63 protein-coding genes and 2 pseudogenes (1 of these 65 only partly in view) are annotated in these 55855 nt (G+C 42.2%); 27 read left to right on the top strand and 38 right to left on the bottom strand.

Annotation, left to right across the window (positions count from 1 at the left end):
* Positions 1-63 precede the first annotated feature (63 nt).
* Positions 64-921 (top strand): manganese catalase family protein, encoded by an 858-nt coding sequence (locus tag AC1DIV_RS09760; RefSeq protein ID WP_477576242.1) that lies wholly within the window; start codon positions 64-66, stop codon positions 919-921.
* Positions 922-961: 40 nt separating this feature from the next.
* Here the strand turns inward: AC1DIV_RS09760 and AC1DIV_RS09755 are convergent, their stop codons facing one another.
* From AC1DIV_RS09755 to AC1DIV_RS09740, 4 genes are all read right to left on the bottom strand, one after another.
* Complete coding sequence (locus AC1DIV_RS09755; protein ID WP_323596131.1) at positions 962-1576, bottom strand: PH domain-containing protein; 615 nt, start codon at positions 1574-1576, stop codon at positions 962-964.
* 40 nt (positions 1577-1616) lie between these two features.
* Entirely contained in the window at positions 1617-2093 is a 477-nt protein-coding gene (locus AC1DIV_RS09750) for a GNAT family N-acetyltransferase (RefSeq protein WP_477576240.1), read from the bottom strand.
* Positions 2094-2260: 167 nt separating this feature from the next.
* Entirely contained in the window at positions 2261-2485 is a 225-nt protein-coding gene (locus AC1DIV_RS09745; protein WP_340877976.1) for a hypothetical protein, read from the bottom strand.
* Between the two features lie 132 nt (positions 2486-2617).
* The gene (locus AC1DIV_RS09740; protein WP_034310270.1) at positions 2618-3208 is read right to left on the bottom strand and encodes a peptidylprolyl isomerase; all 591 of its coding nucleotides are present in this window, start codon (positions 3206-3208) and stop codon (positions 2618-2620) included.
* A gap of 178 nt (positions 3209-3386) precedes the next feature.
* Here AC1DIV_RS09740 and kapB point away from each other — a divergent pair, with 178 nt between their 5' ends.
* Positions 3387-3773, top strand: coding sequence for a kinase-associated lipoprotein KapB (gene kapB, locus AC1DIV_RS09735; RefSeq protein WP_034310268.1), 387 nt, complete (start codon positions 3387-3389; stop codon positions 3771-3773).
* A 37-nt stretch (positions 3774-3810) separates the two neighbouring features.
* Here the strand turns inward: kapB and kapD are convergent, their stop codons facing one another.
* Positions 3811-4434, bottom strand: a complete 624-nt coding sequence (gene kapD / locus AC1DIV_RS09730) for a 3'-5' exonuclease KapD (protein ID WP_477576238.1) — start codon at positions 4432-4434, stop codon at positions 3811-3813.
* Between the two features lie 258 nt (positions 4435-4692).
* On the opposite strand from kapD, the gene AC1DIV_RS09725 reads away from it, so the two are divergent.
* Complete coding sequence (locus AC1DIV_RS09725) at positions 4693-6552, top strand: transglycosylase domain-containing protein (RefSeq protein WP_477576236.1); 1860 nt, start codon at positions 4693-4695, stop codon at positions 6550-6552.
* A gap of 522 nt (positions 6553-7074) precedes the next feature.
* On the opposite strand, the pseudogene AC1DIV_RS09720 reads toward AC1DIV_RS09725, so the two are convergent.
* Positions 7075-7505, bottom strand: a pseudogene (locus AC1DIV_RS09720) (DUF5366 family protein).
* A 460-nt stretch (positions 7506-7965) separates the two neighbouring features.
* Here AC1DIV_RS09720 and AC1DIV_RS09715 point away from each other — a divergent pair.
* From AC1DIV_RS09715 to mnhG, 7 genes are read left to right on the top strand one after another with little or no spacing between them, the layout of a single operon-like run.
* Entirely contained in the window at positions 7966-10371 is a 2406-nt protein-coding gene (locus AC1DIV_RS09715; protein WP_477576235.1) for a Na+/H+ antiporter subunit A, read from the top strand.
* Positions 10368-10790 (top strand): Na(+)/H(+) antiporter subunit B, encoded by a 423-nt coding sequence (locus AC1DIV_RS09710; protein WP_034310256.1) that lies wholly within the window; start codon positions 10368-10370, stop codon positions 10788-10790. Before AC1DIV_RS09715 ends, AC1DIV_RS09710 begins: the two co-directional genes overlap by 4 nt.
* Positions 10790-11131: a Na(+)/H(+) antiporter subunit C gene (locus AC1DIV_RS09705; RefSeq protein ID WP_406593124.1), complete on the top strand. Its 342-nt coding sequence runs from the start codon at positions 10790-10792 to the stop codon at positions 11129-11131. Before AC1DIV_RS09710 ends, AC1DIV_RS09705 begins: the two co-directional genes overlap by 1 nt.
* The gene (locus AC1DIV_RS09700; protein ID WP_477576233.1) at positions 11124-12605 is read left to right on the top strand and encodes a Na+/H+ antiporter subunit D; all 1482 of its coding nucleotides are present in this window, start codon (positions 11124-11126) and stop codon (positions 12603-12605) included. The genes AC1DIV_RS09705 and AC1DIV_RS09700 overlap by 8 nt, the downstream gene beginning before the upstream one ends.
* Before the next feature lie 6 nt (positions 12606-12611).
* Positions 12612-13088 carry a Na+/H+ antiporter subunit E gene (locus AC1DIV_RS09695; RefSeq protein WP_063595851.1) on the top strand — a complete coding sequence of 159 codons (477 nt, stop codon included), beginning with the start codon at positions 12612-12614 and terminating at the stop codon, positions 13086-13088.
* Between the two features lie 11 nt (positions 13089-13099).
* Entirely contained in the window at positions 13100-13372 is a 273-nt protein-coding gene (locus AC1DIV_RS09690; RefSeq protein ID WP_477576272.1) for a Na(+)/H(+) antiporter subunit F1, read from the top strand.
* Positions 13356-13694 carry a monovalent cation/H(+) antiporter subunit G gene (gene mnhG / locus AC1DIV_RS09685; protein WP_048687653.1) on the top strand — a complete coding sequence of 113 codons (339 nt, stop codon included), beginning with the start codon at positions 13356-13358 and terminating at the stop codon, positions 13692-13694. Before AC1DIV_RS09690 ends, mnhG begins: the two co-directional genes overlap by 17 nt.
* A gap of 53 nt (positions 13695-13747) precedes the next feature.
* Here mnhG and AC1DIV_RS09680 read toward each other — a convergent pair whose 3' ends face one another.
* The 6 genes from AC1DIV_RS09680 to AC1DIV_RS09655 all read right to left on the bottom strand — a co-directional run bounded on the left by AC1DIV_RS09680 (position 13748) and on the right by AC1DIV_RS09655 (position 18635).
* Positions 13748-14467, bottom strand: coding sequence for an MOSC domain-containing protein (locus tag AC1DIV_RS09680; protein WP_477576231.1), 720 nt, complete (start codon positions 14465-14467; stop codon positions 13748-13750).
* Positions 14468-14563: 96 nt separating this feature from the next.
* Positions 14564-14962, bottom strand: a complete 399-nt coding sequence (locus AC1DIV_RS09675) for a hotdog fold thioesterase (protein WP_477576229.1) — start codon at positions 14960-14962, stop codon at positions 14564-14566.
* A 115-nt stretch (positions 14963-15077) separates the two neighbouring features.
* Positions 15078-15641 carry a 5' nucleotidase, NT5C type gene (locus tag AC1DIV_RS09670; RefSeq protein ID WP_034310235.1) on the bottom strand — a complete coding sequence of 188 codons (564 nt, stop codon included), beginning with the start codon at positions 15639-15641 and terminating at the stop codon, positions 15078-15080.
* 15 nt (positions 15642-15656) lie between these two features.
* The gene (locus tag AC1DIV_RS09665) at positions 15657-16754 is read right to left on the bottom strand and encodes an FAD-dependent monooxygenase (protein ID WP_340877993.1); all 1098 of its coding nucleotides are present in this window, start codon (positions 16752-16754) and stop codon (positions 15657-15659) included.
* Between the two features lie 23 nt (positions 16755-16777).
* A complete protein-coding gene (gene ribD / locus AC1DIV_RS09660; protein ID WP_063595848.1) occupies positions 16778-17872 on the bottom strand; it encodes a bifunctional diaminohydroxyphosphoribosylaminopyrimidine deaminase/5-amino-6-(5-phosphoribosylamino)uracil reductase RibD in 1095 nt (364 codons plus the stop codon).
* A 13-nt stretch (positions 17873-17885) separates the two neighbouring features.
* Positions 17886-18635, bottom strand: coding sequence for a GTP cyclohydrolase II (locus AC1DIV_RS09655; protein ID WP_340877994.1), 750 nt, complete (start codon positions 18633-18635; stop codon positions 17886-17888).
* Positions 18636-18889: 254 nt separating this feature from the next.
* Here AC1DIV_RS09655 and AC1DIV_RS09650 point away from each other — a divergent pair, with 254 nt between their 5' ends.
* Positions 18890-19261: a YuzC family spore coat inner layer protein gene (locus tag AC1DIV_RS09650; protein WP_048687647.1), complete on the top strand. Its 372-nt coding sequence runs from the start codon at positions 18890-18892 to the stop codon at positions 19259-19261.
* 63 nt (positions 19262-19324) lie between these two features.
* Here AC1DIV_RS09650 and AC1DIV_RS09645 read toward each other — a convergent pair whose 3' ends face one another.
* Positions 19325-20830: a leucyl aminopeptidase gene (locus tag AC1DIV_RS09645; protein WP_048687646.1), complete on the bottom strand. Its 1506-nt coding sequence runs from the start codon at positions 20828-20830 to the stop codon at positions 19325-19327.
* A 271-nt stretch (positions 20831-21101) separates the two neighbouring features.
* On the opposite strand from AC1DIV_RS09645, the gene AC1DIV_RS09640 reads away from it, so the two are divergent.
* Together AC1DIV_RS09640 and AC1DIV_RS09635 are read left to right on the top strand one after the other, a co-directional pair.
* Positions 21102-21584 carry a divergent PAP2 family protein gene (locus AC1DIV_RS09640; protein WP_034310222.1) on the top strand — a complete coding sequence of 161 codons (483 nt, stop codon included), beginning with the start codon at positions 21102-21104 and terminating at the stop codon, positions 21582-21584.
* Complete coding sequence (locus tag AC1DIV_RS09635; protein ID WP_477576228.1) at positions 21585-22382, top strand: cobalamin-binding protein; 798 nt, start codon at positions 21585-21587, stop codon at positions 22380-22382.
* A 60-nt stretch (positions 22383-22442) separates the two neighbouring features.
* Here the strand turns inward: AC1DIV_RS09635 and AC1DIV_RS09630 are convergent, their stop codons facing one another.
* From AC1DIV_RS09630 to AC1DIV_RS09615, 4 genes are all read right to left on the bottom strand, one after another.
* Positions 22443-23135: a 3D domain-containing protein gene (locus tag AC1DIV_RS09630; protein WP_052137353.1), complete on the bottom strand. Its 693-nt coding sequence runs from the start codon at positions 23133-23135 to the stop codon at positions 22443-22445.
* A gap of 272 nt (positions 23136-23407) precedes the next feature.
* The gene (locus AC1DIV_RS09625) at positions 23408-23725 is read right to left on the bottom strand and encodes a YuiB family protein (protein ID WP_034310217.1); all 318 of its coding nucleotides are present in this window, start codon (positions 23723-23725) and stop codon (positions 23408-23410) included.
* 107 nt (positions 23726-23832) lie between these two features.
* Positions 23833-24312 carry an NUDIX domain-containing protein gene (locus AC1DIV_RS09620; protein ID WP_340877998.1) on the bottom strand — a complete coding sequence of 160 codons (480 nt, stop codon included), beginning with the start codon at positions 24310-24312 and terminating at the stop codon, positions 23833-23835.
* A 202-nt stretch (positions 24313-24514) separates the two neighbouring features.
* Positions 24515-25729, bottom strand: a complete 1215-nt coding sequence (locus AC1DIV_RS09615; protein WP_340877999.1) for an NAD(P)/FAD-dependent oxidoreductase — start codon at positions 25727-25729, stop codon at positions 24515-24517.
* A gap of 474 nt (positions 25730-26203) precedes the next feature.
* On the opposite strand from AC1DIV_RS09615, the gene AC1DIV_RS09610 reads away from it, so the two are divergent.
* On the top strand, positions 26204-27196 hold the full coding sequence (locus AC1DIV_RS09610; protein WP_034310210.1) for an NAD(P)/FAD-dependent oxidoreductase: 993 nt from the start codon (positions 26204-26206) through the stop codon (positions 27194-27196).
* 151 nt (positions 27197-27347) lie between these two features.
* The gene (locus AC1DIV_RS09605) at positions 27348-27989 is read left to right on the top strand and encodes an SDR family oxidoreductase (RefSeq protein ID WP_477576226.1); all 642 of its coding nucleotides are present in this window, start codon (positions 27348-27350) and stop codon (positions 27987-27989) included.
* A gap of 259 nt (positions 27990-28248) precedes the next feature.
* On the opposite strand, the pseudogene AC1DIV_RS09600 reads toward AC1DIV_RS09605, so the two are convergent.
* A pseudogene (locus AC1DIV_RS09600) lies at positions 28249-28347 on the bottom strand (iron-sulfur cluster assembly accessory protein); the annotation flags it as partial.
* Between the two features lie 152 nt (positions 28348-28499).
* A complete protein-coding gene (locus tag AC1DIV_RS09595; protein WP_477576224.1) occupies positions 28500-28838 on the bottom strand; it encodes a YolD-like family protein in 339 nt (112 codons plus the stop codon).
* A gap of 335 nt (positions 28839-29173) precedes the next feature.
* On the opposite strand from AC1DIV_RS09595, the gene AC1DIV_RS09590 reads away from it, so the two are divergent.
* The 3 genes from AC1DIV_RS09590 to AC1DIV_RS09580 are packed head-to-tail and all read left to right on the top strand — an operon-like array spanning position 29174 to position 32816.
* A complete protein-coding gene (locus tag AC1DIV_RS09590) occupies positions 29174-30613 on the top strand; it encodes a spore germination protein (protein ID WP_477576222.1) in 1440 nt (479 codons plus the stop codon).
* On the top strand, positions 30610-31707 hold the full coding sequence (locus tag AC1DIV_RS09585) for a GerAB/ArcD/ProY family transporter (RefSeq protein WP_340878008.1): 1098 nt from the start codon (positions 30610-30612) through the stop codon (positions 31705-31707). The genes AC1DIV_RS09590 and AC1DIV_RS09585 overlap by 4 nt, the downstream gene beginning before the upstream one ends.
* Complete coding sequence (locus AC1DIV_RS09580) at positions 31704-32816, top strand: Ger(x)C family spore germination protein (protein ID WP_477576220.1); 1113 nt, start codon at positions 31704-31706, stop codon at positions 32814-32816. Before AC1DIV_RS09585 ends, AC1DIV_RS09580 begins: the two co-directional genes overlap by 4 nt.
* 350 nt (positions 32817-33166) lie before the next feature.
* Here AC1DIV_RS09580 and AC1DIV_RS09575 read toward each other — a convergent pair whose 3' ends face one another.
* The 6 genes from AC1DIV_RS09575 to AC1DIV_RS09550 form a co-directional block, all read right to left on the bottom strand.
* On the bottom strand, positions 33167-34030 hold the full coding sequence (locus AC1DIV_RS09575; RefSeq protein WP_477576218.1) for a hypothetical protein: 864 nt from the start codon (positions 34028-34030) through the stop codon (positions 33167-33169).
* 20 nt (positions 34031-34050) lie between these two features.
* Entirely contained in the window at positions 34051-34290 is a 240-nt protein-coding gene (locus tag AC1DIV_RS09570) for a helix-turn-helix domain-containing protein (protein ID WP_477576216.1), read from the bottom strand.
* A gap of 639 nt (positions 34291-34929) precedes the next feature.
* Positions 34930-35373, bottom strand: a complete 444-nt coding sequence (locus AC1DIV_RS09565; RefSeq protein WP_477576214.1) for a helix-turn-helix domain-containing protein — start codon at positions 35371-35373, stop codon at positions 34930-34932.
* 139 nt (positions 35374-35512) lie between these two features.
* Positions 35513-35749 carry a hypothetical protein gene (locus AC1DIV_RS09560; RefSeq protein WP_477576213.1) on the bottom strand — a complete coding sequence of 79 codons (237 nt, stop codon included), beginning with the start codon at positions 35747-35749 and terminating at the stop codon, positions 35513-35515.
* A gap of 221 nt (positions 35750-35970) precedes the next feature.
* Positions 35971-36423 (bottom strand): hypothetical protein, encoded by a 453-nt coding sequence (locus AC1DIV_RS09555; RefSeq protein WP_477576211.1) that lies wholly within the window; start codon positions 36421-36423, stop codon positions 35971-35973.
* Between the two features lie 812 nt (positions 36424-37235).
* Positions 37236-37844 carry a recombinase family protein gene (locus tag AC1DIV_RS09550; RefSeq protein WP_477576209.1) on the bottom strand — a complete coding sequence of 203 codons (609 nt, stop codon included), beginning with the start codon at positions 37842-37844 and terminating at the stop codon, positions 37236-37238.
* A 778-nt stretch (positions 37845-38622) separates the two neighbouring features.
* Between AC1DIV_RS09550 and AC1DIV_RS09545 the strand changes: the two genes are divergently transcribed.
* Together AC1DIV_RS09545 and AC1DIV_RS09540 are read left to right on the top strand one after the other, a co-directional pair.
* A complete protein-coding gene (locus AC1DIV_RS09545) occupies positions 38623-38853 on the top strand; it encodes a hypothetical protein (RefSeq protein ID WP_477576208.1) in 231 nt (76 codons plus the stop codon).
* A 217-nt stretch (positions 38854-39070) separates the two neighbouring features.
* Positions 39071-39991: a hypothetical protein gene (locus AC1DIV_RS09540; protein ID WP_477576206.1), complete on the top strand. Its 921-nt coding sequence runs from the start codon at positions 39071-39073 to the stop codon at positions 39989-39991.
* Positions 39992-40103: 112 nt separating this feature from the next.
* Here AC1DIV_RS09540 and AC1DIV_RS09535 read toward each other — a convergent pair whose 3' ends face one another.
* The 3 genes from AC1DIV_RS09535 to AC1DIV_RS09525 all read right to left on the bottom strand — a co-directional run bounded on the left by AC1DIV_RS09535 (position 40104) and on the right by AC1DIV_RS09525 (position 42961).
* A complete protein-coding gene (locus tag AC1DIV_RS09535) occupies positions 40104-41222 on the bottom strand; it encodes a hypothetical protein (protein WP_477576204.1) in 1119 nt (372 codons plus the stop codon).
* 169 nt (positions 41223-41391) lie between these two features.
* A complete protein-coding gene (locus AC1DIV_RS09530; protein ID WP_340878027.1) occupies positions 41392-42441 on the bottom strand; it encodes a tyrosine-type recombinase/integrase in 1050 nt (349 codons plus the stop codon).
* Positions 42442-42598: 157 nt separating this feature from the next.
* Positions 42599-42961: a HesB/IscA family protein gene (locus AC1DIV_RS09525; protein WP_063574759.1), complete on the bottom strand. Its 363-nt coding sequence runs from the start codon at positions 42959-42961 to the stop codon at positions 42599-42601.
* 173 nt (positions 42962-43134) lie between these two features.
* Between AC1DIV_RS09525 and AC1DIV_RS09520 the strand changes: the two genes are divergently transcribed.
* Positions 43135-43881, top strand: a complete 747-nt coding sequence (locus AC1DIV_RS09520; protein WP_340878030.1) for a DUF2225 domain-containing protein — start codon at positions 43135-43137, stop codon at positions 43879-43881.
* A gap of 49 nt (positions 43882-43930) precedes the next feature.
* Here the strand turns inward: AC1DIV_RS09520 and AC1DIV_RS09515 are convergent, their stop codons facing one another.
* Positions 43931-44167, bottom strand: a complete 237-nt coding sequence (locus AC1DIV_RS09515; RefSeq protein ID WP_034310204.1) for a YuzB family protein — start codon at positions 44165-44167, stop codon at positions 43931-43933.
* Positions 44168-44455: 288 nt separating this feature from the next.
* Here AC1DIV_RS09515 and AC1DIV_RS09510 point away from each other — a divergent pair, with 288 nt between their 5' ends.
* Positions 44456-45523: an NAD(P)/FAD-dependent oxidoreductase gene (locus tag AC1DIV_RS09510; RefSeq protein ID WP_048687320.1), complete on the top strand. Its 1068-nt coding sequence runs from the start codon at positions 44456-44458 to the stop codon at positions 45521-45523.
* A 72-nt stretch (positions 45524-45595) separates the two neighbouring features.
* On the opposite strand, the gene AC1DIV_RS09505 is transcribed toward AC1DIV_RS09510, so the two are convergent.
* Positions 45596-45925 carry a YuzD family protein gene (locus AC1DIV_RS09505; protein WP_034310202.1) on the bottom strand — a complete coding sequence of 110 codons (330 nt, stop codon included), beginning with the start codon at positions 45923-45925 and terminating at the stop codon, positions 45596-45598.
* 164 nt (positions 45926-46089) lie between these two features.
* On the opposite strand from AC1DIV_RS09505, the gene AC1DIV_RS09500 reads away from it, so the two are divergent.
* Positions 46090-46326: a NifU family protein gene (locus AC1DIV_RS09500; RefSeq protein ID WP_034310199.1), complete on the top strand. Its 237-nt coding sequence runs from the start codon at positions 46090-46092 to the stop codon at positions 46324-46326.
* Positions 46327-46521: 195 nt separating this feature from the next.
* On the opposite strand, the gene thrB is transcribed toward AC1DIV_RS09500, so the two are convergent.
* The 5 genes from thrB to yutH all read right to left on the bottom strand — a co-directional run bounded on the left by thrB (position 46522) and on the right by yutH (position 52030).
* On the bottom strand, positions 46522-47466 hold the full coding sequence (gene thrB / locus AC1DIV_RS09495; protein WP_323596180.1) for a homoserine kinase: 945 nt from the start codon (positions 47464-47466) through the stop codon (positions 46522-46524).
* On the bottom strand, positions 47463-48524 hold the full coding sequence (gene thrC, locus AC1DIV_RS09490) for a threonine synthase (RefSeq protein ID WP_323596182.1): 1062 nt from the start codon (positions 48522-48524) through the stop codon (positions 47463-47465). Before thrC ends, thrB begins: the two co-directional genes overlap by 4 nt.
* Complete coding sequence (locus AC1DIV_RS09485) at positions 48521-49819, bottom strand: homoserine dehydrogenase (protein WP_034310194.1); 1299 nt, start codon at positions 49817-49819, stop codon at positions 48521-48523. The genes thrC and AC1DIV_RS09485 overlap by 4 nt, the downstream gene beginning before the upstream one ends.
* Before the next feature lie 189 nt (positions 49820-50008).
* Complete coding sequence (locus AC1DIV_RS09480; RefSeq protein WP_340878032.1) at positions 50009-50923, bottom strand: L,D-transpeptidase family protein; 915 nt, start codon at positions 50921-50923, stop codon at positions 50009-50011.
* A 105-nt stretch (positions 50924-51028) separates the two neighbouring features.
* Entirely contained in the window at positions 51029-52030 is a 1002-nt protein-coding gene (gene yutH, locus AC1DIV_RS09475; protein ID WP_063595838.1) for a spore coat putative kinase YutH, read from the bottom strand.
* A 206-nt stretch (positions 52031-52236) separates the two neighbouring features.
* On the opposite strand from yutH, the gene AC1DIV_RS09470 reads away from it, so the two are divergent.
* Positions 52237-52734, top strand: coding sequence for a phosphatidylglycerophosphatase A family protein (locus AC1DIV_RS09470; protein ID WP_034311650.1), 498 nt, complete (start codon positions 52237-52239; stop codon positions 52732-52734).
* 61 nt (positions 52735-52795) lie between these two features.
* Here the strand turns inward: AC1DIV_RS09470 and AC1DIV_RS09465 are convergent, their stop codons facing one another.
* A complete protein-coding gene (locus AC1DIV_RS09465) occupies positions 52796-53563 on the bottom strand; it encodes a TIGR01457 family HAD-type hydrolase (protein WP_048688258.1) in 768 nt (255 codons plus the stop codon).
* A 24-nt stretch (positions 53564-53587) separates the two neighbouring features.
* Positions 53588-54025 (bottom strand): DUF86 domain-containing protein, encoded by a 438-nt coding sequence (locus AC1DIV_RS09460; protein WP_048688255.1) that lies wholly within the window; start codon positions 54023-54025, stop codon positions 53588-53590.
* A gap of 346 nt (positions 54026-54371) precedes the next feature.
* On the opposite strand from AC1DIV_RS09460, the gene AC1DIV_RS09455 reads away from it, so the two are divergent.
* Positions 54372-54638: a DUF3055 domain-containing protein gene (locus AC1DIV_RS09455; protein WP_340878034.1), complete on the top strand. Its 267-nt coding sequence runs from the start codon at positions 54372-54374 to the stop codon at positions 54636-54638.
* Between the two features lie 70 nt (positions 54639-54708).
* On the top strand, positions 54709-54996 hold the full coding sequence (locus tag AC1DIV_RS09450) for a cytosolic protein (RefSeq protein WP_134782572.1): 288 nt from the start codon (positions 54709-54711) through the stop codon (positions 54994-54996).
* Between the two features lie 30 nt (positions 54997-55026).
* Here AC1DIV_RS09450 and AC1DIV_RS09445 read toward each other — a convergent pair whose 3' ends face one another.
* Entirely contained in the window at positions 55027-55302 is a 276-nt protein-coding gene (locus tag AC1DIV_RS09445) for a YutD family protein (RefSeq protein ID WP_034310177.1), read from the bottom strand.
* A 113-nt stretch (positions 55303-55415) separates the two neighbouring features.
* Between AC1DIV_RS09445 and AC1DIV_RS09440 the strand changes: the two genes are divergently transcribed.
* On the top strand, positions 55416-55855 hold the 5' portion of the coding sequence (locus AC1DIV_RS09440; RefSeq protein ID WP_340878036.1) for a YhcN/YlaJ family sporulation lipoprotein. 223 nt of this gene lie beyond the right edge of the window; only the first 440 of its 663 coding nucleotides appear in the window; it begins with the start codon at positions 55416-55418; the stop codon falls past the right edge of the window.

Genomic DNA, 55855 nt, shown 5'->3' with positions numbered 1-55855 from the left:
GAATAAATTAATTCAGATAACAGAAGCTAACTTAGAAATATTAATTTTAAGGAGGGCTTCCATTTGTATTTCTATAAAGAAGACTTAATCAATATGATCGTTCCCGATAAGCCTGATCCAAATGCTGCAAAAGTGCTCCAGGAAACGCTTGGAGGGCAATTCGGTGAAATGCGGACGATGATGCAATATTCTTTCCAAAGCGCCAACTTTCGCGGCAAGGCTAAACAATATCGTGATTTAATTCGCGGAGTTTTCTTGGAGGAACTGAGCCATGTTGAACTTGTCCAATCTACCATCAATCAGCTGCTGAATGATGCTGGCGGGGATATGCCTGGAGATTCCGGTATCGATGACGCCCCATTGGATGAAGTCATCAAAGGCGGCGCAAACCCTCACCATTTCATCATCGGTGCGAAAGCATCCCTGCCCGTCGATGCTGGCGGCAATCCATGGAACGGATCATGGGTTTATGATCACGGTAATCTTGTGGCCAACCTTTTGAATAATGTCATGCTTGAATCTACGGGAGTCCTGCAAAAGTCCAGAATTTATGAAATGAGTTCCAATAAATCAATGCGCGAAACACTGGCATTTTTAATGGTTCGCGACAATGCCCACCAAAATGCATTTGCCAAGGCATTGGAAACGCTTGGCGTCGACTGGGGGAAAATCTTCCCTGTACCTAATTATGATTTGAACAAATATCCTGAATGCCGCAAATATGTGGATTTAGGTTACCATAATGCCCAATTCAATTTCAGGATGGATCAAACACGAATCGGCGAGATTTTCCAAGGGGAGACACCGAGCCGAAATGGCGGAACCCTTGCTGTTACCGAGCCGCCAAAAGGATTCCCTGTGCCTGAAATGCCGGATATGCCAAATGAACATAGCCCGGGATTGAGTGATTTGAATAATTAAAAAAGAAGGCGAACACAACATTTTGTGTTCGCCTTCTTTTTTAATTATTGATATATTTCTCAAAAACAAAGCCAAAATCTTTCACATGGTACTTTTTCCGGCTGTCCATCAACCAATCGAAAGCGGCCGAATTAATTTCCTTGAAGCTTGCAGCCATTTGGCTTCCATCAGTGCGAACCTGGTTCAAAGTGGAAGAAGCAAGGTTTACGCTTTGCTGGGCATATTGAAGGGCAAATTCATTCTCATGGCAAATTTCCGATATTTTAACGAGTGATTTGAACAAGTCTTTTAATTCTTCAATGAATTTCTTATGGACATCAATGGAGAAAGTCTTTGCACCGATCGAAAATTTAATTTCTGCATCCAAATCCACTGTCCCTGCGGTTTCAAGCGTGGCATTGGAGATCGTATACTGGCTGTAGCTATATCTTGTAAGTGTTCGCTTTTTGCTAATCGCACTTGTGCCGTCCAAATGTATGAACGCTTGATTCGTGAAACAGTACTCATCGGTTTTCGATTTAATCAGGAAATAAATTTTTTCCCCATCTTCATGCATGATATAATCATCTGCATCCACCTTGTCATAATCTGCAGGACTAATCACACTTCCAATATCACTAAGACCAAGGGCATCAGCCGCCATTTTCTTAAACATAACCATTCCCCCTATCAATATCCAGGTGAATTTCACCTTATTATAAGCATTTCTCCAGTATGATCTCGTCTCGGATCGGAATTCCATCAAAACTGTAAAATGGTATTTCCGGCTTGATTTTCCGTGATTCTTCCACGGCATTTTTAACGATTTCCGAAATGACATAACCACGTTTTTGAAAAAACTTCAACGCCTGTAGATTATCGTTCGTTGTAATCGCTTTAATAGTATGGCAATTTTTTTCCTTAGCGATATTTTCCATCACATAAAGCAATGATGAGCCCACACCTTGATTCTCATGCTCACTGTTCAAAGAGATGATCTGACATACATGGTCGGATAATTTGTATGTTCCCAATCCCGTGATTTTTCCATTCTCGTCCATCACCCCAAAACCCTCAAGTTCCGCATAATGAAACAAGCCTCTTGAAAAAACGACTTGAGTCGTCTCCCAGTGCTGAATGAAAAAGTCCTTGACCGTATCTGTCGCAATCATTCTTTTAGCTACGATTTGCATAACCAATTACGCCCCCAAAGTTTCTATCTCTATGCTTATAGTATAAAATGCTTATGCTAAGAAGGGAACATTTAATTCTTTACGACCTTCTAACAAAACATAATACCATTCATATTCAGATAATCAATATCAAAAAACGGGGCTCGCGATGCAGGCATCTTCCGGGATCAGGAAATGGTATCATCCTTTATACGCTGGTTCCTTCTGGTGACCTCATCTTCGAATTGCTTCGTTTTCAATTCTTCCTTCTTTGAATATCTTATAATTGCCCTCATCGTAAAAACGGCCGCCACTAAAAAAATGAAGCAAGTTATACCAGCCGAGATATATTCAGTCTTGTCTTCCGGAAAGTAAAGAAACAAACCTAGTAAAGCATGATCGAGAAAGTCCATCCGTTACATCCTTCCTGATAGGGAATTAAACTTCATCTCTCATTATATCAATTACCAGAACAATCCACTAGTGGGCCTAATCCACTAAAACATAAAAAACGAGAGGCACTGAGCCCCTCGCTTATCTTTTATTTATAAAATGGTGATCCCTTTAATGACAACGTCCACTGCTGGCTTGTCTCCCGCAACTGTCTCTACGTTAGCAATCGTATCAACAACGTCCATGCCTTCGACCACTTGTCCAAAAACAGAGTGTTTATGATCCAGCCATGGTGTGCCTCCTTGTTCCATATAAGCACTGATGATTTCTTCCGGATAACCGGCTTGCTTCATTTGCTCACCCATCCTGCTGTCCACGTGCTGGGCTTGTACGACGAAGAATTGGCTGCCGTTTGTTCCCGGGCCTGCATTAGCCATGGAAAGAGCTCCGCGCAAATTGAATAATTGCATGGAGAACTCGTCCTCAAATGGAGCTCCCCAAATACTTTCTCCACCCATTCCAGTCCCTGTCGGATCTCCGCCTTGAAGCATGAAATCCTTGATGACACGGTGGAAGATGATTCCTTCGTAATAACCGTTTTCAGCATGTGTCAAGAAATTCTCCACTGTCTTTGGAGCCAGTTCAGGGAATAGTTTAATTTTAATATCGCCCATCGTCGTTTGCATGATGACCGCTTTTTCATTTTCCAAAACTTCACTTGTTAATTGCGGAAAGTTTGTCATTGTACATAACCTCTTTCTTTTTAAAATAAAATGGCATGAAACACCATTTTCCATCTTCATTTGTACACTTTACACGATTTTCATAAAAAAAGCATCTTTACGAAATTGAACAAATTCGCTGTAAAAAATCGTTGTTCTTATGTATCATGAAGGAAGTTAAAAGAAAGGTGGTAGGGAAATGTCAGAACAGGATTTTAAAATCGGCGATAAGGTTACCGCCATATATAAAACTGGAAAATACATCGGGGAAGTCACCGATATCAGACCTGCTGCATATCTTGTTAAAGTGTTGGCTGTTTTGAAGCACCCCATGCAAGGAGATCTTCATAACCCGAAGCAAACGGAAGTGTCCATGTTCCATCAGCGGCGTGCTCTTGCATTCCGGGAACAAACCAATGTACCAAAAAATATGGTAAGGACTTTCGATGAGGAGATTCCGGAGTATAAGGAATCCTTAAGAGAAGCTGTTGATAAAATGAAAGGCACTTTAAGCGAAGCCCAAACAGAGTGGAATGATAAAAGCTTACAGTTGCTTGAAGATCTAGCGGCGGATTATTTCAAATAAAGCTTAAAAGCCAAATCAGTAGTATATGATTTGGCTTTTATAACACTAAATGATTCAATACCTTTGATAAATCAATGCGGTCGCCAATTGTCGTCGGTTCATGATTTTTCATATAACTTTTATCTTTCTCCACTAACTTAAAGATATTATATGTCGTAATCGCATCATCGAGAGCCTTATGATGCTTGCCTGTCCCTTCTTTGCCATAGGCCTGTACAGCTTTCCAAAGTCCGGTTTGATTTTGATCCCCGAAAAAGCGTTTATACTCCAGGCATAGATCATTTTCCTTCCCTGAAAAAGGGAAATCCAATCCTGCCTTCTGACAATTCTGGCGAAGCACCTTCATGTCCATATTTCCCCAAGTAACAATCGTCGTCGGGTGCTGTTCATCTATTTTCTTCAATAACGCAACCAGCTCTTCAAATGAAATCCCCCGGTCCACCTGATCCTGGGTAATGTTCAAGAACTTCTTGCACCTTCCCGTTAAAACTGGAAATTTCACTGGGTTAACAAAAGATGAGAATTGTTCCTCAATGGTCTCATTAATGACGGTGACTAAACCAACCTCAATGATTTCCGGATAAAACCCCGTTGGATTGGCTTTTCCTTCCGGCATCGTAAATTCAAAATCTATGAATACATATTGCTGTTGTTCCTCCATTTTTATGACCCCCTTCATATTCCTGACATCAACATATAAACAAACATGGTTTTTTCTCACGAGATTATTATAACAGAAGATTTAGAAAGTTATTTCTTTGCCATTCGGATACCGCGCTCGCCGTCATACCTAATTTACCCAAAACTCTTTATTGTCTACCTTTTTTGGATTATGATGGATGAATGAACCAAAAGTACCATTTTTTCATTCCTTCATTCCAAGGACATACTAAAAATATATTAGTTAGGAAGTTGAACTATGCGCACGTATCTTGGCTATATCACGATTTCCCTCTTAGTTCCCGTATTGATCCTTTTCATTTTCCTTTCCAATCAGGAGTGGTCCTTAGCGCAATCTCCCTATCATGTACTCGACGAGCGGATTCCTGTTGAATCGATAGAACTGGCTCAGAATAGTTACATGAAGGCCGCAAATGGAAAGGTCATCAGTGAAATTTCCACTGGTGAGAAACGGACTTACTTAAAACTTGAAGACATCCCCCTTTTCCTGGAAAATCTGTTCATCGTTACAGAGGACCAGAAATTTTATGATCATGCAGGAATCGACCTATCCGGCATAAGCAGGGCGCTTCTTATCAATTCACAAAATAAAACAATCGAACAAGGCGGCAGTACCATTACCCAGCAACTGGCCAGGAATGTTTATCTATCACATGATAGGACATATAACCGAAAACTCAGCGAACTCATTTATGCCTATCAGATAGAGCGAAAAAAATCAAAACCGGAAATCATGGAGCTGTATTTGAATGCCATCTATTTCAGTAATGGAGCTTATGGAATCGAAGCTGCTTCCCAATATTATTTCAGTAAACCGACTGGAGAGTTAACCAAGGCGGAACTTGCCTTCCTTGCCGCAATCCCTAATAATCCGGAATACTATAATCCCCTTGAACATTTCGATGCGACGAAAAAGCGTCAGGAGAGAATGCTGGAACAAATGGTTGCCAATGGTGCTTTAGAACAGTCCGAGTACGAAAAGCTTATCAAAAGTACGATTAAATTAGACTTGTCCACCCCGGTCGACTTATATCCCGATTACGTGACATATGTTCATCAGGAATTGAAAAACCTGGTGGCATCCTCCGAGGGTCTCGACAAATCTCTGCAAAGCACTGATGTCGCTATACGTAAGAACGCGGAAGCCGAGTTGGATAAAAAGGTCAAAAAGCTTTTGAATTCCGGTGTAACCATCCATACCGCACTCGATACTAAACTGCAAACACAATCAAAGACTGCTGTACAATCAAAAATTGGTGTCAATGATATCGAGGGAGCTTTAGTGGTTATACAGCATCATACGCACGAGCTTGTCTCTTTGATTGGGGGAAAAGATTATAAAAAAAATTCTTTCAACCGTGCATACCAAAGCTATAGGCAGCCAGGGTCAGCAATTAAGCCGCTTCTCGATTATGCTCCCTATTTAGAAGAAACGGATGCTGACATCAATCAGCTCGTAAGCGGAGCAAGCTATTGCAGCAATAGCTATTGTCCAAAGAATTATAGCGGCGACAGCTATGGGATGGTCACACTTAGAACTGCCTTCGCTCAGTCCTATAACACACCCGCCATACGACTCTTTGAAAAGACGGGGATGGAAACGAGTTTCAAGTACCTGGATGCTTTCGACTTTAAAAAGGTGAGCAAAAAAGACCACCATACGAGTTCGGCCATAGGCGGATTCGAATATGGCATGAGTCCCCTTGAACTCACAAATGCCTATACTTCCTTCCATGACGGAAACTATCAGCCAGCGCGTGCCATTACAAAAGTCACCGACCAAGAAGGTAAAGTCCTTTATAAATGGAAAGACCGCTCCAAGGAGATATGGAACAAACGCACCTTAGCCAAGATGCGGCAGCTGCTCCATGAAACAACCCTATCCGGAACAGCCCGCAAAGCCTACTTTCCTACAGATTATGTCGGCGGTAAAACCGGTACGACCAATGATGTCAAAGACATGTGGTTTGTCGGTCTGACAGCACACTATACAACAGGGGTTTGGATTGGAAGGGACAAGCCATCCAATCTACAATCCATTTATTCACATTCACCCCATCTATTGATTTGGAAAGATATCAGCCAGACTGCCGAGTGAAAAAAGAAGGTGCCGCAATGGCACCTTCTTAGTTTGTCAATAAAATGAGGTTCGGAATAGTCTCAATCCCTGACACGATTTGATCATGGAATTATTACCATGATTTTAAAACAAGACATGGTCTACTCTATGATTTGTTTTACAGGGGATGAAACCTCAATGGATTGAAAAAATTCGCGACACTCCTGGCGAATAACCAGCTAGCCAAGACAATGCTAGCCGCTTGCTTTGATATTATCTTGTTTGTCTACAGTCTGATGGCACCTTCCTGTTGTCGACAAAAGAAGTTCCATCTAAATGCTAAAACAAAGTTGATTGGAGCGGAAGGTACGAGACTCCTGCGGGAAAAGCGCGTCAAAGGGAGACCCCGCAGGCGCTGGCGCCGAGGAGGCTCCCGGACCGCCCGCGGAAAGCGAGTGCCTGGAGTGGAAATCAACCTTCTTACATTTCCTCAAAAAAAACTGTACGCAACTCATTATTGTCTACATTCTGTAAGGTGCCGCAATGGCACCTTCTTTTTCGCTATATGGGAAGACTTGCAATGACGCTGTTATAGAGCTTCAATCCCGCATAAGCGACTATTGAAATCAGTGCCGTCCAAACGAAGATTGGAAAGAAGACCAATCCCACTAGCCTCGACAAATTCAGGCTCGGGCTCAACTTATTGACAAAATAAATTAAAGCCACGACATTCGTCGCGATAAAGATCGACCCAAGCCCGAAGATGAATTGAACGCTGAACAATGAACAGGCACCGCCAATCACATAAATGACAGACCCTTTCTTACACTGTTCAGGGCTTTACCCTCCGAATCCTTGGAAAAGAATAATAAAGACAGCTCCAATATCGTATCGGAGATCAGCTTCAATGCAGCAAAAACCATGAAGAATAAAAGGAGCAATACGATCAGCAGCGCCAGCTTGATGCCGGCTTCAGAAAAGAATTCCAGCATCCCTTGGTAGATTCCCAAATTCCCAAATAACTTGAGCATTTGCATTTCCCCATAAATGGCAAAGGAGAGGCTGAATAATAGGATTGAAATGATTGGTAAATAGCTAAATAAATAGGTGTTTTTCACGATTTCTCCATCCATGTGTCTTTTATCCTATATTATGCAAGATAATCCACGATTTCACAATGGATACTCTACTCATTCACCGTTGAAAAACTTTTTTTAATAAATTTTTCAGGACGGTTCCCCCTCCTTTTCTACCTATATATAAAACATCATTCAAGTTGGCCTTCACCGTTTTTAAAGCCATGCAAACCCACATAAATTGCGTTATACTTTTAATCGAGGCAGCATTCGATAAAAAAATACATATTCAACGAAGATTTCCTAACGTCTAGGATTGCGTGAAAAAAGCATAATAAGACGACTGACTTCGTTTTTAAAAAAAGGGGGGGAGTTTATGTCTTTACTTCATTGGGCGGTATTATCACCGTTTCTATTAGCACTTATTGTACCATTATTGTACAAACTATTCCGACAAATACATACAGGTTGGTTTGTATTGATTTTACCGATTCTCCTTTTCACCTATTTTTCAAGGTTCATTTCCTTGACCAAACAAGGGGATATCGTTATGGAAAGCGCAACATGGATTCCTTCTCTCGGAATAGATGTTGATTTCTATGTCGATGGACTAGGGCTTTTGTTTGCCTTGCTCATTACAGGTATTGGTTCACTTGTCGTTCTTTATTCAATTTTCTATTTATCGAAGGAGAAAGAAAAGCTGAACCAATTTTACGTCTTCCTTTTGCTTTTCATGGGGGCGATGCTTGGTGTCGTCCTTTCCGATAATCTAATAGTCCTTTATTCGTTTTGGGAATTCACGAGTTTATCATCTTTTCTATTGATAGGATATTGGAATGAGAGGGAGCGTTCACGTTACGGGGCGCAGAAATCGCTGCTGATCACTGTGCTTGGAGGCTTAAGCATGCTTGGAGGCATCATTCTCCTTTCCATTATGGGGAACACATTCAGCATACGTGAATTGATTGCCCAAAGCGGGGAACTTATGGACCACTCGCTCTTCGTTCCTGCACTTTTGCTTGTGCTGCTTGGCGCGTTCACTAAATCCGCACAGTTCCCGTTCCATATTTGGCTTCCTGACGCGATGGAAGCCCCTACTCCCGTCAGTGCTTACCTTCATTCCGCCACAATGGTCAAGGCTGGCATTTATTTGGTTGCCCGATTAAGCCCTGTTTTTGCAGAATCAGGATTATGGTTCTGGCTCGTTTCGATCGCCGGATTGATCACCCTGTTCTGGGGCTCATTCTCTGCAATCAAGCAGACTGATTTGAAGGGGATTCTCGCTTTTTCCACCATCAGTCAGCTCGGATTGATCATGTCGCTTTTGGGACTTGGTGCTGCGGCACTCCACTATGATACATTGGGGGAAAATATATACTTGGCAGCCACGGTTGCAGCAGTATTCCACTTGATTAATCATGCGACCTTTAAAGGGAGCCTATTCATGGTTGCAGGCATCATTGATCATGAAACCGGTACGCGTGATATCAGAAAGCTTGGCGGATTGATGCAGTTGATGCCGATCACTTTCACCGTCGCTGTGATAGGTGCTTTTTCAATGGCTGGACTTCCGCCCTTCAATGGTTTTTTGAGCAAGGAAATGTTCCTGGCCAGCATGGTGAATGTATTGGAATTGGATATCTTCAATATGGAGACATGGGGGGTCCTGTTCCCTGTGGTTGCATGGGTAGCCAGTGTATTCACTTTTATTTATAGCATGATTGTCGTGCTCAAACCCTTTACAGGCAAACTTCAGTTACAACTTTTGGAAAAAAAGCCCCACGAGGCACCGGTCGGGATGCTGATATCCCCGATCATCCTTGCTTCGTTGGTCATCGTTTTCGGTATTTTTCCAAACTTGCTGTCTTCATCCATCATTAAACCAGCAGTAGCCAGCATACAGCCAAGCTTGGCGGGACCGGATTTCCAAGTCCATATCGCCTTCTGGCATGGATTCGAACCTGAAGTATGGATGACCATCGGCATCATAGCATTTGGAATTCTATTATACAAAACGCTTCCGAAGTGGAAGAAAGTCACTCAGTGGATTCCTGAACGCATCTCCCTGAATGCTTTGTATGATAACGGGGTAAGAGGGCTCGAACGTTCAGCTTCCTTCGTCATGAAAGTATTAATGACAGGTTCGATTCGGACATATCTGCTTTCAATCTTCCTTTTCTTCATTCTTTCCTTGGGCTTTACGCTCTATTGGAAGGATGCATTTAAATTGGATGCAGGGAATTTTGCCCCGATCGGCATATATGAATTGGTATTAGCCGGAATCATCGTGATTGGCTCGGTCGCCATTCTGTTTGCAAGATCCCGTTTAACTTCCATTATCATCTTAGGAGCCGTCGGTTATACGATTTCCCTATTTTTCGTTTTGCTGCGGGCACCGGATTTAGCCTTGACTCAACTAGTCATCGAAACGATTTCGGTATCGCTGTTTTTGCTCTGTTTCTTCCACCTCCCGTTAATGGCAAGCAGAAAGGAAGAACGGATGACGTTCAAGTTGAATAATGCCATGATATCCATTGGTGTAGGAGTCATCGTCACATTGATCGCCTTATCGGCACATAGCAATAAACTATTTGATTCCATATCCAGTTACTATCTTGAAAATGCTTATAAGGAAGCAGGCGGGAAAAACGTCGTAAATGTCATTCTCGTTGACTTCCGCGGACTTGATACGATGTTTGAAATCACTGTCCTTTCCATCGCTGCGCTCGGAATATTCGCGATGATCAAATTGCGTTTGACAGGGGGGAAAGATAAATCATGAAGCAAAATGACCTGATTCTCCAAACAGTTACGAAAGTCGCCGCCTTTGTTATCTTGCTGTTTGCGGTAGCCATCTTTTTAGGCGGGCATTATTCACCAGGCGGCGGGTTTGTAGGCGGTTTAATGACTTCAGCCGCCATAGTCCTGCTGTTGCTCGCTTTCGACATTAAAACCGTCACCGGCATTTTGCCTATTGACTATAAGTTAATGATCGGTTCAGGCCTGTTCATATCAAGCCTGACTGTAGCCGGTGGGCTGGTGTTCGGGGTGCCCCTCATGACACATGTTTATCAATATGTTGATTTACCGCTTCTTGGGCACATCTCGCTTCATACCGCGGTACTTTTTGATCTGGGTGTTTATCTTGTGGTTGTTGGTGTAACGATGACCATTATTCAAACGATAGGGGAGAGTGAATAATGGAACTTTTAATGGCATTTGTCATTGGAATACTATTTATGTGTGCGACCTATTTAATGCTTTCCAAAAGCATTTTAAGAATCATAATCGGTACTGGGCTGCTCAGTCACGGCGCCCACCTTTTGATTTTGACGATGGGCGGTTTGAAAGGCGGTTCCGTTCCATTGCTGAGTGATAAAGCTGCATCCTATGTCGATCCGCTTCCGCAAGCGCTTATCTTGACGGCGATCGTCATCAGTTTCGGAGTCACATCATTTCTGCTGGTACTTGCTTATCGGACCTACCAGGAACTCGGTACGGATGACATGGAAGAAATGAGAGGTACGGAAACGAATGAATAATCTTACTTTCATGCCTGTTTTATGGCCGCTTTTCACAGGCATCCTGCTCATTTTCTTTGCAAAAAAAATCAAGCTGCAAAGAGGGATATCGCTTTTTTCCTCTTTTATCGGAATTGTAATTTCCCTTTATCTAGTGTTTACGGTCCGTACTCAAGGGATCTTGACTTTAGGCGTCGGCAGCTGGGATGCGCCATTCGGGATCGTGATCGTCGCAGATATGCTATCTTCGCTGCTCGTACTGACCACGAATATCATTGGATTGGCCATACTGCTTTACTCGTTTTACTCCATAGGGGAAGAACGGGAAAGACATTATTACTATCCTGTATTCCAATTTTTGCTGATCGGGGTAAACGGTGCCTTCCTTACGGGGGATCTTTTCAATCTATTCGTATTCTTCGAAGTCATGCTGATGGCTTCCTACGTGCTGCTTGTACTGGGAGGTACGAAAATCCAGCTGAGGGAATCATTGAAGTATATCATCGTCAATGTACTATCCTCTTCCTTTTTCGTCATCATGGTGGCTTATCTTTATTCAGTCGTAGGAACATTGAACATGGCGGACATCAGTCAAAGGATAACGGAAGTCAACCAGCCTGGAATCATCTCGGTGATAGCGATTGGCTTTCTGATCGTCTTCGGTTTGAAGGGAGCCATTTTCCCGCTTTTCCAATGGCTGCCTGGTTCTTATTATGCTCCGCCCATTCCAGTGATGGCTCTATTCGGGGCATTGCTGACAAAGGTCGGGATCTATTCCATTTTCCGGACCTATACACTGATGTTTTATCATGACCAGGATTTCACCCATACATTCCTTGCGATACTTGCAATCTTGACCATCATCATCGGTGTCATTGGTGCGATAGCTTATTGGGATGTAAAAAAAATCATCATTTACAATATCATCATCGCCGTCGGGGTTATTCTATTCGGCATCTCCGTCATGAATGAACAGGCCTTATCGGGTTCCATTCTATATATCATTCATGACATGCTGATCAAGGCTGCACTCTTCCTGCTGGTAGGCATCATGATCAAAATCAGCGGATCGGATGATTTACGGGACATGGGCGGCTTGATCAAGCAATACCCTGCCGTTGCATGGACCTTCTTCATAGCGGCCATATCATTGGCGGGAATCCCGCCGTTCAGCGGTTTTTCCGGCAAGCTCCTTATTCTTCAGGGAGCTGCAGAAAAAGGGGCATACTTGGGAATGGCCGTTGTCTTAATTTCAAGCTTGATGGTCCTGTATTCCGTCATGAAAATATTCATGCATGGCTTTTGGGGAACTCCAAAAGCTGATTATGCCTTAACTAATGGAAAGGTCAATAAAATGCTGGTTCCGGCAGTCCTCCTCGTCATCATTTCCGTTTTATTCGGAATAGGGACAGAATCGGTTTACCCATACATTACACAAGCTGTAGATTCATTAATGAATCCCGAAATCTATAACAAAGCGGTTTTAAAGGAGTAGTGCCTGATGTCATTCCAAATTTTACTGAATGTGTTCCTTGCGTTTATCTGGATGTTTTTAAAAAATGAGTTTAACGGGAGCACTTTTATCATCGGATATATATTGGGGCTCGGCATCATGTTCGTCTTCCGTCATTTTTTCAATGATCGTTTTTACTTGAAAAGGGTGAATGCCGTCGTTCTATTGCTGCTCATATTCGCAAGGGAACTCATACTTTCCAACATTAGCGTCCTTAAGGCCGTGCTTAAACCGAGCCTGGATATGAGGCCTGGCATATTCGCATTTGAAACCGTTCTGACCAAGGATTGGGAAATTACGATACTATCGAATTTAATTACACTTACACCAGGAACACTTGTCGTTGAGGTATCGGAAGATAATCGGATTCTTTATATCCACGCGATGGATATTGCCGACAAGGAAGAGGCTGTGGACAGCATTAAAAATACATTTGAAAAAGCGATTATGGAGGTGGGCAAATAATGTTCGATCTAATGCTTAAAATCGCGTTGCTCGGTGTTTCGCTTTCCATGATTGGATTCTTATACCGTTTAATCAAAGGGCCTTCCGTACCGGATCGGGTCATCGCACTCGATGCAATGGGAATCAATCTTATCGCAATCGTTGCACTTGCCTCTATCCTCATGGATACAAGCGCATACCTGGAAGCCATTCTTCTGCTCGGAATCCTATCTTTCATCGGAACGGTCGCTTTCGCCAAATTCCTTGAGAAAGGGGAGATAATCGAAGATGACCGCAATCGTTGAAATCCTATCGGCCCTATTCCTATTAATGGGAGTCTTTCTCTTTTTAGTCTCGGCTTTCGGGATCATCCGGCTTCCCGACGTCTATACAAGAAATCACGCTGCCTCAAAAAGCTCGACACTTGGAATCATGTTCATCCTGATCGGCACCTTGTTATATTTTTATTATAAACATAGCCATTTCGATTTCCGGGTCGTGCTCGCGATCATCTTCATCTTCATGACCAGTCCTGTTGCCGGACATTTAATCATGCGCTCGGCTTATCATACGGGTGTAAAAATGTGGGATCGGAGTGTCCAGGATGATTTAAAGAAAACCCGGTGATCCCTGCCATTGCAAAAGAGCTGCCCTGATTACAGGAGCAGCTCTTTTCTGTTTCAATCTTTTAAAAATACCTGGTCGCCCACTCTGATTTCACCTGTTTGCATGACCGAGGCATATACGCCAAAATGATTTTCCCTTTCCTTGACGACAGTTTTCAGCAATGATGGATCTCTGCGTGAATCGCTTGGATCGACAGTTATGATCATACAGCGCTCACAATGCCTTTTGATCTTCAATTCCACTTCATTTCCGATTAGAATCCTTTTTCCGAACCATTGCTCTTCTAAAAAGGGGGTTTTATTCACTAAGGATATAATCAAATTTTGCCTGAATCTCCTGCCATCCAGTTCTTTTCCCCAAAGCTTGGTCAATTCGCCAATCGAGGCATCACTGACAAGCAGGATGTTTTCTTCTTCAATCGCACCTAACGGAATATGTGCAGGATGATAAACAACCGGTTCTGCCTCCTGTTTCAACAACCGTTCCATTTCCTGCTGAAAGGCTCCCTCTCCCCATGTCAAAACGTTTCCTGAAGGGGTCTTCACTTGGATTTCCGGATATTGGTCAAGTGCTTCCTCACCAGAAAAAGCAGCTTGATAACGGACCATTTCCGGGACTTGGGTTATCGTCAGGAACTTCCCATTTTTGCCTTTAAAGGCATGGCTGCGATCTCCATATAGCCCATAGTCCATCACCTTCGTTTTCTGTACCTGTTCACCAGTGAATGATTTTACAGGATGACGGGTGATTTCTTGTATATGACCCACCAGCATAAAAAAAAACCTCTTTTCATACAATAGTCTACTGCCATATTATACGTAAACCGGATAATGTAGAATCATTGCGCCAATTTACGTTGTTCTTTTGATTCACTTTGACTTCGGTAAGTCGATAACGGCCAATGTACAGCGTGAAATGCAGATAAGATGATCCTCTTCATCACGGATCTTCACGTCCCACACCATCGTCGTCTTCCCGCGATGGATGATGTTCCCTTCTGCGGTAACAACACCTGAACGGACGCCCCTAATATGATTGGCATTGATTTCAAGGCCGACGACAGCTTGTTTTGTACGATCTACCAGCATCATCCCTCCAAAGCTTGCAACGGATTCCGCAAGCGCAACGGACGCTCCACCATGCAATAAACCATACGGCTGCCTAGTACGTTCATCCACAGGCATCGTCGCAATGACTTTCCCCTCGCCGACTTCTTTCATTTCAATCCCAAGCGTGCCTATCAATGACTTTTCAATATTTCTCTCCATCCCATTACCCCCGACTCTCTTGTTTTTTTAGCAAAAAATGAACCGCTATTCATATTAGTATACAAAAAAAGGATGACCCAAGTCTATCAAGTCATCCGTCAATCATGTAAATGTATTATTTGGAGAGGATTTCTTTTAATTCAAACCAGCTTGTCAGTCTTGGAATATCCAATTCCCTGTTATAGGAGTTATCCATTGCATACACTTTCGTTGGAATATCCAATAACGTTTCCAGCACCGCCGGTTTATCATCAAAATAATAATCCAATTCCAATTTGCGGATCGTATCAATTTTTTCATGATCCTTCATCCCGCAGTAAAAATGGTCATCCTTAACCGGAAAGCCGTTTTCGATCAGCCATTTTTTCGTCCGTTCACCATGCTCCGCTTTTCTGGCGGTAATGTAATAGATTTCGTGGCCATCGCGTTCAAGCTCCTGCAGCGTTTCCACTGCGCCCTCGAAGGCTGGACAGGATGAATAATACACTTCATCGGCCAGGCTGTTCCACATCTTGCCCCCAGCCTCTTTATCAAGCCCGAAAGCTTCATGGATCTCCAACGTCTTTAAAGCCCTGAATTTCGTTAACTCTATGTTCGTATTAAGCTTTTCATTATAAAGATGGAACGCGAACTCCCTCAAGTTAATAAGGGTATCGTCAATATCAAAACCGAATTTCATATCCTTCACTCCTATTCAAACATAAGCGGCGGCAAACTGTGATGCGAAGGACATCTCCTTGTCCACCTGAACGGCCTGTAATCTTTCAATCTCGGCTTTTCTTTTTGGCTCAGCCATTTTAAGTCCAAGGAAGCCAGTATCCCCCTGCAGGATGCATCCAGAAATAAGCTCGGCCAATATATCGGCATCCTTCATGGCACAATTGAGTCCGAACGCACCTGTAGGCGTCATCGTATGGGCTGCATCACCTAATAAAGCAACGCCATCCTTTGTCCACGTTTCACAATAGCTGCTGTAAACATCCAATAAAATGAAGTCCTGCCAAGAGCGGATATTTTCACACACAACCTTTTTTAATTCAGGAAAGGCAAGAAGCAAATCTTCAATGAACGGTTCAAAATGCTGTTTTCGCAAATGGGGAAATGAACCATGCTCTATATTCCAGCCAATTTGGATGAAACCTCCGGCCTGGGTGAAGAGGGCAACCTGGGAGCCATTGACCAATGCCATCTTGATCGAAGGCCTCCACCCCTCCGGAGCAGGAATTTTTGCCCACAGTAAATCATAGCCATGATCTTTAATCTCGACTGGTATTCCCGCTTTTTTTCGAACGATGGAAAACCTGCCGTCCGCTCCGATTATCAATGGACTTTGCACTTCAAGGTCATTCCCGCCATTACGGGCCTTGACACCCGTAAAACGGCCCATTTCATTCTGCATCAAGCCGGTAACCCTCGTATTCATCATCAATTGAAAGGAATCCAGCTTTTCGGCCTCATTCAATATGGCTGTAAGCAGATGGTTTTGAGGGACATGTATCCCAACATGATCGACAGGCCATTCTGGGAAAATGATTTTGAATATTTGGCCGTCATGCCAATATTCAATTTGTTCCATCCTAAGCAAGCCAAGTTTTTCCACACTATTGAATAAACCGTGCTTTTTAAGAATGCCCACTCCTTCATCATTCAAGAACTCGCCCCTGAACTCCCTTGAAACTTCAGGATGCCTTTCAAGCAATACGACTGAAATGTCCTGCTTGGCCAATAGGTAAGCCAGCAGGGCACCTCCAGGACCTGAACCGACTATGCATACATCTGATTTAACCTTCATGCCTCTTCACCTGTTGTCTATTTTTATTTAGGATAAGCCGTGATGCGTATGTCCTCACCAAACGTTTCCACGCCAGAGAAGGAAACATCCATCGCTTCATCCATCGTATCCACATTCATGCCAGTATACGGTGTTAGTGAGTTTCTACCGCCCAATAGTTTAGGGGCTATATAAATCAAGTATTTATCGATGAGCCCTTCCCTAAGGAATGAGGCATTCACTTCGCTTCCGCCTTCCAGCAAGACATCCGTAATCCCCTTTTTATACAGCTCTTCCATTAATGCCTTTAGATTCAGTCCAGTCTCGTTTTTGGGGACGAAAATGAATTCAATCCCTTTTTCACGTAAAAGGTCCATTTTATCCGCAGGTGCATTTTCCTGCGTTACGATCAAGGTCTTCGCATCTGATACTTGTACAACTTTGGCATCCAACGGAACCCGTAATTCACTGTCTAAAATGATCCGGATCGGATTTTTCCCTCCGCCCTCCGGAAGTCTGGTCGTCAGTGATGGATCATCGGCCAACACAGTCCCGATACCAACTAGGATGGCATCCACCTCATCACGAAGCAAATGAACGGAATGACGTGAGTCTTCTCCTGTTATCCACTTTGAATGGCCTGTGTGGGTTGCAAGTTTTCCATCGAGTGTCATCGCATACTTCGATATGACAAATGGACGATCCGTCAGCATATTGTGAATGAAACGCTCATTCAGCCTTTGAGCTTCCTTTTCCAGGACGCCGACTTCGACTTCAATGCCTGCATCCTTTATGATCGATATCCCTCTGCCGGCCACTTCCGGATTCGGATCTTGAGTCGCAACCACCACTCGCCGGACACCTGATTCTCTCACCAAATTTGCACAAGGAGGCGTCTTTCCATAATGGGAACAAGGCTCAAGAGTCACATAAAGCGTTGCACCTTCTGCATACTCACCCGCCATTTTGAAAGCATGTACTTCCGCATGCGGTTCACCCGCTTTACGGTGGATCCCTGTCCCGGCTATCACACCGTCTTTCACTATGACTGCCCCGACCACTGGATTTGGATTCGTCTTTCCTTTAGCACTGGCTGCCAAATCCAGTGCCAGCTTCATGTAATATTGATCATCATTCATTCTATAGCTCTCCTTATACAATCAAAGTTGGCTTCTTTTTGGGAATATGTCCAGACTTCTTAACCTTTGTATCGAGATAGAAACTATTATCCTCCGTCAAACCGCCCCAAAGCGGAATATGGTCCTTTGCCGCAAGTCCATGCTTCATGAGGGCATCCAGCTTTTTGGGGTTGTTCGTGATTAAAGTCACCGGATCCTTACGCAGTTCCCTCAATACGCGAATGGCTCCCTCGTAAGATCGCGTATCGTCTTCGAATCCTAAAGCCTCATTCGCCTCGACCGTGTCATAACCTTCCTGCTGAAGCAAATAGGCAAGGGATTTGGAAAACAGGCCAATCCCTCTTCCTTCATGGTCCGCAAGGTAAAAAATGGCCCCGCACCCATGCTCGGCTATCATCTTCATCGATTGGTGGAGCTGGTAGCCGCAATCACAGCGTTTACTGCCGAAGATATCACCTGTGTGGCAGATGCTATGCATCCGGACAAGTGCATCCTCCGACTTTTTAAAATCACCATAAACCAATACGGAGGATTGCTGTCCAAAAGCGAGGTTCGCTTCCGAAAGCGAATCAAGCACCGTATCCTTTTCATTATCCGCGCCTTCAAGCTGAAGCCATGTATACCATTGGAAAACCGTTGAGAAATCTCCTTGTTCAACCGGCAGGTTCACAGGTCCCACAAGGCATATATCAGCTTTACCGGGGGTTTTGATGATATTCATTTTATCTATTAAAAGGTCTTTTGTTTCCTGGGTTATTTTCATGTTAACATCACCTATTTTATAATTTATAGTGTATCTTCTCCTTACTTTAGGTAAGTAAGTATATTACTATACACTATACCTGTCAATGAAGCAGTTTACAAATAATAGTGTGTCTTTGATCATAATTTTCAAGAAGTTTTTTTGCAGAAAAAGGTCATTCACAAACCGCTATCATATCGGCTGGCCTTTATACATATTTTAACGTATAACGAAAACCTGTCTATAGACAGACCTAATGAAAGGAAGGAAACCTTTTGGAGGATTTCCCTTATTTTTTATATGATCCTATCTTATTTCCGCCTCACGCCAGGAATCGGCCATTGCGTCCCTACTCGGCACCCAATCCAGATCTGCTAGTCAAATCGGCAAAGACCTCGCAATCTTTGATGCTTGATGTAAAAAAAGTCATGGATACCATAGCCACATCCAAGCCTTTCTCGAACCGGTTGATGACTGCTGCCCAAGCATCGCAAAAAAATGTCGTGATCGATATGATCCGAAAGATAGGAATTAAGAACGAACCTGATATCACGTATAACCCCGATGGTATCCGTTTTGATTTCTATCCTAAAGAAGGGGAAGAAAATTGCCATATCATCGTCAGCTTGAAATGGAGGGATGCATAACGACCATCCAACACCTTTTTGGTAAAAAAACCGAAGCCTATTTTCGGCTTCGGATATTTGGGTTCATCTAGTCTTCGTTTCAAAGGTTTCAACCAATAGTGCAAGCGTGCGTGCCATGACACCGGTAGCCCCCGATGTGCACAATTCGGAGTTGCTCGAGGTTGTGGAAGTTCCGGCAATATCCAGATGGACCCACGGAGTGTCTTCGGCAAATTCACCGATGAAGGCGCCGCCCATGATCGCATGTCCCGCCCCTCCAGGTGAATTATTCAAATCCGCCATTTTACTATTGCGTACCCGCTCTTTATCCTTTTCCGTAATCGGCAATCTCCAAATGGGCTCCCCTGCCTCCTCTGAGGCTTTGACCACTTGTTCATAGAACTCCGTGTCATTTGTCATTGCACCCGTCATATCCATGCCCAGCGCCGTTATGACACCACCCGTTAATGTGGCAACGTCAATAAGATAGTCAGCACCATGATGTTTAGCGTAAGTCATGGCATCCGCCAAAACCAGACGGCCTTCCGCATCCGTGTTCAATACCTCTATCGTCTTGCCGCTCATGGCAGTGATCACGTCATCGGGCTTGAATGCATCGCCGCTGATCATGTTATCGGTGGAAGGAATGACCGCCACGACATTTTGGTCGGGTCCCAATTCGCCGATGATTTCCATTGCACCTAAAACGGCTGCCGCACCGCCCATATCCGTCTTCATTCCAACGATACCAGCCTTCGTTTTCAATGAGTATCCACCCGTATCGAATGTGATTCCTTTACCGACCAACCCGATAACATCCTTCCATTCATCCTTACCTTGATACTTCAGGACGATCATTTTCGGAGGCTCGACCGAACCTTTATTGACAGCAAGGAGTGCGCCCATTCCCAGCTTGAGCATGTCTTCCTTCTCGAGGATCTCCACTTCAAAACCATAACGTTCGCCCAAGGCAGATGAATAATTCGCCAAATCCGTGGAAGTCAGCAAATTGCCTGGTGTATTGACCAAAGTTCTCGCTGAGTTCGTCGCCCTTCCGAAGATCCTCCCTACATGAAGCGCGGCACCGACCTCTTCTTGATCAAATTCACTGTACACCGTAATCGATTCAAGGCTTTTTTCGACCTGGTTCGATTTTTGCTTGTATCCGTCAAACTTATAGGAAGCAAGTTCAAAAGCCTCGGAACAAGCGTGCGCTGCGTCCAATGCATCCAGATTTTCAGTCGTGAATGTATCCAACGCGATCGAAAGTGTCGTAATCTTTGATTCATTAATCGTCTTACGCGCTTTTCCCAACGCTTCGCGGAGCGTTTCAAAAGATAGCTCCTTTTCCTTGCCCAATCCTACAAAAATCAATCTCTTTACGCTTAATTTACCTAATGTATGTATTTTGACCACTGATTTTTTCTTGGAGGAAATTTCCCCGGCTTTCACTAACTCTGTCAGCTGGCCATCCAATCGTTCATCCGCTTCTTTTCCTATCCCTGTGAACTTTACGGGTCTGTCAAATACGCCTAGAATCAGGCATTCATCAATCAAATCTATATTTAAGGAATTTTTTACTGTGAACATTCTGCTACCTCCTCCATTCTATTACATTCATTATAACGAAATCTTCAAAAATTTTCGAATAAGGTCCGCGAAAATAATAATAACAAGGTATATTGTTTAGAATGGGTGACTTTAGAGTAATAGTATAAGAAAGATCATATTTATACTATTACCAGCAGGGAATAGACAGGACTGAATGGAACTAATAATAAGGGCCTTATTCCGAACAGGATGTAATTTACCCATATATGGATTTCATCTTTACTTATAACTAGAAAGAAGGCTGATACTCTTGGAATTATTACTCAACTTCCCTTTAATCGCAGCATTGATTGCCATTTTCTTTGCTCAATTCATTAAAGTGCCCATCCACTTCATAGCATTTCGTAAAGTCAACTGGTCACTCATTAACTCCACAGGCGGTATGCCAAGCTCCCACTCTGCGGCCGTGTCAGCCCTGACCGTAGCGGTAGGGATCGAAACCGGAATGGATTCCCCTGTATTTGCCGTTGCCGCGATCTTTGCAATCATCACGATGTTCGACGCGACAGGAGTGAGACGGCAGGCAGGAGAACAGGCAGCCGTCTTGAACCAGCTCGTTACCGACTTCAATACCTTTGTCGAGCAAGCAAAGAACTGGCAGAAAAAAGCAGATAAACAGAAACAGCAGCAATTAAAGGAACTGTTGGGCCATAAGCCAATCGAGGTATTTTTCGGAGCCTTGACCGGAGTATTCATTGCATTGGCACTTCACTTTTTCATCTTTCAAGGGTAGGTGTTCAATTTGAAAATAATCTCTCTTTGCCCCAGCAATACGGAACTATGCACATATCTTGGAATCGAAGATCAGCTGATCGCCATCGATGACTACTCTGATTGGCCTGAAACCATACAGCATCTTCCTAAAGTGGGGCCCGACTTATCGATCGATATCGATCATGTGGAATCACTAAAACCCGATTTGGTGCTGGCTTCACTGAGTGTACCGGGCATGGAAAAAAACATTGAGGGGCTAAAGGAACGGAACATCCCCCATATCATCTTCAACCCGCAATCACTTGAAGATATCGCAAAAGATTTACTGACCTTGGGCGAGGCGATGGATCTTAAGGAAAAAGCAGAGGAACAGGCTGCCAAATTCCGTGATGCCATCCTTCAATATAAAAAGATCGCAGACAAAATCGAAACAAAGCCGTCCCTGTATTGGGAATGGTGGCCTAATCCCTTATTCAGCCCCGGGGGAGTTAATTGGTTATCCGAGATCAGTACGCTTGCGGGAGCATATAACCTTTTCGAAGATGTCGACATGGCAAGCATTCAAGTTACTTCCGAGGAGGTCCAAAATAAGGATCCCGACCATATTTGCTTAGCTTGGGTCGGTGTCCCTTTACGAAAAGTAAACCCGGCGCTTGTCAAGAAACGGCAAGGGTGGACTGATATGAAGGCCGTCCGGAATAACCATATTCACATCATGGAAGAACCTTTATTCTGCCGGCCTTCCCCGCGTTTACTGGATGGACTGTCCATATTGGCAAAGACTTTGCATCCTGAAGCCTACAAAGGCATGCCCTAAGTGCGTCCTAAATGAAACAGAAAAGGCTGCCTCAATTGAGGCAGCCTTTCACTTTCCTTTTTAAAAAGCAAAGGAAGCTACATTCTCATTCAATGTTTTCTCAGCGATTTTCGGCTTGAATACCTGCTTGATCTTGGTTTCATTCAACCTGCTTAACTGTTGTTCGGATAACTCGCCGTTCCCTTTTTGGACAACATATACTTCAAGGGTTTTCTTTCCCCAGTTCTCGTACACATCCTGTACCGTTTCGTAGTATAGATCCAGGTGATTCCCTTTGATCGCACCACCCTTGTCCGCTACAACCCCATATCCATAACCCGGAATCCAAAGGATGGTTCCGAGAGGGAATACGGCAAGATCGGCGGCAATGGTGGAAAACAAATCCCGTTTCACCTTCACCCCAGAATACGTGATTCCATAGGATGGGCTTTCCGGGTACTTTCCAGTTGATTCATACCCTGCTGTATATCCTGTAGCCAAAACTTCATGCTTCGGATATTTCGAGAGCTCGATTGCCTCCGCTATCGTTGTGGGACCATTGCTCGCGGATGCCGATGCCATTAGCGTTGCCACTTGCCCTCCACTATGAATCGCTTTATATTCGAGACCAAGCATTCGATGTTGTCTCATCGCTTCTTCAAAAGGATGATCTTCAGGCACAGCCCCAAAAACATGATTCAAGGTCGATTCGATGGCCAAGATAAATAATATGATAATAGCAACCCTCAAAAATAATGCTTTTACAATCTTCATATGTATCAATTCCACTCCTCTCACAAGGATATTTGTTCCCTTTACGGAGTGAAAGTATTCATAAAGCATGGAAAGAACCAATTTTTCTTACAAAGATTGTTGTTTTTAAAACGAAACTATTTAAGGTTGATTGGAGCGGAAGTGCGAGACTCCTGCGGGAGCAGCGGGACACGAGCATCTGGAGGGGAAATCATACACCGCACTACTTAGTAAATAGCAACAAAGTATGCGAAAACAAAAAGGACCGTCCATAAATGACGGCCCTTCCCTTATTAAAACATTTGATATCCTTTATTCCTTAGAATCCTGATCACCACACCAGCTAAAACCGCGCCAAGCAGCCCGCTTGATAAAATAATGATGTCTGCCGTATGCAGGGATGTAAGGTTCGTACCAAGATTGGAAAAAGATATTCCCGGATTCCTAAAATATTCTATTAGCTTTGTTTCATTGACAATGATGATGAAGACGATTGGAAATAAGAAGACCATGATCCACGAAGAACGGAAGAGCATATTCAGCAAAAACCCAATTCCGAAAAACAATATGAAAAATAAGAGTATTGAGATAATTAAAACAGGCAATGGCATGTTATTCTTGACCCTCCTTAAAAGCGACACCTTTAGTTTACTGAAAAAATAATTGCTGCGTCAACGACTTATACCAAATAATACCGAAGAAAAGATAATTACCCAAATTACAAGAATAGTTTATATGATGTATATCCAAATTGATCTCCCGGATTCAACCCGTCAAGCATCGTCTGCATTCTTTCCTTTTTAAAAGCTAAAAGCTGTTCCAATAGTAACGATTGCTTCCCCTCCTTCATGAGTAAATCAGGGTGATAAAATTTAGCTTCATATAATTCATCCAATTGAGCATTTACTTCATAACTGAGCGGTTTAAGTAAAAATATCAACATATTATCACTTATATCCCCTTTGATGACTCCGCTTCTCACTCCTACGATGCCTTCGATTTCTGTATGAATGCCCGTCTCCTCCAGCACTTCCCTTACGACAGCTTCATCGACGGTTTCATCATTTTTGACAAAACCTGCCGGAAGCGACCATTGCCCTTTCAATCCGCCATACCTTTTGTTCACGACAAGCCACTCACCTTTATCGGATATCACAAGGCCGGACACTGCCAGCCAAACATTTTTGCAATGTTCCACCAAAACCCACTTCCCCTACATTCATTATTTAGAAAAGATGATGCCAAAGATAATTTCCTTGATCAAACTTCGTCATCCCCATTATATTCCACACAAAAAAATTGCATACTCCGCTATGACACACTCATCGATGGATGGGATGCCAATGGAAAAGCCATTCAGGGACAATCCCCAAATGGCCATTTTTGATCTATCGAAAAAATTAAAGGACGTTGAATTTACCCTTTTTAGCAACAAGTGAGGCTCCGCCAATCATTAACAATGCCCTGTTATCAACCATTTTCTTCATGAATGATGCAGTCTTACCTGTAACTTTCTTGCCGAAGACAACACCAATCGCATTATCTTCACCGAGTGAACATACCGTTCCTTTGTTTTCGAAAGTGAACGTTTCCAGGTCGCTTTCGTTACGAACCAATTTAGTCAGGTTCTTCGCAATGACCTCACCTTGCTGCATCGCTATTTGTGCAGTAGGTGGATATGGACGATTAATTTCCTCGTTGATGATCAAAGCGCAATCCCCTACGATGAAGATATCGTCATGCCCCGGTGCCCGCATGTCAAGATTCACTTTAATACGTCCGCGCATAGCTTCAAAACCGGAAGTCTCTATCACGGAGTTTCCACGTACGCCAGCTGCCCATACAACGGTGCCCGCTTTGATTTCTTCCACTTCATCTTCACCTTTTGCCACGATGATGCCTTCAGGAGTCGCCCCCTTGATCGGTGTGCCGATTTTGAATTCCACACCTTTTTTCTCAAGGTAAGATACTGCATAATCCACCAATTCCGGATCGAAGCCAGGGAGGACGGCTGGGGCTGCCTCCACACAGTACATGCGGACCTTTTGGAAATCGATGTCGTATTCTTTACAAAGTTCAGGGACACGGTTAGCCAATTCGCCAAGGAATTCGATACCCGTAAATCCTGCTCCTCCAACAACGATCGTCAAGCGGTCTTCATTCTTTTCGACCTCAGTACTGTACGTCGCGAATTGCAATTGGATATGGTCACGGATTTTACGTGCCGTGTTCACGTTAGAGATAGAGAAAGCATATTCTTTTAGCCCCTGGATTCCGAATGTTTCCGATTCAGGTCCAAGACCAATCACTAAATAATCATAAGAAATTTCGCCGTTTTCAAGGATGACTTTTTTGTTCTCCGTTTTCACTTCCAAAACGGAATCCTGGATGAATTTAACTTTGCTGTTAATGACACTTTTGATTGGATAGCGCACACGATCATGATGAAGCGTTCCAGCGGATGCTTCATGCAGCCATGTTGTTTCATAGTGGTAATCATTTTTGTTAACTAATACGATTTCTGCTTCATTTTGACCTAACGCCTTCTGTAAGCGAGTAACAGTCATCAATCCACCATAACCTGCTCCTAAAACAACGATTGTTGGCTTTTTCAAAAGTATTCTTCCACCTTTACGATATTTTCTTGTGATGCTTTCCATAACTAAAATATATTGTCTATCTTTATAATTTCCATTATAAAAAGCACTCTTATACATTTGTGACGTATTTCACGTAACACTTCATAAATGTCATAAAAAATTCATAAAAAATTTACCAAATGATATCTAAGTAAATATTAGTCTTTTTCCTTACCTTTTTCAAGTAACAAACCGAACTTTTTCGGGTTGAAATATAGCCGAAAAACATTACTTTTCACCCAGTTGCGACCATATTTATACGTTATGCTCAACATTGGCAAAGGGTAATTTCACCCAGATTTGAAAGCGGATACAAACCATCCATCACGAAAACGCACAAATATAGTCAAAACTTTCTCACTTTTCTAACTTTCTCCGTTTTTTAAAAGATCATCTATGTTAAAATAAGAGAATAAATTTCAGCAAACCTAGTATATCGGAGGGATAACGTTGGAAGTTAATGAAAAAGTTTATGATATTACAATCATTGGCGGAGGCCCGGTTGGATTATTCACTGCATTTTATGGAGGAATGAGACAGGCATCCGTAAAAATCATCGAGAGCCTGCCACAATTAGGCGGACAATTGTCGGCCCTTTATCCTGAGAAATACATCTATGATATCGCTGGTTTCCCCAAAGTGCGAGCTCAGGAGCTAGTGAATAATTTGAAAGAACAAATGGCAAAGTTCGAACAGGATGTCGTCCTGGAGCAAGCCGTTCAAGAAGTGGAAAAGCAAGCCGATGGAGTTTTCAAGTTAACGACTGATAAAGAAATCCATTACTCCAAAACGATTATCATCACAGCTGGAAATGGGGCTTTCCAACCCCGCCGCATCGAAATTGAAGATGCAAAAAAATACGAAAACGGCAACCTTCACTATTTCATCGATGACCTCAATCATTTTGCCGGCAAAAAAGTGGTGGTCTTCGGCGGTGGGGATTCAGCAGTGGACTGGGCCTTAATGCTGGAGCCGATTGCCGAGAAAGTGAGCATCATTCACAGAAGAGATAAGTTCCGTGCCCACGAACATAGTGTAGAAACACTTAAAAATTCAAAAGTGGAAATAAAGACTCCATACATACCTGCAGAGTTGATTGGTACAGACGGACGTATCCATACAATTGTCATCAAGGATACAAATGGTGACGATACAGAGACCATGGATGTAGATGCAGTCATCGTCAATTACGGCTTCGTTTCTTCTCTTGGTCCCATTAAGGAATGGGGACTTGATATCCAGAAGAACAGCATTTTGGTGAATTCCAGAATGGAAACGAATATCCCGGGAATTTATGCAGCAGGTGATATTGCAACCTATGATGGCAAAGTAAAATTGATTGCCAGTGGTTTTGGTGAGGCACCCACTGCCGTCAATCACGCCAAGCAATATATTGACCCAAAAGCAAAAGTTCAGCCGATGCACAGTTCTTCCATGTTTTAATTATATTACGCAAAAACCGGCTTTCATGGCCGGTTTTTTTGTCCCCAATCCGATGATTGTGGATAAGTTTTTTCAATTAGTTATCCACAGTGCTTACCCTTTTCATTCTATGGGTAAAGAGTAGTAGAAGCCATGAAAGGGGAATGCATCCATGAATATTTTAATTGCAGGGGCCAACGGAACGACCGGAAAGCAGATCATTGGGGAATTATCAAAAAATCCGCAAATGACCGTATACGGGATGATCAGGAAAGAGGAACAGGCTCAAACGATAAAAGAACTCGGCGGGCATCCAATCCTTGCAGATTTAGAGGGAAATGTGGATAAAGCAGTGGATAACATGGAAGCCATCATTTTTGCCGCCGGATCTGGACCTAAAACAGGGACGGATAAAACGACAGCTGTGGATAAGAATGGAGCCATTAAACTGGTTGATGCCGCCAAAAAGAAAGGGATCGAACGTTTTGTCATGTTAAGCTCTGTCGGTTCTGATGATCCGGAACAAGCCAAAGAAGAAATGCGCCATTATCTTGAAGCAAAACATGATGCCGATGAACATTTAAAAGCAAGCGGGCTGACATACACGATAGTCCGGCCGGTTGCTTTGACAAATGAACAAGCGATCGGAAAAATCTTTGCGGATGAGAAAGTCGATCATACTGATAAGTCCATTCCAAGAGCCGATGTCGCCTCCGTTCTTGCCCAATCTGTCACAGAGGAAAAAACGTTCAATAAAACATTCGAGATATTCAGCGGCACCCTCCCAATCAAGGAGGCCCTGAACAATATGTAAGCCAGCATGAAAAAGGGGCAGTTGTTAAATTCCCCCCTGGACTAGACAGTAGAAACATTCAAAGAAAAGCATGTTTGCCTACCGTTTTTTCTAAAAAACGTTGTAGTTGATTTCAGAAATCCAATAAGGTTTACAATAAAAAACGTAATGATAATCTAGTCTCGTGTTAGGATGAGACCATCCTGAATCCCTTTTGTCAAAACAAACTAAAGGAGGCACTTATTAAAGTGCCCCCTTTTTCCGAAGTATTGGAGTTTACTTAGCAGTTCTCCGGCGTGCCGGCGTTTTTTGCCGTTTTGAAGGAAGACCCGCAACCGCATGAAGCGATGGCATTTGGGTTTTCGATCGTAAAGCCTCCGTAATGGGAAACGCTGCCCCAACAGAAACTTAGTCGGTCACTGAACGATATATCACACTCGTATATTTTTTCGCACTTACGTATTTACCGTAACGTGTATTTTCTATTATTATAGCGGCTGGCTAACCGGTGTACAAGTCCGAAGAAGAAATTTATTCGATAACTTCCACGGCAATTATGTCGGCCATCTTTACTCTCTCCACTTCATCAGGTTCCGTTTTCAGGCGCACTTCCTTATATACAGGATCGACGTAATGTATGCGTCCAACTATTTCGTGATTAAAGCCGTCCACCCACTTCGTAATTTTCACCGCAAAATTATGTTCCATCGAATAGCAGATACGTTGGTCAAATTCCTCAAATTGAAACTCGTCTATAATGGGTTTTTGTTGACGGTAATAATCCGTATCTAAGTCACGCAGCATCTTCGTATATTCAGGAAGAAAGGCAGCCGGCGCCCACTTTAATTTTCCGCGGTCACGTAACGTCATAATACGTCAGTCCCTTCGTATGGATAACGATATTATAACACGAACACACGTTCTATAAACATACAAAAGAAAACCCCGAATTAATTCGAGGCTAAGCGTACTTCAAGAGCAAATGCTTCCCCAAGATTAGTGAGTACGAATGAATCGACATAAACATCATTTACCTGCTCACTTTTCACTTATCTGTGTATTATTAACTCTCCAATAAAAATAGGAATCAATTTCATCATTCGGAGGATTTCAAGTAAGTCTAAGGCTCTTTCAAAACGGAATATTTTAAAAAATTGTGGGGAAAATACGATAAACTTTCCGTTTTGGAGAAAAGAGGAACTTTAATGAAAGCCGACCGATCTCTATACAAAAACGAGAAGTCACTGCAAGGAATGCTATTCCATAGCTCAGACTTTAAAACGAGTGATTTCATGGCCAGCGAAAGACATTATCGGCTTTTCTATTTGGATACAATGATTGAGCTTCCCGTGGTGCAAGACCATATTATCCGCCCTTTGCTTCGCAACACGGACATCAGCGTACGCGAAGCAGTGTCCATTCTAGATTACAGCGAGACCGATCTACTTTTGGTTGCATCGCAGGCACTGGTCGCAGGGAAAACGGTAGTTCAAATCGACGGCGAAGCGAAACTATATTTGCTTGGAACCGAGCTTAACAAAGAACGTGCGGTAAACCTTCCGGTAAATGAACGAGTGCTGCGCGGTTCCAACCAAGCATTGATAGAGAACCTGGATACGAATCTCAACCTAATGCGAAAGTTGATCTCAACAACCGATATTGTCGTAAAGTCCTATCAGCTTGGCCGGAGGTCGAATACAAAAGTTGCCGTACTTTACCTAAGTTCTCTCGCGAACGAAGATGTCATAAAGGAGTTTAATCGCAGGATTTCGAACATTGACATCGATTATCTTGAAGCACCCGGTTTTCTCCAGGAGTTGATACAAGATAAAAAATTCTCGTTGTTTCCGAAAATACTCGTAACTGAAAGACCAGACCGGGTAAGATCATACTTGATGGATGGGAAAATCGCGATTTTGACCGACGGTTCGCCAGATTGCCTTATCGTTCCAGTTTCGTTTTGGGCTTTCTTTCAAACCCCAGACGATTATCAAATTGGTTGGCTATTCGGCAGCTCCTTACGGTTTCTTCGTATCGTCTGCTTTATTTTCACGATACTCTTACCAGGTGCTTACGTCGCCCTTGTTACATTCGACCCCCGTATTCTACCGTTCGAAATTGCACTTACGCTGCAAAGCTCTATGGAATACGTAGCGATGCCACCTGTACTCGAAGCAATAACGATGCTGCTCATACTCGAAATCTTGCGAGAAGCAACAGTTCGTCTCGCAAGTCCGATTGGCCAAACCATCGGCGTGGTCGGCGGTATCGTCATTGGTACCGTCGTCGTTGAGTCCAATTTGATATCCAATATGATGGTCGTCATTGTAGCACTAACGGGAGTTACTTCTTTTATTATCCCTTCTTATGAAATGAGCAACACGGCCCGTATACTGACGTACCCTTTTATATTTATTGCTTCGTTCCTCGGGTTGATAGGTTTGGAGCTAACATTTCTCTTAATGATCACGCATTTGGCTCGAACTAACACGATGGGGATTCCGTACTTTTACCCTGGGATTAGCGGCGGTACGATTAAAGATACGTTTTTCAGGGGACCAATCAGAAGCTTGAAAAAACGTCCGAAAGAAAGCTTGGCACAAGACGAGACAAGAATTAGAGATTCAAGGTGGCCGACAAAATGATACACTTAGAAAAGATTTCCACTAACCAGCTTTTTTGCCTCGTTGTTCTGACACAAGTGGGCGTTCATGTTTTGTCGATCCCTTACCTAGAATCCCGCCACTCGGGCTACGACTCGTGGATTTCCATATTGCTCGGGGGAGTAATCGCTCAAGCGGTCATAATGATCATCTATCAACTCGGAAAAAGATATGACGATCGAACGTTGCCCCAGTACATATTCACAATCATCGGAAAACCGTTAGGATCGGTCCTGAACTTATTGTTTGCAGCGTACTGCGTACAATCTAGCATTATGGTAGTTGTTTCTTATTCCGATGTCCTCAGCCGTTGGGTGTTATTTGAGACCCCCTGGTACGTGTTAATCGGAATATCTATTGCAATTGCAGCGTATATCGCTTCATCTACTCTCCGTTCAATCGCTACAATTACGCAGACGATCATGATTATGTATCTAATTTGCTTTGTGATTATATTTATTAGTGGAATGGGAAAAGGGGACTTGCGTCATTTACTGCCTATTGGTACGCATGGGTTGGGATCGATTTTTAAGGATACTCTGCCTGCCTTTTGGGCGTACGCAGGGTATGAACTTCTCTTGTACGTTTTTCCATTCGTAAAATGCCATAAAAAGAAGGATATCCTGATTTCAATGTCTCTCGCCAATGGATTTACGACCTTTTTTTACGTATTGATATCGATTATTGTGACGTACAACTTTAGCGAAGGTCAATTAAACTCCATTCCCGAACCGATGATATTTATTCTCCGAAAATTCACATGGCCTGTCGTTCAAAATCTCGATATTTTATTTATGACAATATGGCTGTCAGTTACATCGGTAACGGTTTATGTTTATTTATTTTTATCTGCCCGTTATCTGGCTTTCGTCGGAGGCAAAGAAATCCGCAACCACCCTCTTTTGGTATGGATTTTGGCAATTGTTTGCTTCGCAGTCGGATTATTGGTCAACGACCGGCAATGGTTGTTCCGATTTTCTAACTATCATAATATTGCTACCCTCATTATCATTGCCATTGTGCCGTCCATTTTGCTTATTGTTTCATTGGCTCGGAGAAAGGAAGCGAGAGGATGAAAAAAGTTACAATTGGAATTTTGATGTTGCTGCTGTTAACTGGTTGTTGGGATCAAATCCAGCTGCGACATATCCTGTTGGTGGATATCGCTAGTATTGATCTTGATGATAAGAGCGGGAACATCATCCTTGAGTATGTCGTCACACGTCTCAAAAGTGCGGGACAAGGAGGAGGGGAGTCGAATTCGGAGATTACTGAACTTAAAGGACCCAGTATAGCCGAAGCAGTCGGTCAAAGCGAATACACAGGCCAGGCTCCTTTTTTAGGAGTGAACACGAGAATGTATGTGATTAGCAAGAGTTTCGCTTCTCATGATCCTGTTCCAAAGCTAACTTTTTTATTACAGGCCCCCTATTCGGCGATTAACTCTCCCGTAGTCGTATTTGACGGGAATATATCTAAGGTTTTAAAAACCAATTTAAAAAATAATAAAGAATTTACCAATCAGCTGTCCGAGTTTGTTTCGTCTTTGGAAGAGAACGGAATAATGTCTAACGTTTCTATGATGCGTTTTATTCAATCTAAAGGAGTAATATTGGAAGATGTCGCTCTGCCGCTGTTGAAACAATCAAATTCGGACATAGTTTTAAAAGGCGCCCAATTATTCCGTCAAGGTATGAATACTGGTGAGGAACTCGAAAAGGAACAAGTTAGAATGGTAATGTTACTGTTAGGGAGGGACCGAGGAAGGCAAAGGTTGACTGGACAAATGTCAGAAAACAGCGATGGACCGGGTAGTAATTACGCTGTGTACGTCAAGAATGTGAATTCAAATATCACAGTCCTCCCTGAAACGAACGGATTGCCAAAAGTCAATATCGGAGTCCGATTGAAAATTAATTCAATTGAATCCGGCGAGTCAGTTCAAACGCTTAACACTGTTAGTGTTAACAAGATAGAAAAAGAACTGGGCAAACATCTGGAGGAACAGGCGATAGAGACAATCAAGACTTTACAAAAAGCTAATTGTGATCTTCTGGGAATTGGAATGCACTTAAAGGCTTACCATCCAAACCGTTGGAAAACTTTAAATTGGAGTAAAGACTATCCACGATTATCAATTAAACCGAATATCGACGTAGAGATCATAAACCAGGATATCGAATAGTTCGATGGGCGCGTACTCTAATAGGGTATGCGTCATTTAAACTATTCTTATCATTCTTTCGATGAGTAAGTGATTTAAACATTAATCTCGAAACTCTGCATAATGGCGCTGATTAGGCTCGTTAAGCTAATCCCCAAACCGTCTTACTTACTGAAACTCTTTTCATAGAGTTTTCATATGGTCTTTTAGAATTTATAGTTAAATCAAAATCCATCACTAATCTCCTTTATACATTTGGCCTCATTTTCTTTCCCTCCTAAATAAAAAAGAGCCTTCGCATGAAAAAAGCGAATAGCTCCGTTTTGTCTTTATGGTTTCTACAGTATTGACCTTTTTAGCGCTCTCGTTATTTAAGCTCGCATCAGTGCCATTTTCGCTTGAGTGTAAGCGATTCTATCGTCGATATGATTTGTACGTCTCGCCTTTTCCGCCAAGCGCTCGAGGCTCTCTTGCTGCGCCGTCTTCTGCGCATCCTGCGGGCTCGGCTCGGTTACGTTTAAGGTAGCAAGCCCCTCTTCCGGGTTATAGATGAAGGTCGATGCGTGGATCGAAACCTCACGTAGAGCCGTTACGACTGGTTGTGAGATGCCCGAGGATTCGATTAGTCGAGTCGCCGATTCTAAGATGCCCGCCGCTTCCTGGCCCCCTTCCGGCATTGCCTGTCTAGACGCTGTGTTGTATAGGTCTCCCAGTTCTTTACGAACCTTCATCCTCTCGATTGGAGCCGACGCATCGACCACGTAATCGGAGAGTTCGAGAATCTTACCCTTTACCTCGTTTGCTAAGGCAGGTTCGTCCGCAAGAGTTAGGAGCTCTTTTAAGGCGTCGGAAGCTCGCTTCGGTGTCACGGCGAATTTAACGTCTGCCGTAAGCTTCTCGACTTTCTGGTCGAAAAGAGCTTTCTTGTGAGGGTCTACCGGTTTGATTTCACTAATGAGTAGTTCCTCCGCAGCTTGTTTTACCATGCGTGCCGTTTCCTCCGTCCCTGCATGTAAATCCCGACTTAGTTCAAGGGCCTTCCTCTCGTAAACCTTTTGTAGCTCGGCTATTTTATTTAGCTTACCCACGTCACTTAAGTCCCGAGAGCGGTTTATATCTGCCTTTTTCTCACGAAAGGGATTGATTATCTGTTCACGGAAATATCGGGTTGTAGCGTTATGCTCTTCGTTTATGTACTCGATTAGGCCTCGCATGTCTTGTACGTTTAGTTTCATTGATTGTTTCCTCCTAGTTATTAATAAGTTTTTTTGTTGTTCCTTACGATAGCTCTGAGCATCATTACATCAGTCTTAAAATTTGGAGTAACTGAGAAATACTCATAGAAGACCTCTGCAAAGCCTTCCGGGATAAGTCTCTCCCCACGCTCGTAACGCAGAATCGATGTTGGTGAAAATCCAGTTTTCTCAGCGACTTGCTTAAGCGTTGCGCCATGTAAATTACGGAATAGCCGTAACTCGTCGTGTGTTATATGCATTAATAGCCTCCTTTTAACGGAAATTTTATTACCAATATACGAAAAAATAATTCCATATTCCTTTAGGAGATCCCGCAGAGTAAATTTAAATAGCCTAAGGAAGTAATTATTCTGTACTCTGCGGAGACAGGAGAAGAAATGCAGGAGGTGAAAGGGGAAATGCACTCTCATCTATATAGCGGGTTGGGCATACTTTATTGTATAAGGACGGGAAATTCATTACCGAAAACACTTTAACGACTTCAATTCGAAGTAATTCTACGCACAACGATCGATAAAACGTCGGTCCTTATACATATAGAAGAAACTCATCGACATTTAATCGACGGCTCGATGATTCTAAAGAAATTACGCAAAATAAAAGAGGGATGATAAATAGAGTTGAGAGGCTGCCGATATAGTTTCTTATTCCTTCTCTTTATATTCTTCGCTATACTTTCCCTCCGCTTTCCTTTTCTTACATATGCGTATTCTTTTATTATTTAATATCTGCGCAAGCAGTTTACTGCGAGTGCAATCTTTTAAGTCTAGATAAGTAAGTCTAGATAAGTAAGTCTAGATATGGTAGGAAATTCCGACATGCTAAATAGAAAAAAGCCGCATGGATTTTCTAAAATCCCACACGGCTATCTTTCAAATTTAGAAACGAAGATCGTCCGGACTTGATATCGTCTCTACTTCTGCGTATCGATCCTCGACTTTCTTCTCTGCTTTCTCATAATTTTTGCGAGCTTGTGGATACTTTCGGAATAGCTCCACCTTATCTAACGGCATTTGCGGAATATATCGAAGTCTATTATAAGAGCGGCTCGATTTCTCCGCTTGAACCACGATAAGTCCGTATTTAAGCAGCTTCCTGACATGATTCCCGACTGTATCTCGACCCATTCCGCTCTCGAGCGATAACCTATCTTGAGACGGGAACGCATAACCTAGCTCTGTATTAAAAAAGTCGCTGATAATATCGTATATCATAAGAGTTCCCGCGTTAACTCCCTCTAGGTATAAATAATATCTCGTATCTTTTGGACGTTTGTAAAACGTCATTCCTGCGTATTTGTTTTTCTTATCGTAGATCGCCATTGCGTTTCCTCCTAAAAGATTAATTCGAAAAGCTTCATTAACTTCTCGCATCCTTTAGCGAAGATAAAATGTAATTTGCGACAAAATATTTATCATGAAAACAAAAAAAAGGACCCCTTTGCAATAAAGGAGTGCTTTTTCATTCAATTACAGTCGCATGTTGAAACAATTCCGGATGATCGGCCACGTCTTGCATCACTTTTTCTCTTTGTTTTTTTGCTGTTTCAATGTCATCTTCAAGTAATGTAACACTTCCAGGTAATAGAATAACTTCTTCGTCTACTGATACTGGCGCGTTTGCTAAATCAGATTGGAAAGAAGAAAGGCTAATGAAAGTGATTAATAAGCCCAATGACTTAGTGATTATCTTAAACATAATCTACCTCCTCACTATATGGATAATTATACCACTCAATAGTGTGAATGGGTATTAAGTTGAACAAGGGAATTGTACATTTTGAATACACTAAGTTTATTGAACTAACCTCCCCCTCAGTATAACCAATGATATAAGTAGACTCTCGCATCCTATAGCGAAGATGTTTGTTCTTTCGAGTCATACGAAAAAAAGCCTTACGTGTATTTCGTAAAGGCTTCTTACTTATTCTCTTCTTCATCATCGCTATCAATAAAATATGCTCCCTTAGGAGTATGCACTAATTTTTGTTTAAACATTTTTTCAGTTGTCATCTTTAAACTTTCTATAGTTTCTTCATCCATATTGGAATTCTCTAAAAACCTCCGCCTTTGAATTTCCATTTTTTCTCTATGCTTTTCGTATGCCTTCTTTTCGTATCGTTTAAGCATTTGATTTTTTTCAATTTTTGTCTCAATCTCTATAATTTCATTAAACGTAAGGTTATTCTTTATATGTTTACGGTTGAATTCCCTAGATGCAAAAATTACTTTTTTAAATGCTCCAACGCTTCTTTTCGAGAAATTCGCAAGTACCCAAGTAAGAAAAGTAGTGATTAGTGATATAAGTATCACATCTTTTGCGCTAACTTGCTCCTTATTGAAATAGTCAACCATTTGTTTAAAAAATTCCATATAAACGCCTCGTTTCTATCCTATTATTATAGTACACACAGAAACTGTATTTGTCATTGTACATTCGTTCGATTTACCTATCGAGTTTAAAAATATATGGCGAAATTTTTTACGGAGTAGCTTCGTAAGGGGTCGAGTTCAATTTCTATGTTACTAAATTTGTGTAGCAGTCTGGGGCCTATTTGGGCCGGGGGCTTGGGGTAAATGGTTTTCGGAGGATTCCGGCCCGTAATCGACGCATACGGCCTCCCTACGACCTTCCACAACCGCATACAATGAATACAATCGTTAGCTTTAAAGACCGCTTAGTAACGAAGCAAGACGCTTTAAAGGGACGTTGTAAATCGAGCTCGGACCTTTCGAATCTGATCGCAATCCTAATCGAATCCAGATTAAAACCGAAAGACAATTGTATTCTTCGAGATCAATTAAATCGATGCGATCACGATTCGTTCGTTCATTAAAGTAAAGGAGATAAGCTCGAGAGCTGCCGATCCTCACGGTTTAGAATGTGAACACCGATGCGAACGAAAGAGATTCCGTGGTGTGCTGCTTGGTGGATCCGTATGGCCGTGTCTTATACCACCCTATTAAAACCCCGAGCCATCTATTCATTCGATATACAAAGCCCTGTGAACTCCGAATAAGCCGTATGCGAGTCGCTAGAAGCCGGAGCATTAGTTCTTTATGGGATATGTATGTAGAAATGTTCTATAACGCCCTATATGGACGTATACGGCCGTGTGTCACCGTACGCTGCCCTTACTATACGGGCTTATTTAGACGTAAAAAAAGAGCCGCATCTTGCCGCCCTATCTTTGATCCTCGTATTCTTTGACCTTCTTATAAAAAGTCGCCTTCTTCATATCGACTTCACGCATAAAGTCTACCGCCTTAATCTCTCCGGCTTTCCATTGCTTGTATAGACTTGTCCAGTTATGCGGAAGCTCGAGCGTCGGTCTACCGAATTTCTTTCCGTTCTTTTGAGCTACTGCGATGCCCTCTGCCTGCCGTGTCTTTATCGTGTGACGCTCCTGCTCGGCAATAGACGAGTAAACCTCGATGATAATATTATTAATCATATCAATAACCCATTCCTGCCCCTCCGGAACGTCTTGCATTGACGTCGGTAAATCGAGGATTTTTACTCGGATATCTTTCGACTTGAAATATTCGAGCTCAGCTTTGATATGATGCTTATTCCGTCCTAACCGATCAATAGACTTTATGAAAAGAGTATCGCCTTTCCTCATCGCCTTCTTCATTTCTTGATATCCCTTACGTTCCATATCCTTTCCGCTTTGCTTATCCTCGTATATGTAATTTGCGTCCTCAACGTATTGACTTAATGCGTCGAGCTGCCTATCTAAGTTTTGCGATTTACTAGATACCCTCACATATCCAAAATTAATTCCAGTCATATATACCGCCCCTTTTCTTTATCTATAGTTAGGTTACTAAAACAGTCTATAAAAGTCAAATACTTTATAGACGTCCATAAAAGTCTAAATAAACATTTTACAGACATTGAAAAGGCTTGTTTTTAGACCGTCTACAAAAGTGTACCTTAATAGACAAAAAAAGGGCTTTCAAAAATAATGCGGAATGTCTGCGTATGGGCCACGTTTTATTCGGATTTCCAATACCGTCATTTAAAATGATAGTATTCCTCCCGATCACTTCCGAATTTATTACATGCGATAAATCCTACGGATCTCTTTCGCAATACATCACGCCTAGAATGCGGACCCCCGTGAGTTTAGAGTAGTCTCTCCGGATCCGACCGAAAGTAGCGTAAAAACGGGTATACAAACCCCCGGATTCCGTTCGGCATGTAAACCACCGTAAAGCAAAAACACTTGACACTACTAAAACTACGAAGCTCTCACGCTTACTCCCGCAAGGGTTTTCGGTATATACAGATAATTTATGTTGAATTTCTGTGAAGTTCACACGGATTTATGCGAAATCCTTTTTCGTAGCTTTGTTTTATAACAACTAATAGATTCCCTCGTAGAAGCACGGTAGAGCTCTTTTACCCCCTTCGAATACTAATACCTTCGCATCGATAAACGAATAGCTATAATCGCCTGTATTTCCTAAAACATTACCGTATATGTAACAAATACGACCTCCTAAACGCTAACTTTTCCGAGAGCAACAGAAAAATGCTCAAGATAGCGAAAGGAGGTCGAAATAATGTCCGAATACTGGAAATTAGAAAAAGGTAGCTTCGCTTTTTATACCGAAAATCAAAAGGTAATGCAAAGTATTAAGCGTTCATACTCAGATCGTATCCGTATAATGGCCGAATACTTTAAAGACGGAAAACTATGCGGAAAGCAATATCGATTAGGTAATACAGAACTAAGACGTATTCGAAGATACATCGTATCTGAACGAGAACAAGCTAAAGAGCTGCGGAACTAGGACGGGACTACCCGTTCTTTTTGGCGTGATTTTGCCTTTCATGTACTTAGCTCGTTTCACAGGTAAAATGAATAAGCAACTTATTTGGAAAAATAGCTTCTCTAGCTAATATAAGATTAAGATACTGCCTAATTTTACAAATTTTCACTATATTTAGGTAATCAGACTAAAGTATCATGGTATAATTTTAAATAAATGTTTAATTGGAGGAATAATATTGGGAAAAAAGAGGGGAAAAAAGAATAACAACAATACAGTCTCTAAACCATCTAATTTTGTTGTGATGGCAGTTAAACCCGAAGAATACAAACCTTTTGATCCAAGAGCTCATAAGCCAATTTGCTATATGAATCCTGAAAAACCGGCATCTATGGTTTTACAGGAAATTGATACGATTGAATCATCAACTAAAATCAATGGCAAGAGAAATAATATAGAATATTTCGCACCAAATAACGTCGGATTATTACTTTCTATAGCAAATAAAGCTTTAATAAAAGCTAAATTAATATATAAAGAAAAAATAAATCCAGATTCAGTAAACCACTTTGAACATGATAAGGAAATCAGTAGACGGGACTCAATAATTAATAAATCAACCATTGTCTACGAATACATTGAATCTATACAAACAGCAATTGTTTTTGGATATACTGCATTAGAAACATTTTCAAATTTAAGTATACCCAATAATTATGAATACATTAGCGAAAGAAACAACAAAGGGATTATAGAAACATACGATAAGCAATCTATCGAGAGATGGCTAACATTAAAGATGAAACTATCAAATATTTTAGTCAATGTCTATAAAACAAAAAACATCACTCAATTAAAGATTTGGGCCCAGTTCCTCCAATTTGAAGAATTTAGGAATGAAATAATACATCAAAAATCCATATCTGACACAAAATTTTATCACAAATATTTCAAAAAAAATTTCTTTGATATATGCGAAGTGCCAGAAGAGATAATAAAGTTTTATTATGAAGAATTAATAGAACAAAAAAACACTACCAACCCATTGTGGCCGTGGATAATTAATCATAGCCATAGCAACGGTATACCGGTACGTTATGATTATAAACCAGAAAATTTCGAAGTAGTTGGAAATATTTACGAAGGCAGAAATAAATAATCAGTATTTCTTTTAATTTTATCCTTGCTAGGTGCGTAATAGAGAATGATGATTCAACAAGGGCCTATTTCTTTGTGAAAAATTAACAGCATAATATAACAGAGCCTAAACTTTAAATAGACATGGATGCATAAGAGGCAGCGAAAAAGTCTTCTCCCCCGTTACTACCGATGTAGTCGACATGGTGACAACTTTCTGCGTCAATTGGAGGTATTATTCGATTAAAGAAGTCTTCAAGTCGCTTTTCGCTTTCCAAGTCGTTGTAGGTAGAGTATACGTCTTTCATTGCTCGGTCATACTCGTCGTTTGCCTGTGTCTCTTTGTCTTCATCGATTGCTAGATTAAGATTATAAGTTAGAAATGCATGAATACTTTTTTTGAATGCGAATAGACCACGATTAGCCCGTCGTTGGAAATACACTAAAGTTTCTAGCGCTTTCAATACGGACATTTTCGCATTAGCAAATAATAGATTACGTTTCTTTAAACTTTTTTCGATTGTTTTTTGGATTTGGATCTTTTCAAGTATTCCGTATCCGGTTAGTAGCATATCGATGTCTTTATCGAAGGGAGAAATATATTCGATAGTTGTTATTTGCTTACCAACGGTGTCTTGTACTTTGTATTTAATATCTTTTATTTCCGAAGGAGAAACTTGCTTAAAAGAGTCTTGATTCGGAGCCGAAATAGGGGCCTCTAACGCTTGCGACTCTAAGGTTTCCGGCATGTCGACGCTGTGCAAAGACGCTGTGCAAGGCGCTGTGCAATCTTCATTTTCGGAAGGTTCTTCGGCGACCTTATTTGATGGATGCTGACGTAAATTCGATAGGGGAGAGAACACATAAACAAGATGCGCATAACCGCCGTAACGTTTGCCTTTTTTACCAAGTTGTTTAAGTGCTGTAATCCCAAAAAGCTCGCTCGCATCCTTTAGGAAGTTAGCGACAGATCGTAAGGATACGCCCGCCTTCTCTGCGAGGATCTCACGCCTCATAAAAGGGACTCCGATAGTTAGAGGGGCGCTTCTAAATAGAACCTCTAGAATAGCCTTGTAGGACGGTTTCTGTTCGAGTAGTTCCGCATATGTATAAGTTAAGCTGCGATAATGTGCGTTGAATGCTTCTAGAGACGTAAAGTTTGATAGCGATCTGTAATAGGCGATATTTCCTGCGTGTTCTGCTTCGATTGTTACTTCGTTTATGGTCATAGTTTCTGTTAACATTTTCGACATGTTTTCGGCTCCCTTTTCGTAAAAGAGCGCAGCCCGAGATTATAGTATCCTAAAAAAGGCATAACTGAATAAGCCTTGCAAAAGACAATTTTTTTCAGTAAACTATAAGTAATCATTATCAGTTCGGGGCGTTCAGATATTCCAGTATCCGGCGCTCTTTTTATGTTTATTAGCGTAATTTTGTACGGAATTTCTTAACTGGCGAGAACTGGTCGTGCTTGATTCGGACATCATCCGCAGTCATTTGAACGTAGCGACGTGTCATATTTATTGAGCTGTGGCCGAGCAGTCGCATAAGAGTGTAAGGATCTCCGCCATTAAGGATGTAATTCCGTGCTGCCGTGTGTCGCCAAGTATGGGCAGTCGTACGTATCTGCTTACCAACCCCGGTAATGTCTCCGTAATACTTCAAGCGCTTATTCATTTGCGTATCCGACACTTCCTCACCGTAGCAGGACAAAAAGACCTTTTCAGCTTGCGGAAAGTGAGCCTTATTCTCATCAATTAATTCGAGTAACAATTTCAGCGTTTCAGAGGACAGAGGAATGATGCGGGCTCGCCTATTCTTGTTAAAACGCGCCGCTAGCGTAATAGTCCGAGTTTTTAAATCGATATCCTCCTGTCGTATTGAAAGTAGTTCATTTATCCTCATAGCGCTATCTAGGAGCGTCCACTGATACACGTAATCCCTAAACCCTACATATGTTCTTTGATCGCAGGCGCCCAACAATGCCTCGATTTGTTCGTCCGTAAATGACTCGATTTTATCTTCGTCTATCTTTTGACACCGGATATTGTCCATCGGATTCTTGCGCACAAACTCCTCTTTATACCAGAAGTTGAACGCCACCTTTAACGCTCTAATCCGCATATTAATCGTCGCTGATGAAAGGCCCTTCCCATGATCGTTTTGTATGAATTTATGGCCCTTGTATCGCGGAGCTTCAACTGTTAGATAGTGGATGTAATTCCGACAAACATCCGTTGTTATTTCGTGCACAAACTTAATGGAGTAATTTTCCTCGTCAAGCCATCCGGTAAAATAACGCCAAGTGTTAGAGTAATCATCACGCGTCCTATCCCGGATACCTTCTCCTATCTTTGCGGTAATAAAGTAGTTCCACGCAGGCTCTAGCGCCATGGGCTGAATATCGGATGTGACGTTCGCACGCTTGGCAACCTTAGCCCTTCGCTGCTTGATTTTCCTTTCTTCGGACATAAAAAAAGACGCCTCCCAACGTATCGTTAAATACGTCAAGAAGCGTCAAATATATGAGTTGATATCGAATTAGCTAGGGGTTTAGTACGTAACCCTCCGAAGAGTAAATACGTAATCCCCATCGCTTAACTTACCGATCACTGACCGTCAGCTAAACTTAGCAGTTCTCCGGCGTGCCGGCGTTTTTTGCCGTTTTGAAGGAAGACCCGCAACCGCATGAAGCGATGGCATTTGGGTTTTCAATCGTAAAGCCTCCACCCATCATCGTTTGTTTATAATCAATTACCGTTCCATTCAATATATCTGCATCCTCGGCATTGACAAGGATCTTAATTTCAAACTGTTCCAGCTGGCTATCTTTTTCTCCGGGCTCTTGTTCAAAGCCCATTCCGTAGGATAATCCACTGCAGCCTCCGCCTTTAACGGCCACTCTTAAAAAGGAACCCTCTTCACCATTATGTTTCATCATTTCTTTTATCTGAAAAGCGGCAGCTTCCGTTATTTGAACAACTTCACTCACAATAAATCCCTCCTTCTTCTGAATATGTGAGATAGAACCATTTCTCTTTATAGTATATACCAAAGAAATTCCCGCGCTCAATTTTCCAGCTTGGAAAAATTCATATTCCCCCACCTATTTTACCAACTAACATTAGTCTATAATAATAGGTGTAGGTATAATGGACCAATCCGTTGAACCAAATCCTAAATTACAATAAGGGGGTAATCACCATCGAAAGTATACATCCTCTATATGACAAAAGCATGGAATGCCTTTTATGCAAACAAAAGTCGACCACTAAAAAGGTCCGGTCACGTTTTGTAAAAGTTGCTAAATATGACACGGACTTTTGTCCCATTCATGCTGATTCAGCCGTAAACCCACTTTACTATAATATTTTTGTGTGCCCTCACTGCGGCTTTTCTTATTCCGAGGATTTTTCCCGGCACTTCCCCCCCACTACAATGGAAATCATTTTGGAAAAAGTCAGCTCCCAGTGGGTTCCCCATCATTTTAGCACTGAAAGATCCATTAAAGACGCGATCAATACATACAAGCTGGCGAGTTATTGCGGAGCTTTAAAAAAGGAAAAACATATAATCCTTGCTGGAATCTGTTTACGGATAGCCTGGTTATATAGGATCAAACAAAACAAGGAACAAGAAGAAAGATTTTTGAAGTTCGCCCTAAAGGAATATGAAGCATCTTATTCAACAGGGGACTTCAGCAGCACCCAGGTATCCGAAGCCCGGATCCTTTATCTCGCTGGCGAAATCTCAAGAAGGATAGGCAATGAAAAGGCAGCCATCAAGTATTTTTCATTCGTGTTCGAAAGACAAAAAAATGCCCGGGAAGCCTCCATCATTCAGATGGCCAGGGACCGCTTTCAGGAACTCAAACGGACCCAGGAAACAACCCACCCTTTGCTGCAGCACTGATAAAAAAGGGCTGTCCCTTCCAGGAACAGCCTTTATCCGCCGTTGATGATTAAGACATTTCAAATTCATCAATGTACTTATATATTTTATCTACCAATTCATCCGTTGTGTCACCAAAAACCACTTCACCGTTTACAAGTGCATATAAGTTACTGGAGCATCTGCCGCAATATCCCAGGCAACCATATTCTATGATATCCAAATTCGGATCCCGCTCCAATCTTTCCAGAGCCTCCTGAGCCCCACTGGCTAGATTGCTTACGCAAAATTCAATAATCGGGTACATTGTTTCACCTCACAGTTACTAACAACCCATCTTATTACTTTTCCCATTAACAGTCAATATTTACGCATAAAAAATAAGCCTATTTCAAGATATCGGTTGTGATTTCCTTTTATATTCGTTATACTTTTGTCGGGGTACGTAAAAAAAGAAAATTATCTAATTTTTTATTCTTACTACAAATTGGGGTATATATATTTAATTGAACTTTTAAGGGGACCATTTGGGGGAATCCTATAGTTAAGTGCTAATCAAATTTTTCAAGAGATCAAATAAAGGGGAAAAAATCATATGAAGAATCTAGTCATACTTGGTGGCGGGTATGGTGGTATGCGCATGTTGCAAAGATTGCTGCCTAATCAGCTTCCTGAAAATGTGAGCATCACGCTTATCGACCGTAATCCTTATCACTGCTTAAAAACGGAATATTATGCTTTAGCAGCAGGTACCATTCCAGATCAGCACATCCGTGTTGCATTTCCTGAACATCCTCGCTTGAAGAACGTATACGGAGAAGTACTTTCCATCGATATGGAAAATAAACAGGTCATTATAGAAAATCAAGATCCTGTCGTTTATGATGATTTAGTCATTGGCCTTGGCTGCGAAGATAAATACCACGATATTCCTGGTGCAGACATACACACTTACAGTATCCAAACAATCGATAAATCACGCCGCACATATTCAGCTTTGAATAATTTAGGTGCCGGTGCAACCGTTTCTATCGTTGGTGGCGGACTGAGCGGTGTTGAGCTTGCAAGTGAATTGATTGAAAGCCGTTCAGATTTAAACGTTAAGCTATTTGACCGTGGACCGCATATTCTATCTGCTTTCCCAGAAAGATTAAGTACTTTTGTCGAATCATGGTTCGATAAACATACCATCGAAATCGTACATCATTCAAATATTACGAAAGTTGAACCAAATCTTCTTTATAATGGCGACGAAGCCGTTCAAAGCGACGTCATCGTATGGACAGCTGGAATTCAGCCAAGCAAGATCATCCGCGATATGGATATTGAAAAAGACCGTCAAGGAAGAGCCGTTCTGACTCCTCAGCATTTCCTTCCTAATGATGACAGCATCTTTGTAGTCGGCGACTGCGCGAGCCTTCCTCATGCACCTAGTGCTCAATTAGCGGAGTCCCAAGCTGAGCAAATCGTCCAAGTCCTTGTGAAGAAATGGGCAAATGAACCACTTCCGGAAAGCTTCCCTACCATGAAATTAAAAGGAACATTAGGTTCCCTTGGGAAGAAACAAGGTTTTGGTCTTGTTGCAAATCGCCCAATCACCGGCAGAGTGGCACGCCTAATGAAATCAGGCATTCTCTGGATGTATAAGTACCATAACGGTTGATTCATAAACTGGCCCAATGAGCTGCATGCAGCCCATTCATGGGTCAGTTTTTCTTATTTCTTCCATTATATATCACACCCGCACCGAGTATCCATATTTTTCCATAGTTTCCACCACTTTTTTGAGACGGACATTTCCTTCCGCAATGATTTCACCTTCGATGAGAACCAGTGGATAAAATAAATCTTCCTCGATCATCTTCTCGGCAAAGCTCTTTTGCTTCAATGTTTCTGGTGGGTTATACATATCTATATAGGATATTTTGAATGGCTGCTCAGGAAACTTTCTCGTTAAAGCGGCTTCAAGCCACTCGCAGGTATCTTTCGAAGAGGGGAGATTCACACAACTCGCGCAAATTTGCTCCGCTCCATACACTTCTATCTCAATATCCTTCCTTACCATACTCTTCCTCCTTCTGTTTATTATAGTTGCTTCATTTGAATAATGTTTAAAACTTCACCTGTTTCCATCATACCAGAATAATATAGATTATATTTCCGCAAAGTTACAGTTGGATTTTTTATTACCTTCGCATTATAATATGATTAGGAAAGGAGTCGATTGCAATGTCTGAACAAACAATGGAAGTTCAAGTTCAAGAAGTCCTAGATAAGCTTCGTCCGTTTCTTCTTCGTGATGGCGGTGACTGTGAACTAGTTGACGTAGAAGATGGGATTGTAAAATTACGATTACTAGGAGCTTGCGGAAGCTGTCCTAGTTCGACCATTACGCTAAAAGCTGGGATTGAGCGTGCCCTACTTGAAGAAGTTCCTGGTGTAGTGGAAGTTGAACAAGTTTTCTAATAGCCCTTTAAATAACAATCAGCGTATGGATGAAGGATCACTTCATCTATACACGTTCAACCTTTTTTCATGCAGGCCGGAATCTTTTTGCGGGCTGTAATAAAAATAAAGCTGACTCGGCTTTTGCCCTATCAAATGAATTGATACGGCTTGACACGGGTCAGCTTTTTTATATGGACGGCAAATGAACACGGCTCACGATTTCAAAAACTTCAATTCCTTTTTTTCCTGTTCGGAAAGAATTGCCGTATAACTCCCATCATTATCGATTTCCAATTCCTTCACAAGGAATTCTGGAAATCTATCCTTCAATCCAGTAAGCAAACCTTCACTTTTTTCTGGAGATGCCAAGCATAAAACAGTTGGACCCGCTCCGCTTAGTGCCGCACCAAATCCGCCTTCATTAAGGACAACTTCTTCTATAAGCGCTAAATGAGGGACCAACTCCGCTCGATATGGCTGATGGAAACGATCACTTTGCATCATTTCACCAACAAGTTTCCAATCTTTCGATAGAACTCCTGCAAGCATTACATTTGCGGCTGCGCTCCCGCTTATCGCATCTTTATAGGAAAGCGAATTCGGAAGGACATTTCTTGAATCCTCAGTAAGCAATTCAAAATCGGGAATGACAGCGATCACCTTAACTCCCTCGATCGGAAACGACAGGACATCCGTCCTTTCCTCCGTATGAAGGCCCACAACCAATCCGCCATACACAGATGCCCCCGCATTATCGGGGTGCCCTTCAAAGAGGGAAGCATGCCTATTCTTCTCCTCATTTGATAAATGAAGCTCACCAACGATGTTCGCCAATTCAATTCCCGCCACAATGGCAGAGGCACTGCTTCCAAGCCCCCGCGCCAGTGGAATTTCGCTAGAGACGAAAAGCCGGCATGGGGATAGTTCCTTTCCATAGGAAGCCGCCGTCTCCTTGGCAATTTGGACGATATAATTGCGATCATCCCTTGGAAAAACAGACATTTCCTCTGAAAGCGGGACGACTTCCCAATGATCTGATGAAGATCCGTGTATTTCCAAGTAAAGCCCTAACGCCAAGCCGATGGAATCGAATCCTGGCCCTAAGTTGGCCGTACTTGCTGGTACACGGATCAAGAACATCTCTGATTCCGCACTCATGCCTGTTTCACGCCCTGCAGATGTTCTAAAATGACTTCTTCATCCATAGGCAGCAATGTAGGTTGAATCGTACTTGTATTGACTGCCACATTCGGATCCTTCAATCCATTTCCAGTCAATACAGCAACAATCTTACTTCCTTTTTTGATTTCACCGCTTTTTAATTGTTTATAGATACCTGCAATGGAAGCACATGATGCCGGCTCTGCAAATACCCCTTCTTTTTTAGCAAGGAAATGATAGGCTTCCAGAATTTCTTCGTCTGTCACCTCATCAATTTTGCCTTTGGATTCATTTGCCGCTTCCACAGCAAACTTCCAACTTGCAGGATTTCCAATCCGGATGGCCGTTGCAATCGTTTCTGGATTTTCAATAATGCTGTCCCGGACAATTGCAGCCGATCCTTCAGCTTCGAACCCTCTCATTTCAGGAAGGCCCGTTTGTTTCGCTTCGTTATATTCCTTAAAGCCTTTCCAGTAAGCCGTTATATTCCCTGCATTCCCGACTGGCAGCGCCAAAATATCCGGTGCGGAGCCGAGAGCATCACAAATTTCAAAAGCAGCTGTCTTCTGCCCTTCAATCCGGTATGGGTTGACCGAATTCACAAGAGTTATCGGTGAACTCTCACTAAGTGAACGGACGATCTTTAAAGCTTGGTCGAAGTTCCCTTCGATCGAGATGATTTCCGCTCCATACATAACGGCTTGGGCAAGCTTGCCCATCGCTATTTTACCTTCCGGGATGACGACGATACAGCGCAGGTTGGCACGGGCCGCATAAGCTGCTGCAGCTGCTGATGTATTCCCTGTGGAAGCACAGATGATCGTGTCGCTGCCCTCTTCTATCGCTTTGGCGACGGCCATGACCATTCCGCGGTCCTTAAAGGACCCAGTTGGATTTGCCCCTTCATATTTTACATGTAAGTCGATTCCCCACTCTTCGGATAATCGATTCAGTCTGATTAAAGGTGTATTGCCCTCCAAAAGGGTTAGTGCAGGCGTGTTTTCATTGACGGGTAAAAAATCTTTATACGTGCTTATAAGTCCTTGCCAGCTCATTTGATGTCCTCTCCTTCAACTCTGTATGTGCTTTTCACTTCTCTTACCATATTGTAATCATGTAATTTCTGTATTATTTGCTCAAATGCAGCCTTTGTGGCAGTATGCGTAACTAATACGATTTCGGAAGATTCCTTTTCATCCAGAGGCAATTGAAGGATTTTATCGAATCCTACCCCGTGCTCGGCAAATAAATTCGTGATTTTGGCTAAAACGCCTACTTCATCCTGAACATGTAACCGAATGAAGAATTTAGCGAAAATCTCAGTGGCATCTTTTAATTGTTTCGGGTACTGAGGTGCAACGGCACTGCGGCCATTTACGCCCAGCCTCATATTCTTGATGACCGTCACCATATCCGAAACGACTGCAGTCGCAGTAGGAAGACTGCCAGCCCCAGGTCCGTAAAACATCGTTTCCCCTACGGCTTCCCCATAAACGTATACAGCATTATACTCATTATTTACCGATGCCAACGGATGTGCTTCCGGAAGAAGTGCAGGCTGGACACTTACGTCGACCCTATCCCCTGCCCTGGAAGCGACCCCGATCAATTTCATTGTATAACCAAGCTTCTTGCTATATCTCAAATCCTCTTCGGATATCTCGGTAATGCCCTGTACCTCAACATCATTCAAGCCAATGTTCATTGAGAACCCGAGTGTTGATAGGATCGCCATTTTACGGGCCGCATCCAATCCGCCTACATCGGCTGTCGGATCGGCTTCAGCAAATCCCAGCTCCTGGGCTTCCTTCAATACGTCATCATAAGCTCTGCCTTCCTTGCTCATTTTCGTTAAAATGAAGTTTGTCGTTCCATTGACGATTCCCATCATTTTCGTGATGCGGTCAGAAGATAACCCATCGACAAGACCGCGTAAAATCGGAATTCCCCCTGCAACACTTGCTTCATAGAACAAATCACATTGATTATCGGTGGCCAATTCCAACAGTTCCGGTCCATGTAAAGCCATTAGGTCTTTGTTGGCCGTAACGATATGCTTTTTATTTTTTATCGCTTCTATTAGATAGCCGCGTGTTTCTTCGATTCCGCCCATCACTTCTATTACAACATCAATCTCGGGATTCGAAAGGATATCCTCAGGATTGTCCGTTAACATTCCTTTTTCGACCGCGACAAGCCGCTCCTTCGTCGTGTCTTTCACAAGTATTTTCTTAATGGATATGGAACAGCCCACTTGATGCATGAGCTTGTCCTGATGGCTTTCAATGATTTGTACGACTCCTGATCCGACTGTACCTAACCCCAATAAACCGATCGAGATGGCTTTCATATCTTGGTTCCCCCTTAAAACTGTTTGCCTGAAGAAAACATTTGTATTTGTATAGTAGACATTATAAGTTTAATTCACATAATTATCAATAGTTAGAAAAGATGGATGCACGAATTTTTTCGTCCATCCCTTGAACGAGTAAGATCCGGTAACGTTAATTTTTTTATGGGAAAACCATTTTGATGATTATTACTTAACGCTCTTCAATGAATCATTTGTACCCATTACAATATGCGGCTTTAGCATGGGATCCATCCATTTCAGTAAACTGAGGACATTCCTTTCGGCCGTGGCTGTACATCCCGCCGTCGGTTTTGTACCCCCTCTCCATATATGGAGAAAGATTGCACTGCCTTTTCCTTTTATGATGGGATCCGTATTATAATTGATGACCGCTCCATACTTATAGAGTTCATGATTCATCCTTTCAAAAGACTTCCATTTAACTGAAGGATTTCCTTTATAGGTTTTCCACTTGTTATAATCCCTGGATGTCTGATCATCAATCCAGTAGTCATATTTGGTCGTTTTCTTATAACTCATTTTCATACCGGCCGGCTTCGTTTCGCTCCCAAAGGCCGTACCAAAGGAATAAATTCCAACCGGAGATTTCCCATCCCCCTCTTTTTTGCTCTTCGTGAAGCCGTTCTTCCCAATGACACCCTCCATCTTCTTCAATGCACGGCGCCATTCCCCTTGTTTCTTCTCATAAGTTTGGATCGTGACCTTCGTATCACTCATCGATTTACCTGTCGCCGATACAACTTGGTTAACGCCTTTCCTCCTATCGAATTTCTTCAGAAGAGCTTTTTCATCAGCACTGAAAACCTCTTTTACATCTGCCATATTGATATATGCGGCCTTATTTGCGTGACAGATTTTATACCAGTTTCCAGTTCTCCCGTTTGCCGATAATTCTTTATTTTTCTTATACGTTTTTAACGTTTTACTGGCAGCCGACGTCTTTTCTTTCACATCCGCTTCAGACTTCATGACAATCCTGAATTGAGTCGATTCGCAACTTGTTTTCGATTCGGCTTTCGCAAGATTCGCCGTTTGGATGATTAAAAAGGCTATAAGGGCGGCCATCATCAATCTTTTCATGATCCCATCCTTCCGCAGTGATTAAATATCTAATTATTCTAAAAAATCTTGTTATCATCATAACATAGTAAGTAAGAATGAATCATATTTCTTTCCCGTTTTTATCTAAATCCAGTCAATTTTAGGCAAATCATATTGCTTGGCAGGGACCTCTGCCAATTCATAAAAATGTTTGAGGAAGGACTCATATTGTTGGGAGGATTTCGTGATCGAAGCTATTTTATCCTCCAATTCATTCGACCTTGATTCCGTCGTTTTTGAAAAATACTCTTCCACCGTTTCAAAATAATGAATGGGAAACAGCATCCTCGAATATAACAACCGGGCTGAAAAACTGGAGAAGGGTTCTATGGACTGATATTCGTGAAAGAAATGGCCAATGCCCCGCTGATGTGTATGCACATTTTGAAAATAATGTTCCCTCACCCATTCCGCGACATCCCTGGTTCCGTGGTCGAATACCCAATCGAACGGATTTTTCATCCACTTATTGCTTTTCCAGGTATCATGTAAAAAACGTTCATAACATACCGTTCCGCTATCGACAATTTGCGGGGTATCATCTATTTCCGTGTCGACTAAATATTGAATCGCATTTTCACCTAGGACCATATAATAGGGAAAGGTTTCTATAAATAATTTTTCAAACTGGTTATCAGGATGGGCGTTGAGCTTATCCCGCCAAATCTTTTCTAACTGATCGATCCTTTGTTCCCAGAGCTCTTTCCATTTACCGATCCTTGAACATGTTCGAATCGTTTCATTAATCGTTCGACCACGCTGATGGAATCTTGCCAGACGTCTCCCCGGGTTGAAATTTCTCGGACCTTCCAATGCCTGATTGGCGAGAAGGATGAATAATTGTTCATCCGCTTCCGAAACATAACTTCCATGATTGGCAAGGACAAAGGCGGATACGTGACGATCACCTTGTGAAATCAGATGTTGAGACATTTTATACCGTTCCACTAATTCCTCCTGCTCCATATTTTCAATGGGAACGATACTGTACACCATATTTCCTGAACGGAAGCTTGGAAACCTGACATTGGCTTCTTCAAGCTCCACCTGTATGCCATAATTATTAAAAATGATTTCTTCTATCATGGAATGGCCTCCTTCATCAAATGGATATAATAGAAATATTGGACATCATATACTTATATATATGTGGAATAACCCGTTTTCTGAATGATTATCGAAACCTTATTAGAAATTCCAATCAAAACATCTTCCATAGGTTTTCAGTTTAATCAAATCAAACTACCTGCATTAGAACTATCCCTTTAAAATATAGAGAAATGGGTGATGAAATGGCTAATATTGAACAATCAATGTCTGAAAAAACGGCTCGGAAATGGCTAATTGAACGAGGAGTGAAATTGGAGGATATCGCTGAGCTTGTCATGTATTTACAATCCGGCTACCATGAAAATCTCCAAATGTCCGACTGCCTTCACAATGTCGAACGGGTCCTTTCAAAACGCGAGGTCCAAAATGCCATCCTTACCGGCATACAGTTGGATATTCTTGCTGAGAAAAAACTGCTCGAGGAGCCTCTGCTGAGCATCATTGAAATAGATGAAGGCCTATATGGGGTCGATGAAATATTGGCTTTTTCAATTGTGAATGTTTATGGATCCATCGGCTTTACCAATTATGGTTTCATCGATAAACAAAAGCCGGGTATCTTAAAATATTTAAATGATAAAAGCACAGGTAAGGTGAACACCTTTTTAGATGATATCGTTGGGGCAATTGCCGCTGCCGCTTCAAGCCGGCTTGCCCATAGAACCGAAAATGCGGAATAGTAAACGAATGATATTCACGACATGAAAAAAACCAGGGCTGCATTCGCAGACCTGGTTTTTTTCATTCAAAGCGCCATAAGTCAAGGGTGTCCACCACATGCGTAGGCTGCTCCTTATATTGCTTTAAACGTTCTTTTGTCGTTACGCCAGTATGTACAAGCAGTGTATCGATCCCAGCATTAATGCCGGCAAGGATATCCGTATCATAGTTATCTCCAACCATGATTGTCTCTTCTTTAGGAACCCCCAATACTCTTAGGGCTTGCTCCACTATGACGGATTCTGGCTTGCCAATGAAAATCGGCTGTACTTGGGTCGAAACGGAAACAACGGAGGTCAAGGAACCATTCCCCGGCAAAAGGCCTTGCTCGGTAGGAATGGCAATATCACCATTGGTCGAAATGAAAACAGCACCATTTCTTACAGCAAGACAGGCTTTTGACAACTTTTCATAATTGACGCCGCGGTCGATGCCCATGACCAGATAATCGGGATGCTCTTCCACAAGCTTCATTCCCTTTTCCTTAAGAGCCTCGATGATGCCTTCTTCACCCACCACATAGACCGATGCACCTTTCTTTTGTTCAGCTATGTAATTGGCAGTGGCCATGCTTGTCGTGAAAACCTGGTCATCCTCCGTCGAGATGCCGATGCTTCTCAATTTATCCGCTACCTGTGCCGGAGTCCGGGATGAATTATTGGTGACGAATAAATAAGGGATGTCCCTTTTCCTTAAGTCATTAATAAACCCTGCCGCTTCCGCAATTTGTTCCGTTCCGCGATACATGGTGCCATCTAAGTCAATTAAATATCCTTTATACGACTTCATTTGAAATTCGCCTTCCTAACGCTGCTAGTTTTTAAAAGCTGAAACAGGTCCCAATTCATTCGTTAAATAGTTCCTCACCAAATCAGGGAATTGCTTGAATGCCTCGATATTTTCCGAAAATACGGCATGCAGTTCTTTGTGATCCACTTCAATGAAGTCTTGAACCAGCATTTTCCTTAATGGCAAAACCTTTTTGAATTGCATCGCTTTTTCTTCTGAAATCACTTTTTCATCTTGAAGGATATCGATAATATCCTCATAACTTCCTGGATCACGCATAATGAAACCATCAATTACCGCATTTCCTACATCCAACACGGAATCGATGGAAGTTTGTATAAGCCTTTCAGCGATAAGTTCCGAATGGTCTCCATCCCAATTATCCTGCCCCTCAAAAAGTCCAAGCTGCTTTTCAAGAAAACCTAATATTTGTTCAATCTTTTGGCGGTCTACAAAGTACATTTTTTCCAGATCCTTTCTGATCTAAGATGATATAGGGAATCATTGGTTGAATGAGCGGCATAGTCAAAAACGCTGTGCCGAACCAACCTTATTCCTTGATAATACCATAGCTTCTCCCTTACTCTCAATTCCTTCAACCACACATTGCCTTTTCTACGGGGGTGCATTTCCAGACGTACACTCCCCGATTCCATTTATATTCTTGCCATTTTCATTTAATCGATGAATGCCATTATTGCTGAAGCGATGTTCTTCAGCCTGTAGCCCCGAAAAATGTCTGTTCCCCTATTGAAGTCACTTTGTTATGATGGAAATACAAATGTGAAGATACGGAGGGAATGATACTATGGAAGATCGCTTTTATTTATACAATGACGTCGTTGATTCAAAAACCCGGTTCATTAGCTTCATGGGAGAGGAATCAAGATTCGATCTGGCCATTACGGCAACCGATCGTTTCTATGGAAAGAAGCTTGTTTTAAATATGCAGAGTAACCGATTCGCGATTATTGGGCCTGATGATTTGGAAGAGGAAGGCTATCTTGAGCATGCCTTTCACTTGTCGGAAGCGGAAGCCGAAGAACTTCGTCACTTTTTAATGGAAATCGTCTGAGTGCTGAAGTTTTTTAGCTTAAACGGGAAACCTACTGAGTGTAAGATCGATTACATGAGGGGGGATTATCTTGGACAAAGAAGAATACCACGATTTTTCCAATGTCGAAAAACAGAGGGATTATTTAATTCCTGAAGAATTTCCCGAAGGACCTTTTGGATCAGCCATAGCAAAAGATGAACCAGTTCAGAATAAAAATACCCCGTGGCAGGAAGGGCAACGATATCAAAGTGCCTTTAATTATGAAAATAAATCGTTACATGAGGGTATACCTCGACAATATCCTGGGGCTCATCCGACACATGATGATTCAGAAAAAGACGAACAGCCTCCATATAAAGGATATGGTAACTCTTAACATGGAAGGCCAGAGTGAATTCTGGCCTTTTTATTTCTTTATTTTCTTCACGACGAAATAAGGACAGCCAAAATTACAGTATTCATATAAATATTCACTAAGCGTGCTTATTTTCGTATCAAAGGTCGCTTTCTGATTGGAATCATCAAAAAATCCACGCAGCCTCAATTGCCCGTAACCCCAATCCCCCACTATATAATCATACTTCGTTAAAATCTCGCTGTATCTGGCTTTAAAGGCTTCTTCGTTATAGCCTTCCCTTTCATCCTCGATTATTTCATAGGTCATGTTATTGATGTTAATCATTGTTTTCACCTCTCATATATACATTCCTTCTTTAAATTATAACTGATTCCCCATCAATTACTAAGCGAAAAATAGAGAAATATGTTCATCCTAAAGTTATGGGGGTGTTATTGATGAAAAAAACGATAATAACGATAGGTTTAAGCACGATTATTGCACTAACCGGATGTGCTGATAAAGAAGAAGACAAGGGGCTAGGTGCAAAAAACAATGCCGGTAACCCAACAAACGTAAATAATCCAACTCAATATTATGATGAGGATTATCGTAATAATGACAATAAAAGTGATGATTTCGGTTTTACACGCACAAATAGTGCAACCATTGACGGCCGTAACATTTCAAACAAAGCTGCTTCAATTGACCGTGAACAACTTTCTGATGTCATTTCTAAACTGAGTGTTCAGATTCCAAATGTCAATGATGCCGCTACCCTCGTTACTGATGAGGAAGTGCTTGTCGTATATGATACCAATGCAAAGGATCGGACGGAAACCGCAGACCAGGTTAAACGTACTGCCATGTCCGTCGTGCCTCGCTACTATCATGTCTA

Source organism: Peribacillus sp. 05N428 (assembly GCF_056397085.1).
This window is presented reverse-complemented; position numbering and strand designations above follow the sequence as displayed.

What these genes read in the sequence shown, in the direction of transcription:
- ribD (WP_063595848.1), bottom strand. Translation starts at nt 17,872, where the DNA reads ATGAATGATGATCAATATTACATGAAGCTGGCACTGGATTTGGCAGCC.
- AC1DIV_RS09625 (WP_034310217.1), bottom strand. Translation starts at nt 23,725, where the DNA reads ATGCCATTGCCTGTTTTAATTATCTCAATACTCTTATTTTTCATATTG.
- AC1DIV_RS09515 (WP_034310204.1), bottom strand. Translation starts at nt 44,167, where the DNA reads ATGTACCCGATTATTGAATTTTGCGTAAGCAATCTAGCCAGTGGGGCT.
- AC1DIV_RS09740 (WP_034310270.1), bottom strand. Translation starts at nt 3,208, where the DNA reads ATGACAAACTTTCCGCAATTAACAAGTGAAGTTTTGGAAAATGAAAAA.
- AC1DIV_RS09595 (WP_477576224.1), bottom strand. Translation starts at nt 28,838, where the DNA reads ATGACGTTACGTGACCGCGGAAAATTAAAGTGGGCGCCGGCTGCCTTT.
- AC1DIV_RS09605 (WP_477576226.1), top strand. Translation starts at nt 27,348, where the DNA reads ATGAATATTTTAATTGCAGGGGCCAACGGAACGACCGGAAAGCAGATC.
- AC1DIV_RS09530 (WP_340878027.1), bottom strand. Translation starts at nt 42,441, where the DNA reads ATGTCCGAAGAAAGGAAAATCAAGCAGCGAAGGGCTAAGGTTGCCAAG.
- AC1DIV_RS09655 (WP_340877994.1), bottom strand. Translation starts at nt 18,635, where the DNA reads ATGAAAATAACCCAGGAAACAAAAGACCTTTTAATAGATAAAATGAAT.
- AC1DIV_RS09535 (WP_477576204.1), bottom strand. Translation starts at nt 41,222, where the DNA reads ATGTCGAAAATGTTAACAGAAACTATGACCATAAACGAAGTAACAATC.
- AC1DIV_RS09710 (WP_034310256.1), top strand. Translation starts at nt 10,368, where the DNA reads ATGAAGCAAAATGACCTGATTCTCCAAACAGTTACGAAAGTCGCCGCC.
- AC1DIV_RS09590 (WP_477576222.1), top strand. Translation starts at nt 29,174, where the DNA reads ATGAAAGCCGACCGATCTCTATACAAAAACGAGAAGTCACTGCAAGGA.
- AC1DIV_RS09750 (WP_477576240.1), bottom strand. Translation starts at nt 2,093, where the DNA reads ATGCAAATCGTAGCTAAAAGAATGATTGCGACAGATACGGTCAAGGAC.
- AC1DIV_RS09715 (WP_477576235.1), top strand. Translation starts at nt 7,966, where the DNA reads ATGTCTTTACTTCATTGGGCGGTATTATCACCGTTTCTATTAGCACTT.
- AC1DIV_RS09455 (WP_340878034.1), top strand. Translation starts at nt 54,372, where the DNA reads ATGGAAGATCGCTTTTATTTATACAATGACGTCGTTGATTCAAAAACC.
- kapB (WP_034310268.1), top strand. Translation starts at nt 3,387, where the DNA reads ATGTCAGAACAGGATTTTAAAATCGGCGATAAGGTTACCGCCATATAT.
- AC1DIV_RS09580 (WP_477576220.1), top strand. Translation starts at nt 31,704, where the DNA reads ATGAAAAAAGTTACAATTGGAATTTTGATGTTGCTGCTGTTAACTGGT.
- AC1DIV_RS09705 (WP_406593124.1), top strand. Translation starts at nt 10,790, where the DNA reads ATGGAACTTTTAATGGCATTTGTCATTGGAATACTATTTATGTGTGCG.
- AC1DIV_RS09485 (WP_034310194.1), bottom strand. Translation starts at nt 49,819, where the DNA reads ATGAAAGCCATCTCGATCGGTTTATTGGGGTTAGGTACAGTCGGATCA.
- AC1DIV_RS09470 (WP_034311650.1), top strand. Translation starts at nt 52,237, where the DNA reads ATGGCTAATATTGAACAATCAATGTCTGAAAAAACGGCTCGGAAATGG.
- AC1DIV_RS09725 (WP_477576236.1), top strand. Translation starts at nt 4,693, where the DNA reads ATGCGCACGTATCTTGGCTATATCACGATTTCCCTCTTAGTTCCCGTA.
- AC1DIV_RS09700 (WP_477576233.1), top strand. Translation starts at nt 11,124, where the DNA reads ATGAATAATCTTACTTTCATGCCTGTTTTATGGCCGCTTTTCACAGGC.
- AC1DIV_RS09445 (WP_034310177.1), bottom strand. Translation starts at nt 55,302, where the DNA reads ATGATTAACATCAATAACATGACCTATGAAATAATCGAGGATGAAAGG.
- AC1DIV_RS09545 (WP_477576208.1), top strand. Translation starts at nt 38,623, where the DNA reads ATGTCCGAATACTGGAAATTAGAAAAAGGTAGCTTCGCTTTTTATACC.
- AC1DIV_RS09565 (WP_477576214.1), bottom strand. Translation starts at nt 35,373, where the DNA reads ATGGCGATCTACGATAAGAAAAACAAATACGCAGGAATGACGTTTTAC.
- thrB (WP_323596180.1), bottom strand. Translation starts at nt 47,466, where the DNA reads ATGAGTGCGGAATCAGAGATGTTCTTGATCCGTGTACCAGCAAGTACG.
- AC1DIV_RS09690 (WP_477576272.1), top strand. Translation starts at nt 13,100, where the DNA reads ATGCTTAAAATCGCGTTGCTCGGTGTTTCGCTTTCCATGATTGGATTC.
- AC1DIV_RS09645 (WP_048687646.1), bottom strand. Translation starts at nt 20,830, where the DNA reads ATGTTCACAGTAAAAAATTCCTTAAATATAGATTTGATTGATGAATGC.
- AC1DIV_RS09755 (WP_323596131.1), bottom strand. Translation starts at nt 1,576, where the DNA reads ATGTTTAAGAAAATGGCGGCTGATGCCCTTGGTCTTAGTGATATTGGA.
- AC1DIV_RS09695 (WP_063595851.1), top strand. Translation starts at nt 12,612, where the DNA reads ATGTCATTCCAAATTTTACTGAATGTGTTCCTTGCGTTTATCTGGATG.
- AC1DIV_RS09630 (WP_052137353.1), bottom strand. Translation starts at nt 23,135, where the DNA reads ATGAAGATTGTAAAAGCATTATTTTTGAGGGTTGCTATTATCATATTA.
- kapD (WP_477576238.1), bottom strand. Translation starts at nt 4,434, where the DNA reads ATGGAGGAACAACAGCAATATGTATTCATAGATTTTGAATTTACGATG.
- AC1DIV_RS09510 (WP_048687320.1), top strand. Translation starts at nt 44,456, where the DNA reads ATGAAGAATCTAGTCATACTTGGTGGCGGGTATGGTGGTATGCGCATG.
- thrC (WP_323596182.1), bottom strand. Translation starts at nt 48,524, where the DNA reads ATGAGCTGGCAAGGACTTATAAGCACGTATAAAGATTTTTTACCCGTC.
- AC1DIV_RS09500 (WP_034310199.1), top strand. Translation starts at nt 46,090, where the DNA reads ATGTCTGAACAAACAATGGAAGTTCAAGTTCAAGAAGTCCTAGATAAG.
- AC1DIV_RS09575 (WP_477576218.1), bottom strand. Translation starts at nt 34,030, where the DNA reads ATGAAACTAAACGTACAAGACATGCGAGGCCTAATCGAGTACATAAAC.
- AC1DIV_RS09670 (WP_034310235.1), bottom strand. Translation starts at nt 15,641, where the DNA reads ATGAAATTCGGTTTTGATATTGACGATACCCTTATTAACTTGAGGGAG.
- AC1DIV_RS09460 (WP_048688255.1), bottom strand. Translation starts at nt 54,025, where the DNA reads ATGTACTTTGTAGACCGCCAAAAGATTGAACAAATATTAGGTTTTCTT.
- AC1DIV_RS09560 (WP_477576213.1), bottom strand. Translation starts at nt 35,749, where the DNA reads ATGTTTAAGATAATCACTAAGTCATTGGGCTTATTAATCACTTTCATT.
- AC1DIV_RS09665 (WP_340877993.1), bottom strand. Translation starts at nt 16,754, where the DNA reads ATGAAGGTTAAATCAGATGTATGCATAGTCGGTTCAGGTCCTGGAGGT.
- AC1DIV_RS09570 (WP_477576216.1), bottom strand. Translation starts at nt 34,290, where the DNA reads ATGCATATAACACACGACGAGTTACGGCTATTCCGTAATTTACATGGC.
- mnhG (WP_048687653.1), top strand. Translation starts at nt 13,356, where the DNA reads ATGACCGCAATCGTTGAAATCCTATCGGCCCTATTCCTATTAATGGGA.
- AC1DIV_RS09585 (WP_340878008.1), top strand. Translation starts at nt 30,610, where the DNA reads ATGATACACTTAGAAAAGATTTCCACTAACCAGCTTTTTTGCCTCGTT.
- AC1DIV_RS09480 (WP_340878032.1), bottom strand. Translation starts at nt 50,923, where the DNA reads ATGAAAAGATTGATGATGGCCGCCCTTATAGCCTTTTTAATCATCCAA.
- AC1DIV_RS09680 (WP_477576231.1), bottom strand. Translation starts at nt 14,467, where the DNA reads ATGCTGGTGGGTCATATACAAGAAATCACCCGTCATCCTGTAAAATCA.
- AC1DIV_RS09505 (WP_034310202.1), bottom strand. Translation starts at nt 45,925, where the DNA reads ATGGTAAGGAAGGATATTGAGATAGAAGTGTATGGAGCGGAGCAAATT.
- AC1DIV_RS09555 (WP_477576211.1), bottom strand. Translation starts at nt 36,423, where the DNA reads ATGGAATTTTTTAAACAAATGGTTGACTATTTCAATAAGGAGCAAGTT.
- AC1DIV_RS09550 (WP_477576209.1), bottom strand. Translation starts at nt 37,844, where the DNA reads ATGACTGGAATTAATTTTGGATATGTGAGGGTATCTAGTAAATCGCAA.
- AC1DIV_RS09465 (WP_048688258.1), bottom strand. Translation starts at nt 53,563, where the DNA reads ATGAAGTCGTATAAAGGATATTTAATTGACTTAGATGGCACCATGTAT.
- AC1DIV_RS09745 (WP_340877976.1), bottom strand. Translation starts at nt 2,485, where the DNA reads ATGGACTTTCTCGATCATGCTTTACTAGGTTTGTTTCTTTACTTTCCG.
- yutH (WP_063595838.1), bottom strand. Translation starts at nt 52,030, where the DNA reads ATGATAGAAGAAATCATTTTTAATAATTATGGCATACAGGTGGAGCTT.
- AC1DIV_RS09675 (WP_477576229.1), bottom strand. Translation starts at nt 14,962, where the DNA reads ATGGAGAGAAATATTGAAAAGTCATTGATAGGCACGCTTGGGATTGAA.